Raw genomic sequence first — 55,698 nt, forward strand, 5'->3', positions numbered from 1 at the left:
GACGACACGATCGCCAAGGCGGTCGGGCTCACCGGCGAGGAGATGGAGGACATGTTCCGGCTGCTCGCCGTCGCCAAGTACGAGGACCGGTACGTGATCCCGACGGCAGCCCACGCCGACGCGGACGCGCTCGCGGACGCCCACCCGCTGGACGCCGGCTGCCCGGTCGCCGAACAAGGGGGCGGTGGCAGCCGGGTCCTGCTCAACCTCAGCCGTACGAGGAGGAACCCGTGAACCCCGACGCCGTGGTCCGGCTGGTGGCGGCGCGCTGCCTGGCCTATCCGGACGAGCGCCTGTACGCCGAACTCCCGCTGCTCCGGGGAGCTTTGGAAGGGGTACGGGGCGGGGGCGGGCTCGCCGCCTTCCTCGACCATGCGGAGCGCACCGCCCCGCTGGAGCTGGCCGCGCACTACACCGACACCTTCGACACCCACAACCGGCGCTGTCTGTACCTCACCTGGTGGACGGACGGCGACACCCGGCGGCGCGGCCTCTCCCTCGTACGGATCAAGGGCGTCTACCGCGACCACGGCCTGGAGTTCGACAGCGACGAGCTGCCCGACTTCCTGCCCGCCGCCCTGGAGTTCGCCGCCCGGCACGAGGAGCCCGGCACGGCGCTGCTCCAGGAGCACCGGGCGGGGCTCGAGCTGCTGCGGCTGGCGCTGGCCGGCGTGGACACCCCGTACACCGGCGTGCTCGAAGCGGTCTGCGGAACGCTCCCGGGCCCCTCCCCGCAGACCAAGGAGGAGGCGAAGGCGCTGGCCCGGTCGGGGCCGCCGCGTGAGCTCGTCGGACTCGAACCCTTCGGGCCGGGCGTCGACCTGCCCTGGCCCACCGTGAGCCGTGCGGAAAGGACCCCGGCCTGATGGATCTGCTGCTCTGGGGCGTGCTGCCCTACGTCTCCGTCGTCCTGCTCGTGGCGGGCACGGTCTGGCGCGGCCGGCACGACCGCTTCGGGATCACCACCCACTCCTCGCAGCTGCACGAGTCGCGGCTGCTGCGGATCGGCTCGCCGCTGTTCCACTTCGGCATGGCCTTCGTGGTGCTCGGGCACGTGGTCGGGCTGCTCGTGCCCATGTCGTGGACGGACGCGGTCGGGCTGAGCGACCACGCGTACCACCTGATGGCGGTGTCCACGGGCGCCGTCGCCGGGGTGGCCGCCGTCGTCGGCATCGGGATCCTGGTGTACCGGCGGCTGCGGGTGCCGGCGGTGCGGCGGGCGAGTCTGCGCAGCGACCGGGTGATGTACGCGGTGCTGCTCGGCGCGATGGCGCTCGGGCTGCTCGCCACCGTCCTCAACTCGACGGGGCAGACGGACGGCTACAACTACCGGGAGGGCGTCTCGGTGTGGTTCCGGTCGCTGTTCGCGCTCAGTCCGGACTGGGCGCTGATGGCGGGCGCGCCGCTGGTGTTCAAGCTGCACGTGCTCTTCGGCTTCACGCTGTTCGCGCTGATCCCCTACTCCCGGCTCGTACACATGTTCGCCGCGCCGGTGCGGTATTTCTTCCGGCCCTTCGTGGTCTACCGGCGCCGCCGCCCCGGCCGGCTCGCCACCCGCGAGCCGAAGCGCGGCTGGGAGCGGGTGTCGTAGGAGCGGGGGTGCCGTAACCGGCCTCGCGGATGCAGGGGTGCCGGGCCACCCGCTTGGCCCACCGCCCGCGCGGGCCCCTCCCGGGCGGCCCACGATGGGATCATGCCGATCTCCGCCGCCCAGCGCACCGCCCGGCGCGCCGCCCTGCTGACCGCGACCGCCCTGCTCACCGCGACCACCGGGTGCTCCGACGACGGAGGGCAGGCGGCCCCCGAGACCAGCGGCCCCACCGGGCTCGACGCACTCGCGGCACAGAAGCTCGAATGGTCGGAGTGCCTGCCGCCGTCCCCGGCCGAGGGCGGCGGCCCGGCCCCCACGCCGCTGCCCGGCGGCACACCGTGGGAGTGCGCCTTCATGACGGCGCCGCTGGACTACGCGAAGCCCGACGGCGAGACCGTCGACCTGGCCCTGATCCGCGCCAGGGCCGCCGCCCCGGACCGGCGGATCGGCTCCCTCGTCTTCAACTTCGGCGGCCCCGGCGGCTCCGGCGTCACCGGCCTGCCCGGCTTCGCCGCCGACTTCGAGACCCTGCGCTCCCGCTACGACCTGGTCTCCTTCGACCCGCGCGGGGTCGGCCGCAGCGCGCCCGTCGAGTGCGCCACGGACAAGGAACTCGACGCCTATTACGCGCTCGACTTCACCCCCGACGACGCCGCCGAGGAGAAGACCCTCTCCGAGGCGCAGAAGGCCTACGCGAGCGGCTGCGAGAAGGACGCCGGCAACCGGCTCCCCTACGTCGGCACCGAGAACGCGGCCCGTGACATGGATCTGATGCGCCGGGTCCTCGGCGACGAGAAACTGCACTACTTCGGCATCTCCTACGGCACCGAACTCGGCGGCGTCTACGCCCACTTGTTTCCCGCGAACGTCGGCCGGGCGGTCTTCGACGCGGTCGTCGACCCCACGGCCGGCGTGGAGGCCGGCGCCCTCGGGCAGACGAAGGGCTTCCAGCTCGCCCTGGACAACTTCGCGCAGGACTGCGTGGACCGCGGCGACGACTGCCGGCTGCCGGGCAGCAGCGTCGCCGAGATCGAGGAGTTCATCACCGGGCTCCTCGCGGAGCTCGACGCCAAGCCCATCGCGGGCATCGGCGACCGCAAGCTCACCCAGACCCAGGCCACCAACGGCATCGCGCAGGCCCTGTACTCCAAGGAGTTCTGGCCCTATCTCGAACAGGGCCTCGACGAGGCCGACGGCGGCAACGGCGCCCTGCTGCTCGCCCTGTCCGACTCCATGAACGGGCGGAACCAGAGCGGCAGTTACAGCAACATCCAGGCCGCCAACGCCGCCATCAACTGCGTGGACTTCAAGGAGCGGTTCACCCTCGGCCAGGCCAAGGAACGCCTCCCCGAGTTCCAGAAGGCCTCCGCCGTCTTCGGCGACTTCATGGGCTGGGCGCTGTCCAGCTGCGGCCAGTGGCCGGTGCCCGGCACCTGGGAGCACCCGAACGTCTCCGCGCCGGGCTCCGCGCCGATCCTGGTCATCGGCAACACCGGCGACCCCGCCACCCCGTACGAGGGCGCCCGCGCCATGGTGAACGCGCTCGGCAAGGGCGTCGGCGCGGAGCTCACCTACAAGGGCCAGGGCCACGGGGCCTACAGCAGCGGCGACAAGTGCGTGAAGTCCGCGACCGACGCGTATCTGCTGAACGGCAAGGTGCCGGCCTCCGGGACCGTCTGCCCGTGACCGTCCGCCCGTAGCCGCCCCCCTAGGATGGCGGTCCGGCTCGGATCAGGGGGTGGCGCTCGGTGCGCTCGTCGTTCATACGTACGGGGGCCGTCGTCGCCCTCTCCGCAGTGCTCGCCACGGGATGTACGGCCACGGGCGGGACCGGCCCCGCCGGCACCCCGAGCTCCGCCCCGGCGGCCGGCGACGCCAAGCCCTCCGCGTCCAGCACCAACCCCGGCGGGCCCGCGCTGCCCGCCGCGCTCACCGGCCAGCGCCCCGACTGGCGCCGCTGCACCGCCCCCGAGGGCGGCGAGGCCCCCGGCTCCGCCTGGCGCTGCGCCACGGTGAAGGTGCCCCTCGACTACGCGAAGCCGGACGGGCCGACGATCCCGATCGCGCTGATCCGCAAGGAGGCCGGCGCCAAGGACGCCCGGATCGGCTCGCTGCTCTTCAACTTCGGCGGGCCCGGCGGCTCGGGCGTCGACATCCTGCCGCGCGGCGCCGCCGAGTACACGGCCCTCGGCAGCCGCTACGACCTGGTCTCCTTCGACCCGCGCGGCGTGCAGCGCAGCTCGGGCGTGGTGTGCCGGGACGACAAGGAGCAGGCGAAGGCCGAGCGGACGGTCGACTACACGCCCGAGACGGCGGCCGAGGAGAAGGCCTTCCGCGCCGACGCCGTCGCCTTCGGCCAGGGCTGCGCGCGCCGCTCCGGCCTCGTCCTGCCGTACACCACGACCAGCAACACGGCCCGCGACATGGACCTGATCCGCCAGGTCCTCGGCGACCCGAAGCTGAACTACTTCGGCATCTCGTACGGAACCCAGCTCGGCGCCGCCTACGCCCATCTGTTCCCCAGGAACGTGGGCCGGATGGTGCTCGACGCGGTGGTCGACCCGACCGCCGACTCCGTCGGCCACGCCCGCAACCAGACCATCGGCTTCCAGCGGGCCCTCGACAACTATCTGACCTCCACCGGCCAGGACCCGAAGGACGGCACCCGGCGGATCGTCCGGCTCCTGGAGAAGCTCGACAAGAAGCCCCTCGCGGTCGGCGACCGCGAGCTCAACGACTCCCTCGCCCTCACCGGCGTGGTCATGCCGCTGTACGCCCAGCAGAACTGGCCGCTGCTGACCTCGGCGCTCACCAAGGCGGAGAACGGCTCCGGCGCCGAACTCCTCTCCCTCGCCGACTGGTACAACGACCGGGACGCCGCCGGCCACTACTCGACGCAGTCCCACGCGCAGCGGGCGATCTCCTGCGCCGACTCCTCCGAGCGGCCCACCCTCGACGAGGCGCGGACGCTGATCCCCGAGTTCCGCCGCCTCTCCCCCGTCTTCGGCCCCTTCCTCGCCTGGGACACGGCCGGCTGGTGCGCCGACTGGCCGGTCGAGGGCGAGGCCACGACCACCGCGGCGAGCGCCCCGGGCGCCGCCCCGATCCTGGTCGTCGGCACGACGGGCGACCCGGCCACCCCGTACGAGGGCGCGGAGCGGATGGCGAAGGCGCTGGGCCCGGGCGTGGGCGTGCTCGTCACCAACAAGGGCGAGGGCCACGGCGCGTACGGCTCGGCGGCCTGCGCGACGAAGACGATCGACGCGTATCTGCTGCGGGCCGAGGTCCCCGCGTACGGCAAGACCTGTCAGTAGCGGACACGCACCCGCACGAGGGCCCCCGGACCTGAGCCAAGTCCGGGGGCCCTCACGCATGCCTACGCCTACGGCTGTGCCTGCGCCTAGTAGATCGGCTTCTCCGGCTCGATCTGGTTGACCCAGCCGATGACGCCGCCGCCGACGTGCACCGCGTCCGCGAAGCCCGCGGACTTGAGCACGGCGAGGACTTCCGCACTGCGGACACCCGTCTTGCAATGCAGGACGATCTTCTTGTCCTGCGGCAGGTCCTGGAGGGCGTTGCCCATCAGGAACTCGTTCTTCGGGATCAGCCGGGCGCCCGGGATCGAGACGATCTCGTACTCGTTCGGCTCGCGGACGTCGATGATGTCGATGTTCTCGCCGTCGTCGATCCACTCCTTGAGCTGCTTCGGAGTGATCGTGGAGCCGAGCGCCGCCTCCTGGGCCTCCTCGGACACGACGCCGCAGAAGGCCTCGTAGTCGATGAGCTCGGTGACGGTCGGGTTCTCGCCGCAGACCGCGCAGTTGGGGTCCTTGCGGACCTTGACCTGGCGGTACTGCATCTCCAGGGCGTCGTAGATCATCAGCCGGCCGACCAGCGGCTCGCCGATGCCCGCGAGGAGCTTGATGGCCTCGTTGACCTGGATGGAGCCGATGGACGCGCACAGCACGCCCAGGACGCCGCCCTCGGCGCAGGACGGGACCATGCCCGGCGGCGGGGGCTCCGGGTAGAGGCAGCGGTAGCAGGGGCCGTGCTCGGACCAGAAGACCGAGGCCTGGCCGTCGAAGCGGTAGATCGAGCCCCACACGTACGGCTTGTTGAGCAGCACGCACGCGTCGTTGACCAGGTAGCGGGTCGCGAAGTTGTCCGTGCCGTCGACGATCAGGTCGTACTGGCTGAAGATCTCCATCACGTTCTCGGCCTCAAGCCGCTCTTCGTGAAGGACCACGTTCACGTACGGGTTGATGCCGAGCACGCTGTCGCGCGCCGACTCCGCCTTGGAGCGGCCGATGTCGGCCTGGCTGTGGATGATCTGGCGCTGCAGGTTCGACTCGTCGACCTCGTCGAACTCCACGATGCCGAGGGTGCCGACACCGGCCGCGGCCAGGTACATCAGCGCCGGGGAGCCGAGACCGCCGGCGCCCACGGCGAGCACCTTGGCGTTCTTCAGCCGCTTCTGTCCGTCCATCCCGACATCCGGGATGATCAGGTGACGGGAGTACCTGCGGACCTCGTCTACGGTGAGCTCGGCAGCCGGCTCGACCAGGGGTGGCAGCGACACGGAGACCTCATCAATACAGCTGTTCGGGATGTCAGTACGACGCTTGTTCTCCGCACAACACTGCCACGCCCCTTCTCATTCCGAGACACCCCGTCCGATACGCGAGACAATTTCGTCCCAGTAGCCGGGCAGCGAGTGGAATGCACCGGTTTGTCCCGGCCCACCCGGGCGGTCGGTCATGAAGACCGTCCCGGCCCCCTGCCAGCGGGCGATCCGCAGCGCTTCGTCCAGATGTGTCCTGGGCACTCCGTGGACGAGATGGACGAACTTCCCCGCCGGATGGTCGGCAGTCCACTCCGCCACCTGCGACCAGCGGTAGTCGGTCCAGGCGCCGGAGAAGGTGACCAGCTGGTCGGCGACCTCGGCGTAGCCCGGGTACGGATGGGTGCCGTGCCCCAGGACGAGGTGCGCCTCCCCGTCCCGCAGCGCCTCCAGGGTCGCCGAGAGCCGCCGCACGCCGGTCAGGTCGGCCCGGTCGGCGGGCGCCCGGTCCAGATAGAAGCCGTCCGCCTTGTACCAGTCGAGGAACCGCTGCGCGTCGGCGACCAGCTCGTCGTAGGGACGTGACCCCTCACACAGGTCGAGGTGTCCGAGCACCCGGACCCCGGCGTTGCGCAGCTTGCCGGCCGCTTCCAGGCAGTGCGGGTCGGGCCGTGCGCCCGGCCCGTCGGCGACGTTGAGCACGGCCCAGTGCACGGGGGCGCCGGGGCGGGTGAGCTCGGCCCACTCGACGGGGGCGAGGAGGGGGTGGGCGTAGCCGGGGACGCCCACTCCCATCCCGGTGACCGCGCCCGTCTCCGTCCCGGTGCCGGTGGCGGTCAGATGCGACATGCCGCCTCCATCCAGATGTCGGCGAGCGACTCCTCCAGATTGATCCGGGGGCGCCAGCCGAGCCGGTCCCGTGCGGTGCGCACGTCGGCCTGCTGCCAGGGGCCGCAGCCGTCGGGGTACGGGTAGGGGGCGGCGGCCAGCTGCTCGGCGATGGTCGCCTCGGTGCGCGGGGCGCCGATCACCGGGCGCTGCGGCGGGCCGTCGACCTCGTGCAGCTGGCCCGCGTAGCCGGCGACCCGGGCGAGCACGGCGGCGGCGTCGCGGAGCTTGACCGCGCGGCCGGTGCCGATGTTGACCACGCCCTGGGCGGCGGACAGGGAGGCGGCGTGCACGGCCCGGGCGACGTCCCGGACGTCCACGAAGTCGCGCTGGACGCCGAGTCCGCTGAGCTTCAGCTCGCCGTCCCCGGCCTGGATGGCCCGGCGCATCGCCTCGGCGAGCCGCCCGAGCGGGGAGCCGGCCGGGGTGCCGGGGCCGACCGGCGAGAAGACCCGCAGCACGACCGCGTCGAGGCCGGAGCCGAGGACGAGTTCGGTGGCGGCCAGCTTGGACACGCCGTACGGTCCGCCGGGCCGTGGCACCGCGTCCTCGGCGGTCGACGAGCCGGGCTGGCTGGGCCCGTACTCGGAGGCGCAGCCGACCTGGACGAGCCGGGCGCCGCAGCCGCTGCGCCGCAGGGCCTCGCAGACGGTGGCGACGGCGACGGTGTTGTGCCGGGTCAGGTCGCGGGCGCCGCCGCGGGTGGCGCCCGCGCAGTTGACGACGACTCCGGGATGGACGGCGTCGAGGAACCGGGTGAGCGCGCCGGGGCTGCCGGTCGCGAGGTCGAACCGTACGTCGGCGTCGTCGCCGCGCCCGAGGGCGGTGAGGTGCACCGCCGGGTCGGCGAGCAGCCGGTCGGCGACGAACCGTCCGATGAATCCGTTGGCTCCGAGCAGCAGCACCCTCATCGTGCGGCCCCTACGTGCCGACCGGCCGTGGTGCGGGATCCGGGTGTCATGTGTCCTTCTTCTCCTTGGGAGGTCTCACGTGGGTGACGCGCCCGCGGCGTCGGCTCCGCGGGTGCGCGATCGGGTGTGGGGGTGGGGTGGGGGCGGCAGGCCTGCGCCTACGCGTGGGCAGAGGCGCGGGAGAGGGCCTCGGTGGCGTGGGTGAGCAGGGCGAGGGCGGCGCAGCCGCAGACCAGGGCGGGCAGGGCGGCGGGGCCGCCGAGCGTGACGAGCGCGCGGACCGGGGCGCCGAGCACGTCGAGGCCGGGGAGGCGGGCGGCGAGGACGCTCGCGAGGGCGAGGAGCTCGGCGGCGCAGGCGGCCCCGAGGGCGCGGGCGGCGGTCTCGGCGAAGCCGTGGACGGCGAGCAGCCGGGCGATCAGGAGGAGCGCGCCGAGCGCGAGGGCGCCGGGGTGGAAGCCGGTGAGGGCGAGCAGTCCGGCGAGCAGGGCGAGGTGGAGGGCGACGGTGCCGAGGAGCAGCGGGCGGGCGCCGGCCGCGAAGTCGGCGAGGCCGCGGCTGGCGGCGAGCCGGTGGCGGGCCCGTACGGCGAAGAGGTGGGCGCACCAGGCGGCGGGGGCGACGGACAGGGCGAGGGCGAGCAGGGGCGCGGTGTCGAGCGCCCAGTCGGCGGCGGCGACCGGGCCGTCGAGCGCGGTGACGACGACCGGCCCGGTGTCGGGTCCGCCGCGCAGCACCTGGTCGAGGAGTCCGTCGCCGGCCGCCGCGTGGGCGAGCAGGCCCAGGGTCCACAGGGGGGCGGCGGTCGGGGTGCCGGCGGTGACGCGGAGCGGGCCGCGGCGCACGGCGACGACGAGTCCGGCGAACAGTCCGACGACGCCGATCGCTCCCGCGGCGACCCGGAGCCCGCCGGTGCCGAGGGCCAGTCCGAGGGTGGCGAGGGCGGCGACGGCGCCGGGCGCGCAGACGGTGAGCGCCCAGCTCGCGGGGCCGGGCCGGTCCGCCCGGTCGGCCGGGGTACGGGACACGGTGGCCTCCCCGCGCGGGACGCGGGCGTACAGCTCCTCGGCGAGCGAGAACACGTCGCGGTGCCGGAAGCGGGCGGCGGTGCGGTCGGTGACGCCGTGCGCCTCCAGACCGGCGGCGATCTCCAGCGGGTCCACGGCCCGTTCGCACAGCTCGCGGTGGCGGTGCATCAGGGCCTTGACGGGGTCGGCGGGGCCGCGCCGGGGCCGCGCGGAGGCGCCCTGGACCGCGGTCGGCACCGCGGTCTGCTGAATCGCTTCGGCAGGGGCGGCGGGGGCGGGTTTCGGCTCGACGGCGGGGGCCGGGACGGGCGGTACGGCAGGGGCCGCCGCGAGGTCGAGGCCGCCGGGCGGCAGCAGCGCGGGCGGTGCCGTGAGCGCGGGCGCGCTGAGCAGCGCCTCGGAGCGGGAGTCCCAGGGGCCGGGGCTGGTGGGTGCGGCGGGGCCGCGCATGGATGTGCCTCCTTCATGCATCGGGATCTCCCGCACCGGCCGCCGCGGTGACCGGCTGGTCCGCCCAGCTGCCCGGCACATGGGACTCGGCCGGGTGGGCGAAGGGCACGCCGCTGGTGGTGCGGCGGCGGACCGGTGAGTGGGAGAGAAGTTCGAGGTAGATGCCGCGGAACGCCGCCAGGTTCTGTTCCACGGTGAACAGCTCCAGGGCGCGGGCGCGGGCGGCCGCGCCGAGTCGGTACCGGCGGTCCGGGTCGCGCAGCAGCGCGAGGCAGGCGTCGGCGAGCGCCTTGGGGTTGCGCGGGGGGACGACGAGCCCGGTGCCGCCGATGACCTCGACGACCGCGCCGACGTCCGTGGAGACGGTGGCCCGGGCGCAGAACATGGCCTCGACGAGGCCGACCGGGAAGCCCTCGACGACGCTGGAGAGCACGACGACGGCGCTGGCCGCGTAGGCCTCCTCCAGGCTGGGCGCCTCGGGTCCGCCGAGCTCCTCGAAGGAGACCGGGTTCTCGCCGATGGCGTGCGCGCCGGCCGCCTCGTCGGGGAACAACTGCTCGGCGAGGCCCCGGCAGTGCGCGAGGTACGCGGCGGCGCCGGGCTCGGTCACCGGCGCGGCGACGATCCGCAGCCGGGCGTCGGGCTGCTGACGGCGCACCTCGGCGAAGGCGTGCAGCAGGGCGACCAGGTCCTTGGCGGGCTCGACCCGGCCGATCCAGGAGAGGGTGGCCGGGTCGCCGCTCTCCTCGTCCTCGCCGACCTCGGCGAAGCGCTCGGCGTCCATGCCGGGGTGGACGGTGCGCAGCCGGGCCCGGTCGGCGCCGCACTTCTCCTGCCAGCGGCGGGCGTGCGCGTTGCCGGGGGTGAGCAGCGCGGCCTGCCGGTAGACCTCGCCGGCGAGCCGTCCGTGGAAGGCGGCGAGCAGGGCGCGTACGGGGGTGGTGAGGGGGGCGTCGGTGGCGGCGAGGTAGTGGGCGCGGAGCTGGACGCCGTACTCGGTGACGAGCAGCGGGGTGCCGAAGAAGCGTTTGGCCAGGAGGCCCGGGAGGGCGGCGGCACCGGCGGAGGCGGCGTGGCAGAGGTCGACGAGCCCGAGGCCGCCGGCCGTTCCGTCGAGGCCGGCCTCCTCGTCGTACCAGCCGAGCGAGAGGGGGCGCAGGGCGCGCTCCAGCTGTTCGGTGAAGGCGAGTTGGTCGGGGACGGTGGCGGCGGCGACGCCGCGGCGGGCGCCGGGGGCGCGGCAGGCGGCCTCCAGGACCCGGACGACGGACTCGGAGCGCAACGCGGCGGCGAGTCCGCCGCTCTCGCGGGCGAGTTCGGCGAGTCCGTAGAGCCCGGCGGCGAAGCGCTCGGGGCCGTCGGCGGGGCCGTGCCGGTCGGTGCCGTCGCCGGCCGGGTCGGCGGCGCAGACGCCCTCGGCGAGCTCCCGGAACGCGTCCTCGAAGCGGCGCCGGTCGCGCCGGCCGTAGCCGCGGCCGCGGGCCCGGCCGGGGCCGCGGGTGTCGTCCTCGGGGGTCCACAGCGGGGCGGTGCGCACGCCGCGCACGTTGGGCGGCAGCGGCAGCCGGCCGGCGGCCTCCTGGCGGGCGTCGCGGCTCAGCGCGTAGAGGTCGAACTCGTGCGGGGCGAGCCCGCGGACGAGCCGGTCGCACCAGAGCCCGGACTCACCGGCGGCATACGGGTAGCCACCCTCCGTGAGCAGTCCGATCCGCATGAGCACACCCCCGTTCTCCCGTGACGGTTCTCCCGTGACGGCGGTCACCGTTCGGTCCGGCGACCCGCAGCGTGAAGAACGTAAGCGGACATGACGGGGGTGTGATGGACGGTTGTCCGTCGCACCACCGGAAGGGGTGAATGCGCGTGACTTTCCCGTGCCGGTCGCGTTCCGTGGCGCTACCGGCCGGTTCCGTCACTCTCCGTCAGGCCCCGGGGGGTAATTCGACGGGGTGTCAACTCCCGGGGTGCACCCAGGGGTTGGGACGGCACCTGACGCCGTCGATGTCGAGCGACTTGGTCTGCTGCTGCATCACCGGGGCGAGCGCGCCGGGCGTGCGGCAGCTCACGTGGTTGTGGCCGAGCCGGTGCCCGACCTCGTGGTTGATGAGCATCTGGCGGTAGGCGTGCATCGCGGCCGGGCCGAAGGTCTCCGAACCCTGCGCCCACCGGAAGGCGTTGATCATCACGCGCTCGGTGGAGGCGGAGTCGCAGGACACGTTGTCGACCGTGGTGTCGAGACCGGACTTGCGGCACCAGTCGCCGGTGGTGCCGGGGCTGGCGAGGGTGATGACGAAGTCCGGGTCCCCGCTGGAGATCCGCTCGAAGGTCATCTCGCCCCGGCCGGCCCAGCTGCGCGGGTCGTTGAGGGTCTTCTGCACCGCCTGCGCGAACAGCGCGCCGTCGAGCCCGAGGCCCTGCTCCACGTCGATCCGGTAGCGGATCTTGCGACCCTTGCCGGGCGCCTTGTCGAAGCCGGGCACGGCGTCGAACCTCCCCGGGCCGTGCAGCTTCGGGTCGATCGGGAACTGCCGCGCCATCAGCTCCTCGTACGAGGGCGGCGGGGCGGGCGCCGTGGGCGTACGGGTCGGGCGGTCGTCCGAACGGGACGCCGGGTTCTCGGCGCCGGCCCGGTCGGTGGGCCGGTCCGCCGCCCGCGACTGCGCCGCGCCGCCGCTCTCCCGCTCGGCCACCTGCCCGGCCACGACCACGGCGAGCACGGTGGTGATCGCGGCGGCGGCGACCCCGGTGAAGGCCCGCCCGAGGCCGCCGGTCCGCCGCGCGTTGCCGCCACCGGCGTCGGGCCCGGCCTCCGTACCGCTCTCGTCCGTCTCCTCGACGACCGGCCGCGGCGGCGCCTCACGGCGCGGGCCGGGCACGAACGGCGCCGCGGGGCGCGCGGTCTCCTCGTGCACGGGGTGCCCGCCGCGTACGAAGGCGTCCTCGGCGCTCGGGTCGTACGGCCCCTGGAAGCGCGGCGTGCCGTGCATCGGCGTGTCGAACAGCGGCGCGGGCGTCCGCCTCGGCGCGCCGTACATGGGGACACCCTGCGGCGGGGTGCCCTGCCCGGGGCCGCCTTGCGGTCCGTACGGACGAGGCGGCTGCGGCGCACCCTGCGCCCGGGGCCCGCCGGGGTACTGCGGCTGACCGCCTGCCGGGTACCGCGGCACGCCCTGCGTACGGGGTCCGCCGGCCTGCGGCCGCGGGGCGCCCATGGGCTGCTGCGCATTCTGCGACCGGGCGCCGGCCGCGTACTGCGGCGCACCCTGCGTGCGAGGCCCGCCGGCCTGCGGCCGGCCGGGGGCGGGGTACTGCTGTGCGGCCTGCGGCCGCTGCGGCGTCGGGGGCCGGCCGGCCTGCCATCGGTCGCCGGCCTGCGGCTGCGGGCCCTCGCCGCGGCGGCGGCGGCCGGTTCCCGGGCCGGGCCTCGCGGGCTCCTGTCGTCCGGTGTCGGCCACCGGCGCCGGTGCGGGCGCGGGCCCCTTGCGACTATGTCGTCCCACGGTCCGGCTCAGCTCCCGCCCTCGGCCGCGGTCCGCGCGGCATCGGTGATCAGCTCCCGGACCGCCGCGGCGACGGTCTCCGGATACTCCATCATGGCCACGTGCCCCGCCTCCGGGAGCGTGAGCAGCCGCGAGCCGCGGAACGCGGCGGCCGCCTTGCGCGCCATCCGGTAGCCGACCAGCTGGTCGCGGCCGCCGTAGACGAGGAGGGTCGGCGCGAGCACCCGCTCGGCCTGCCGCCACAGCCCGTGCTGGCCGCCCAAGGTGTACGCGTCGACGATGCCGCGTGAGGACCGGGCCATCGCGTCCCAGAAGTACGGCAGCTCCAGGCGCCGTTCCATCTCCTCGACGGCGTGCCGGAAGCCCTCTTCGCTGACCCGCCCGGGGTCGCCGTAACAGAGGGAGAGCACCCCGCGGACCCGCTGCTCCGGCGTCCAGTCCCTGCTCAGCCGCGCGAACAGCGGCGCGATGCCGGGCAGGGCGAACAGCGCGGTCGGCCACGCGGTCTTCTGCACGCGCAGCTCCGGCAGCGCCGGGGAGACCAGGGTGAGGGTGCGCACCAGGTCGGGGCGCACGGCGGCGACCCGGGTGGCGACGGCGCCGCCCAGCGAGTTGCCGAAGAGGTGCACCGGGCCGCGGCCGGCCGCGTCGAGCAGCCGGATGACCGCCCGGGCGTGTCCCGTCACCGAGTAGTTGCCGTCGTCCGGCGGCGGCGAGTCGCCGAAGCCGGGCAGGTCGACCGCCTCGCCGTCCACGAGGTCGGCGAGCCGCGGCATCAGGTCCGACCAGTTCTGCGAGGAGCCGCCGAGCCCGTGCACGTACAGCGCGGGCGGCAGACCGGGGCGGGCGCCGGGCCGGGAGCGCACGGTCAGGGTGAGCCCGGGCAGCGCGACGGAGCGCAGTCTCTCGCCGTCGGCGACCCGCACGGCGCGCGGCGGGCTCGCGGGCGGTGCGGCGGTCCGGGTTTCCGGCAGCTCGGTCGAGGACATGGCAGCGATATTACGAGACGATCACGCCCGGGCGCGTGTGGGTGGCGTCACAGGATCGGGTGCGGCGCGCCGGGGGAGCTCCTAGGCTCGGAGTTGAGGGTCATCGGACAGGACCCGCGGACCCGCCACGCCGGAAGGAACCGCATGACTGTCGACCCGAACGAGCCGGACACATTCGCCGAGGAAGAGGACGTCGTGCTCGACGAGGAGATCCCGGAGGCCGACGCGGCCGAGCAGCACACCGAACTGCAGCAGCGCGAGGACGAACGGCCCCAGCACTTGCCGCACGACCAGGCGAACGACGCGGACGCGGTGGAGCAGACCCGGGTGGTCAGCGTCGACGAGGACGACTACCGCTGAAGCGCGCGGCACCTGGGCGGAGCCGGCACCACTTGGGCGGATCGTGCGCCCCGGGGCGGATCGCGCCCGTCCCGTATCGGCGCGTTATCCCCCATTACCGACGGGTAGCCACGAATGGACCGAACACCCTCAGCCGATTTGTTCGGTTACCTGACCATCTTGTTGCCCGTCGCCTCTCGCCCCGAACGTCCGGTCCGTGAAATTCTGCGTTCGCACCGCGCACAGCCGGGTTACCCAAAAGTACGATGGCGGCGCGACGCCAATGCGCGCATGGATCGAACTTTGGAGGCGGCGTGAGCGCCATCGAGCAGACAGAGGCAGCACGCCCCCGGGGCACGCGCCTGCCGCGCCGTGCCCGTCGGAACCAGCTGCTCGGCGCGGCCCAGGAGGTGTTCGTCGCCCAGGGTTACCACTCGGCCGCCATGGACGACATCGCCGAGCGGGCCGGCGTCAGCAAGCCGGTGCTCTACCAGCACTTCCCGGGCAAGCTGGAGCTCTACCTGGCGCTCCTGGACCAGCACTGCGAGGCGCTGCTCCAGTCGGTGCGCACGGCCCTGGGCTCCACCTCCGACAACAAGCTGCGGGTCGCGGCGACCATGGACGCCTACTTCGCGTACGTGGAGGACGAGGGCGGCGCCTTCCGGCTCGTCTTCGAGTCGGACCTGACCAACGAGCCCGCCGTGCGCGAGCGCGTCGACCGGGTCTCGCTGCAGTGCGCCGAGGCCATCTCCGAGGTCATCGCGGAGGACACCGGCCTGTCGAAGGACGAGTCGATGCTCCTCGCCGTGGGCCTCGGCGGCGTGTCCCAGGTGGTCGCGCGCTACTGGCTGTCCAGCGAGTCGCCGATCCCCCGCGACACGGCGGTCGGCCTGCTGACCTCGCTCGCCTGGCGCGGCATCGCCGGCTTCCCGCTGCACGGCACGGAGGGCCAGCTCGCCGCCGAGGGCCACTGAGCCGCACGTTTCTTCAGGAAGGCCCCGGGCGCCCCGCCCGGGGCCTTCCCCTTTCGCCCCTCCCCTTGTTCCCCCACGCTGTTCGCTCTTGGCGTGCCCCGTGCGCACCGTGTCCGTCCCCTCACCGGGCTAATGTGTGGCAGGTACGGCGCGGGATCCTCGCGCACAGCAGACCGTTCGGAGGGACATAGCCGTGGAGGTCAAGATCGGCGTGCAGTACGCACCCCGGGAGATCGTTCTGGAGAGCGGGCAGTCCGCCGAAGAGGTCGAGCGTGCGGTCGCCGACGCGCTGGCCGGCAAGACGCCGCTGCTCAGCCTGACGGACGAGAAGGGCCGCAAGGTCCTCGTCCCGTCCGACAAGATCGCGTACATCGAGATCGGCGAGCAGGCCGTGCGCCGAGTGGGCTTCGGCGCCCTCTGAGACGTACGACAGAAGCGAAGGGCCCGGCGGACGTGCTGTCCGCCGGGCCCTTCGTCGTACGTCTCGCCGTACGTCTCGTCGTACGTCCGACAGTTCGTCACCTTGTCCCCGTCTGCCCACGTCAGGGGGTACGGGGAGGATTGTCATCCGGAGTGACCGGGTAGGACGGGAGTGACCGAACTGCCCGCCCCGCCCCGCACGCGAGGTGATCCGCCGTGTTCCTGGAAGCCCTCGGTTCCGCCCTGCTCGGATTCGCCCTGGCCTGGGCCGCCGCGCACCGGCTCCCCGATCGCCTCCCCGGGCGGGCCGCCGTCCTGCTGACCGGCGCGCTCGGCGGCGTCTTCGGCGCCCTGGTGACCCACGGCGCCCTCGGGCCCGGCCACTTCCTGGCCACCCTGATCGGCGCCGTCGCCGTCACCGCCGTACTGCTGTCGCTGCTCGTCCGCCCGGCCTCGCGGCGGCGGCTGCGCCGCTCAGCCGCCGCGGGCTGAGCGCGCGCCCCCAGCGGCCTGCGCGCCGGCTTACGCGGCCAGGCCGAGCGCGGCCATCCGCTTGGTGTGCGCCTCGGTGATACGGGAGAACATGCGGCCGACCTCGGCGAGGTCGAAGCCCGCGGCCATCCCGTCCACGCCGCCGACCAGCATCGTCGACAGCGCGTCGCGCTCGGCGACCACGCGCTGGGCCTGCGACAGGGCCTCGCCCATCAGCCGGCGCGCCCACAGGGCGAGGCGGCCGCCCACCCGCGGGTCGGCGTCGATCGCGGCGCGGACCTTCTCCACGGCGAAGTTGCCGTGGCCGGTGTCGTCGAGCACGGAGAGCACGAGCGCGCGGGTGTCGATGTCGAGCCGGGCCGCGACCTCGCGGTAGAAGTCACTGGCGATCGAGTCGCCCACGTACGCCTTGACCAGGCCTTCGAGCCAGTCGGACGGCGCGGTCTGCCGGTGGAAGTCGTCGAGCGCCTTGGCGAAGGGCTCCATCGCCCCGGTCGGCTCGGCGTCCACGGCGGAGAGCCGGTCGCGCAGCTGCTCGAAGTGGTGGAACTCGGCGGAGGCCATCTTCGCCAGCTCCGCCTTGTCCGCGAGGGTCGGCGCCAGCTTGGCGTCCTCGGCGAGCCGCTCGAAGGCCGCGAGCTCGCCGTAGGCCAGCGCGCCGAGCAGGTCGATCACGGCGGCGCGGTACTGCGGCACGGCGGAGGCCGTGGCCCAGTCCTGGGCGGCGATACCGGTGGGTGTGGCGTTGTCAGGCGTCTCCATGAACCGCACAATAGCCCGCTCCCCGTGACGCCCGGGGCGCCGGTCGTCCCCTGTGACCGCGGCCTCCCCGGGAATTCTCCCAACACACATGCGCGATTCCGGGGTACAGTGGTAATGCGCCTGCTGAGTATGCGGACATGCTTTCGCACGTTCGGACGTACTTGGTGGGCCGACTGATGAATGAGGATGCCCGGTCGGTGGCCCGATCGGCTCCGGCCCGACAGCCCTTCCGGCGGACCCGCCGAAGGGTCCCTCAGCGGCACGACGCTCGAGCGACGGCAGTGGTCCCGCGCCGACCCGACGGTGATCTTCCCGATCCCCCCAGTGGTTCCCGGCACGGTGAGACCCCCTTCGTTCGCCTCGCGCCGCGTCTCACAGAAGAGGCAGCACCCTGACTACGTTCCGAGACCTCGGGATCCTTCCCGAGACGGCCGAGGCCCTGGAAGCCGTCGGCATCGTTTCCCCCTTCCCCATCCAGGAGATGACCCTTCCGGTCGCCCTTTCCGGCACCGACGTCATCGGCCAGGCCAAGACCGGTACGGGCAAGACCCTCGGCTTCGGCCTCCCGATCCTGGAGCGCGTCATCGTCCCCGCCGACGTCGAGGCGGGCCGGGCCGAGCCCGAGCAGCTGACCGACGCCCCGCAGGCGCTCGTCGTCGTGCCCACCCGCGAGCTGTGCCAGCAGGTCACCAACGACCTGCTCACCGCCGGCAAGGTGCGCAACGTGCGGGTCCTCGCCATCTACGGCGGCCGGGCCTACGAGCCCCAGGTCGAGGCACTGAAGAAGGGTGTCGACGTGATCGTCGGCACCCCCGGCCGGCTGCTCGACCTGGCCGGCCAGCGCAAGCTCGACCTGTCGCACGTCAAGGCGCTCGTCCTGGACGAGGCCGACGAGATGCTCGACCTGGGCTTCCTGCCCGACGTCGAGAAGATCATCAACATGCTTCCGGCGAAGCGCCAGACCATGCTGTTCTCGGCGACCATGCCGGGCGCCGTCATCGGCCTGGCCCGCCGCTACATGTCGAAGCCCACGCACATCCGCGCCACCTCGCCGGACGACGAGGGCGCCACCCACGCGAACATCGCGCAGCACGTCTTCCGCGCCCACAACATGGACAAGCCGGAGATGGTCGCGCGCATCCTGCAGGCCCGCGGCCGCGGTCTCGCGATGATCTTCTGCCGTACGAAGCGCACCGCCGCCGACATCGCCGAGCAGCTGGAGCGCCGCGGCTTCGCCTCCGGCGCGGTCCACGGCGACCTCGGCCAGGGCGCCCGCGAGCAGGCGCTGCGCGCCTTCCGCAACGGCAAGGTCGACGTCCTCGTCGCCACCGACGTCGCCGCCCGCGGCATCGACGTCGAGGGCGTCACGCACGTCATCAACTACCAGTCCCCCGAGGACGAGAAGACCTATCTGCACCGCATCGGCCGCACCGGCCGCGCGGGCGCGAGCGGTACGGCGATCACGCTGGTCGACTGGGACGACATCCCGCGCTGGCAGCTGATCAACAAGGCCCTTGAGCTGAACTTCAGCGACCCGGTCGAGACGTACTCCAGCTCGCCGCACCTGTACGAGCTCCTCGACATCCCCGAGGGCACCAAGGGCATCCTGCCGCGCGCCGAGCGCACCCGCGCCGGTCTCGACGCGGAGGTCCTCGAGGACCTGGGCGAGCCCGGCGGCAAGCGCGGCCGTGGCCCGCGCCGCGAGCAGCAGCAGACCGAGGAGCGCCCGGCCCGCACCCGTACGCCGCGCCAGCGCCGCCGCACCCGTGGCGGTTCGGAGCTCGGTGACGGCGCGCCGGCCGAGCAGACCGCCGCCCCGGCCGTCGGTACGGACTCCGGTACGGACGCCGCCGAGGCGCCCGCCGGTCCGCGCCGCCCGCGCCGCCGCCGCACCCGCGGTACGGGTGGCCCGTCGGCCGGCATCCCGGTCGCCGGCGCGTCGAGCACGACCGCGGTCGCGGAGGCGCCCGAGCCGGTCGTCGAGGCCCCGGTCGTCGAGGCTCCGGTCGTGGAGGCCCCGGTGGCCGAGGCGCCCGTCGAGGAGCCGCGCCGCCGTCGCAGCCGTACCCGGACCCCCGCCGCCGCGACCACCGAAGTGGCCGAGGTGACCGAGGCTCCGGCCGCCGAGACCCCCGCCGTCGAGGCTCCGGCCGCCCCCGCCGAGGAGTCCCGGCCGCGCCGCCGGCGTTCCCGTGGCGCGCGTCCGGAGGCCGCCGAACCGGTGACCGCCGCCGCGGCCGCTGCCCCGGCACCGGCTGCCACCCCGGCCCCGCGCAAGCGCCGGGTCCGGCCGCGTCCGGCCGAGGAGACCGTGTCCTTCCAGACGGTCGAGACGGCCGCCGCCGCGCTGGCCGCCGCCACGGCCCGTACCGTGCCGGCCCAGGCGACCGAGCCGAAGGCCGTCGAGCCGAAGGCCGCCGAGGTCAAGGCCGCTGAGCCCAAGGCCGCCGTCCCGGCGCAGGCCGCCGAGCCGGTGACCGCTGCTCCGGCCGCCGCCCCGTCGGCACCGCGTGCGCGCCGCCGCGCCACCCGCCCGGTGACCAGCACGGCCCCGACCGTCGAGGCCCCGGCCGCCGCGGAGCCGGCCCCCGCGCCGGTCGCCGAGGAGCCCAAGCCGCGCCGCCGCGCGACCCGCCGGGCCTCCAGCCCGGTGACGTCGACCGCGGACACCGGTGCCGTGGTGATCGTCGAGGCCGCCGCCCCGGTGGCCGAGCCGGTCGTGACCGAGGAGCCGAAGAAGGCCGCTCCGCGCAAGCGGGTCGCCAAGAAGGCCGTCGCCGCCGAGGCCCCGGCCGAGACGACCGAGGCCCCCAAGAAGGCCGCTCCGCGCAAGCGGGTCGCGAAGAAGGTCGCCGAGACCGTGGCCGAGGCCGCGGCCGAGGTGACCGAGGAGCCGAAGAAGGCCGCCCCGCGCAAGCGCGTGGCCAAGAAGGCCGTCGCCGCCGAGGCCCCGGACGCCTCGGAGCCGAAGACGCCGACCCGTCGTCGTACGACGAAGAAGGCCGTCGCCGCCGAGGCTCCGGCCGAGGCCGCGGAGACCGCCCCCAAGAAGGCCGCTCCGCGCAAGCGGGTCGCCAAGAAGGCCGCCGCCCAGCCCGAGGCGTAAGCGGCCGGCAGCACCACCACCGCGGCCCGGCCCCTCTCCGGAGGGCGCCGGGCCGCGGTGCGTTCGGGCGCGGGCGCTCGTCGGAGGCGCCGCTCCGGTTCCGGTTAGAGTCGCTCTATGAGCAAGCCCCGGTCCCTGGCGCTGCCGCCCCGTACCCGTCGCCATCGGCTGGCGACCGCGCGCGGCCCCTTCGCCGTACTCGACACCGTGCCCGACGGACCCCGGCACGGGACCGTGCTGTTGCTGCCGGGGTACACCGGCAGCAAGGAGGACTTCCTCGCGCTGCTCGGTCCGCTCGCCGAGGCCGGGTACCGGGCGGTCGCCGTCGACGGGCGGGGGCAGAACGAGACGCCGGGGCCGCGTGGCCGGGCCGCGTACCGGCGCAAGGCGCTGGCGCTGGACGTGGTGGCGCAGGCGGCGGCGCTCGGGGACGGGCCGGTGCATCTGCTCGGGCATTCCTTCGGCGGGCTCGTGGCCCGGGCGGCGGTCGCGCTCGCGCCGGACGCCTTCTCCTCGCTGACCCTGCTCTCCTCGGGCCCGGGCCGGGTGGCCCGGCCGCAGCGGGTCCGGATCCACGCGCTGCGCGGCGCGTTCGCGCTGCTGCCGAAGGAGCGGGTGTGGCAGGCGACCCGCTGGCTGGACAGCCGCGGCGAGGAGCCGGGCGCCGAGGACCCGCAGGAGATCGTGGACTTCCTGCGCCGCCGCTGGATGCTGACCCGGATCGCCCAGCTCTCGGGCGCGGGCCGGCTGCTCGTACGCGACCCGGACGGCACGGCGGCGCTGCGGGCGCTGCCGATGCCGCTGCATCTGGCGTACGGGGACGAGGAGACGGTCTGGCCGGTGCCGGACCTGGCGGCGGCGGCCGCCCGTACCGGCGCGCACCACACGGTGGTGGCGGGGGCCGGCCACTCCCCCAATGTGTCGCACCCGGAGGAGCTGGCGGCACGGCTCGCGGCGTTCTGGGACGCGGTCCCGGAGCGGGCGGTCCCGGGTCGTACCGAGGTGCCGATCGGCGGAAATCCGGCCGAAGCACCCTCGTAACGCGCTTCGTCGATGATGGTCCCGAGAGGGGTCTACCCGGCGGTATTTAGCCTCCCGAAAAATTTCCTTAGCGTAGGGAATGTTTGCAGGGTGCATGCCGTTGGACATGTGTGTACGCCGCCACAGAGGCCGGCGTACACCCAGTTCTCCATCAGGAGGATCAACTCAGACGAAGGGAGAAGCCCATGCGCTTCGAAATCCTGCGACTCGACGACATCGACGGCACGCCTGTCGACCGGACCGTCGTGGACGCCGCCTCCGTCAACCGGATCGTGCAGCAGGCCGCCGCTATCGGTCAGCGCATCTGGATCCGCCCGGCCGAGACCTCGGCCTCGTAAAGACGAAGCTCCACCACGCACCGCGCCCCCGCACGGACTCCGGAGAACCGGAATCCGTACGGGGGCGCAGTGGTGTGTGCGGCCGTGTGCCCGAAGCGGGCGTCAGGCCCCCTGGATGACCTGGGTGACGCCGTTGATGATCTGCTGCACGGCGATGGCGGCGAGCATCATGCCGGCGAGCCGGGTCACCAGGACCACGCCGCCGTCCTTGATGACGCGGATGATCAGCAGCGAGTAGCGCATGGCCAGCCACAGCACGACGTGCATGGCGACGATCGCGGCCCAGACGGAGATCTGGGCGGCGGCGCCGTCCGCGTGCTGCACGGCGAGGATGACCGAGACGATGGCGCCGGGCCCGGCGAGCAGCGGCATGCCGAGCGGGACCAGGGCGACGTTGACGTCCTTGGTCTGCTGCGGCTCGTCGTTCTTGCCGGTGAGCAGGCTGAGCGCGATGAGCAGCAGGAGCAGTCCGCCCGCGATCATCAGCGCGGGGACGGAGACGTGCAGGTAGTCGAGGATCTGCTGGCCGAGGACGCCGAAGACGGCGATGACGCCGAAGGCCACGGCGACGGCCTGCCAGGCCATGCGGCGCTGGACCTTGGCGGGGCGGCCGGAGGTGAGGGCGAGGAAGATCGGGGTGATCCCCGGGGGATCCATGATCACGAAGAGGGTCAGGAACAGCGAGCCGAAGACGGCGACGTCGAACACGGTGTGGGTGCCTTGCGGGAAAGGGGTGTACACGAACGTCCGGAATCAGGGATTCCGGGGAGTGGGCAGGCCGGAGCCGGCCGGGAGGGGAAGCACGGGGACGCCACGGCACGGCGGCCGGGCCGCACGGAGCGGCCGACCGTCAGGCGGGAATCGACGACAGGCGTCGAGAGAGGGGTGGCGTTGACGAGGGGTTACGGGCGTCCGCCCGCGCCCGGCACCGGGAAGGCACCGGCGGCGCGGCGGGTGATCTCGCCGTAGATCTCGGGGTCGGTGGTGCAGTGGCCGAGGCCGACGGTCTTTCGGCTGCCGTGGTAGTCGCTGGAGCCGGTGGTGAGCAGCCCCAGCTCCTTGGCGAGGCCGCGCAGCCGGGCCCTGGTCGGCTCGTCGTGATCCATGTGGTCCACCTCGATGCCGTCGAGACCGGCCTCGGCGAGCTTCGCGATGGCGGACTCGGGCACGCACTCGCCGCGCTTGACGGCCAGCGGGTGGGCGAAGACGGTGACCCCGCCGGCGGCCTTGACCAGGCGGATCGCGTCGATCGGGTCGAGCTCGTGCTTCTGCACGTGGGCCCGGCCGCCGTCGGCGATCCACTCGGGCGTGAAGGCGCCGGAGACATCGGGCACGACACCGAGTTCGACCAGCGCCTCGGCGACGTGCGGGCGGCCCACGGAGCCGTCGCCGGCGATCCGGGCGACCTGCTCCCAGGTGACCGGCACGCCGAGCTCCTGGAGCTTGCCGACCATGGCGCGGGCGCGCGGCACCCGGTCGTCCCGGACCAGCTCGCGCTCGGCGAGTAGGGCGGGCTCCTCGGGGTCGAAGAGATAGGCGAGCATGTGGAGGCTCACGCCGTCGTAGCGGCAGGAGAGTTCGGCGCCCGTGACCAGGGTGAGGCCCTCGGGGAGGGCCGCGATGGCCTCTCCGTACCCCCGGGTGGTGTCGTGGTCGGTCAGCGCGACCACGTCGAGCCCGGCGGCGGCAGCGTTCCGCACCAACTCGGCGGGGGTGTCCGTACCGTCCGAGGCCGTGGAGTGGGTGTGCAGGTCGATGCGCACGACGCGGGACTCCGGGGGCTCGGGGCGGACTGAAGGGACCGCTCCAGCATAACGGGCGAATCAAGCCCCTTCGTACGGATCCACCGAAGCCCCCGCCCCTTACGACGCGACCGGCACGCCCCGCCGCTACGTGAGCAGCGCTAGGTGAGCAGCCTCGGTGTCAGCGCGCCGCACGGCAGCAGCTCGACCTCCGCGCCGGCGTCGCGCAGATCGGTGAGGACCAGCTCGTCGTACATCAGCAGACCGGACTGCTCGGGCCAGACGATCGCCCACAGCCACAGTCCGCGCGCCTCGCCGGCGAAGACGGCGCGGTCCTGCGGGGCGCCGGTGACATGCCAGAGCGGGGTGGGGCGGCCGGCGGCGAGCACCTTGACCTGGGGTGGTTTGTCGATCGCCATGCCGGGGCCGGGATCGGGGCCGTCCATGCCCGCGTACCGGGCGCCGAGTCCGACGCCGAGCTCCTCGGCGACGAGCAGCAGCTCCCCGATGCCGCCGAGCGGACCGGGCCCGGAACAGGCCACGGCGGTCGCGCGTCCGCCGCTGCGGTCGTCACCGGCGTACGCCACTCCGGTGAAAAGCCATCCGACGGGCAGGGGCCACGGCATCCACACCGGCACATGGGCCCGGTGCACGACCACACCGAGGCCCTCGACGCTGGGTGGGATCACGGGCTGTAGCGGGTGCACCGAGCCGTGCACGTCGCACTGCCAGGAGTCGGCGAAGAGACCGGGCGCCCTGACCCGGCCACCGCACTTCGGGCAACTGGGTTCGCCCCTCATAGGGCTCAACGGTCCTACCCGCGCGGCCCCGCGTCAAGGACGATCACCGATGATCACCCGTCCGGCCGGAGCGCTTCACCCGGAGCGCCCGGAGCACGTCCGCCGGACCGCGACCGGACGACGATCATCCGCCGGGCGGACCGGCGCCGGTCCGCCCGGCCCCGGTTCCTCGCTCAGTCCAGGGTCACGGACTTGCGCAGCGGATCGCGCAGGTCCGTCCCGTTGTTCAGCCAGCGCTCCTCCAGGGCCTGCGCGCCGTGCACCCGCTTCCAGGCGGCCTCGTTCGAGGTCATCGGCAGCAGCGGCAGGAAGCGCACCGGGTCCAGCGGGGCGTCGAGCTCCAGGTCCTCGACCAGGCCGCCCGACTCGGCGACCAGGACCGAGCTGAAGGGCGCGCCCGGCCACAGCGGTTCGCCCACGTCGAGCGAGGCGCCGGGGGCCACGACGACGCCCTCGACCTGCGGGGTGGCGGCGAGCACGGCGAGCGGGCGGAGCACCTGGTCGGTGTCGGCGAGGCCGGCGCGGACGGTGAGCAGCAGTTCGGCGCGCGGGCCCTTCACCGGGTCGGCGAGCGCGGAGGTGGGGTCGGCCATCGGCTGCGCGGACATGCCGAGGGTCGCGTAGCGCACCAGGCCGGCCTCGGCGTCGATGAACCGGAGCACCTCGATCCGGTCGGTGCCGAGGAAGGTGATCGCCGCCCGCGCGTCCGGCTCGCCGAGGGCGGTGCGCAACCGGGCCTCGACCAGAACGAGAATTTCTGCCATGCGGCGAGCATAAAGCGCGTATGGAACGGGCAAAGTAAGGGATTGACCCTCGGTCGGCTGATAGTGTGGGCGACTGGTCGGGCTTGATGACCCGACTGCTCGTCACACGTCATCCCTCACGAGGGACCGGCCGGAGGAGGTGGGACTGCGATGGATCGAAGTCGACCCGGCAGTACCAGCCGCTCTTCCGCCGCCACGCACCCCAGCCCGGTGCGCTCCTCCCTCCGGTGACCCGCGGATCCCGTTAGCCTCTCGGCCTTCCCGGATCCTCATCTCCCCGGTCTCCGGCAGCTCGCACGACGGAAGAGCACCTTCTTGCCTCCCTGTCTGTAGCGAACGCCGTCACCGCGATCCGCCGGTGCCGCCCGCTTTGTGGACGACGTGGCTCCACGTCCTCATTCCGGGCTGTGCCACCGTCGCCGACGGCCTCTCCGTGAAGGAGCACGCCCATGTCGATGATCCGTGACCTGCGCGCCGCCGTCCGTCCGTCCCTGCTGCACCCGCTGCGCAAGACGGCCACCGCGACCGCCTCGCAGTACGCCAACTACGACGCCACCCGCGACCCCACGGCCGCGAGCGCCGTCGTCGACTGCGCCGTCTACCGCGAGGGGCGCCGGGTCGACGACCGCGCGTGCCTCACCCCGCGCGGCGCGATGCGCCAGGTGCGGGAGAGCGGCGGCTTCGCGTGGATCGGTCTGCACGAGCCGACCGAGGCCGAATTCGCCGGTATCGCCGCCGAGTTCGGGCTGCACCCGCTCGCCGTCGAGGACGCCGTCCACGCCCACCAGCGGCCCAAGCTGGAGCGCTACGACGACACTCTCTTCACCGTCTTCAAGACGATCCACTACGTCGAGCACGCCGAACTCACCGCCACCAGCGAGGTCGTGGAGACCGGCGAGGTGATGGTCTTCACCGGCCCCGACTTCGTCATCACCGTCCGGCACGGCGGCCAGGGCTCGCTGCGCAACCTCCGGCACCGCCTCCAGGGCGAGCCGGAGCTGCTCGCCAAGGGCCCCTCCTCCGTGCTGCACGCCATCGCCGACCATGTCGTCGACGGCTACATCGCGGTCGCCGACGCCGTCGAGCTCGACATCGACGAGCTGGAGATCGACGTCTTCTCGCCGGCCGCCAAGGGCTCCACGCGCGGCGCCGACACCGGCCGGATCTACCAGCTCAAGCGCGAGGTCCTGGAGTTCAAGCGGGCCGTCACGCCGCTGCTCCGCCCGATGCAGCTGCTCAGCGAGCGGCCGATGCGACTCGTCGACCCCGACATCCAGAAGTACTTCCGGGACGTCGCCGACCACCTCGCCCGGGTCCAGGAGCAGGTCGTGGCCTTCGACGAACTGCTCAACTCGATCCTCCAGGCCAATCTGGCGCAGGCGACCGTCGCGCAGAACGAGGACATGCGCAAGATCACCTCGTGGGCGGCGATCGTGGCCGTCCCGACGGCGGTCTGCGGCGTCTACGGCATGAACTTCGACCACATGCCGGAGCTGCACTGGAAGTACGGCTACCCGATGGTGCTCGGCGGCATCGCCGTCATCTGCTTCGCCATCCACCGCACGCTCAAGCGCAACGGCTGGTTGTAGCCGCCCCAGGCCGTGGGTCTTCCGTGGCTCGATAGGCTTCGGACCATGACCGAAGAGCTGTTCCTCGTCGAGGAGGCCACCAAGAAGTCGGGCCTCGTCTGGGTACGGGGCGAGGTCCCGGCGGCCCGCGCGCTGTGGCACGTGTGGCACGAGGGCGCCGCGCTCGTCGTCGGCGACGGCCCGGGCGAGCAGCCGCTGCCGGGCCTGACCGACGGCGGCACCGCCGAGGTCACCGTGCGCAGCAAGGACAAGGGCGGCCGGGTCGTCGCCTGGACCGCCGCCGTACGCGAGCTGCCGGCCGGTACGGAGGAGTGGGCGGCGGCCGTCGCCGAGCTCAAGGGCAAGCGCCTGAACGCGCCCGACGGCGAGGCGATGCCGGAGCGCTGGGCCCGCGAGTGCCGGGTCGTCCGGCTCGAACCGCGGGCCTCGACCACCGACCTGCCGGACGGCTCGCTGGCCGCCGTACCGCTGCCGTCCCCGGGCATCACCCGGCGGCCCATCCCGGCCGGACTGCCGAGGCTGCTCCTGAAGCGGAAGCGGAAGCCCCGCCGCTAGGTCCTGTCCGTTGGCTGCGCGAGGCCCTGCCGGATCTCTCCGACAAGGTGCTCTCCGAACGGCTCACCCAGCTCGTCGCGGCGGGGGTCGTCGTACGCGACCGGTTCCCCGGCTGGCCGCCGACCGTGCGGTACGCGCTCACGGCTCACGGCCGGCGCCTCGGCCCGGTGCTCCAGGCCCTGTGGGACTGGGGCGCGGAGTCCGCCCGAGTGAGCTCGGGTGCGGGACCTGTCAGGTGCGGGGCAGCTGCTTGCCGTAGTCGAGGGTCTGGCCCTTCTCCGGCTCAGCCAGCGGGAAGTCCTTGTCCCACTCGGACAGGATCACCACGCCCGCGCCGCCGCCGCGCGCGAAGCGCAGCGGGTACGGGACGCCCTCCAGGGACACGTCGAGCGAGCCGCCCATGGCGTCCTCGCCGCCCCGGACGTTGATGGTGCGCGTCCCGCCGATCGTGTCGTGGTCGCCCTTGACGAGGTCGCCGTGCAGCCCGATCAGCCCGTCGAGCAGCAGGTTCATGTCGGTGAAGCCGCGCAGCTGCTTGTACGAGGGGTCGCCCTCCGGCACCTTCACGTACTTGTCGCCGAGCGTGTCCGCGGCCTCCGAGCCGGCGTCGTCCGAACCGGACTCGCCGGAGCCCGAGCCCGAGCCGTCGGACCCCGCGGCTCCCGACGGGGCGGCCGAGCCGCCGGCGCCGTCCTCGTGCTCCCAGAAGCCCGCGTCCGCCTTCAGATAGAGCGCGTCGCCGACCCGCAGCAGCTCGAAGGTGCTGTTCTTCGTGGTCACCGAGCCGTTCGCGCCGTCCTGCTTGAGGCGCATGTTCAGCTTGTACGTGCCGCCCTTGCTGACCAGCGTGCCGGAGAGCCGTACCGCCTTGGCCGTGTCGGCCGCCTTCCGGGCCTTCTGCTCGATCACCGTGGCGTCCAGCCGCCCGACGCCGTTGGTCCCCTCGTCCGGGTCGGCCGCGCAGGCGCCGAGCGCCGACACCAGGCCCACGCAGAGCGCGAGCGGAAGGACGGCCCCGCGGACGCGCGAGGTCGGACGGAGCACGGTCACCTGGGCACCTCTCGAGAGGGTGGGGGACGGCCGGTGGGATCCGGAGCCGGTGGGGGGCGGCAGACCGCAGCGTACCCGGGTCGGGTCACCGCCCCGCAGGCAGCCGGACGGGCGCTCTGCCGAAGCGGCACCGTCCGCCACGGGCTAGCCTGAACCCGGCAAGCGGGACGAGCGGTAACGGACCGGCCCGAATCGTGCGGCACGGAGGAGGCGCGTGGCATGGCGGCAGGCGCCCCCCGGGTCTTCGTCTCCCATCTGGCCGGCGTCCCGGTCTTCGACCCCGTCGGCGACCAGGTCGGCCGGGTCAGCGATCTGGTGGCCATGCTGCGGGTGGGCCGCCGCCCGCCCCGGCTGCTCGGCATGGTGGTCGAGGTGCTGTCCCGGCGCCGGGTCTTCGTGCCCATGACCCGGATCACCGGCGTCGAGTCCGGCCAGGTCATCACCACCGGCGTCGTCAACATGCGGCGCTTCGAACAGCGCCCCACCGAGCGCCTGGTCCTCGGCGAGCTGCTCGACCGGCGGGTGACCCTTGTCGAGACCGGCGAAGAGGTCACCGTCCTCGACGTGGCGATCCAGCAGCTGCCGGCCCGCCGCGACTGGGAGATCGACAAGGTCTTCGTACGGCGCGGCAAGGGCGGGGCGCTTCGCCGCAAGGGCGAGACGCTGACCGTCGACTGGTCGGCCGTCACCGGCTTCTCCCTGGAGGAGCACGGGCAGGGCGCCGAGAGCCTGGTCGCCACCTTCGAGAAGCTGCGCCCCGCCGACCTCGCCAACGCGCTGCACCACCTCTCCCCCAAGCGGCGCGCCGAGGTGGCCGCCGCCCTCGACGACGACCGGCTCGCGGACGTCCTGGAGGAGCTGCCGGAGGACGACCAGATCGAGATCCTGGGCAAGCTGAAGGAGGAGCGGGCCGCCGACGTCCTGGAGGCGATGGACCCGGACGACGCCGCCGACCTCCTGAACGAGCTGCCGGAGGACGAGAAGGAGCGGCTGCTCACCCTGATGCAGCCGGACGACGCGGCGGACGTGCGCCGGCTCATGGCGTACGAGGAGCGGACCGCGGGCGGTCTGATGACGACCGAGCCGATCGTGCTGCGCCCGGACGCGACGGTCGCCGACGCGCTCGCCCGCGTACGCCTGCAGGACCTCTCCCCCGCGCTCGCCGCGCAGGTGTACGTGTGCCGGCCGCCGGACGAGACCCCGACCGGCAAGTACCTGGGCACGGTGCACTTCCAGCGGCTGCTGCGGGACCCGCCGTTCACGCTGGTCAGCGCGCTGGTGGACAGCGATCTGCCGCCGCTCGGGCCGGCCACCCCGCTGCCGGCGGTGACCAGCTACTTCGCCGCGTACAACCTGGTGGCCGCGCCCGTGGTGGACGAGAGCGGTTCGCTGCTCGGCGCGGTGACCGTGGACGACGTGCTCGACCACCTGCTGCCGGACGACTGGCGCGAGACCGAGTTCCACGAGGAGGGGGTGGGCGGTGGCTGAGCGCGCGCAGGAGCGGGACCGCGAGCGCGACCGGGAGCGGGGGGAACGGGAGCGCACCCTGCCCCGGATCCGGCTCGACCTGCCGCGCGAGCGGCGCACCCGGCTGCTTCCGGAGTACGACCCCGAGGCCTTCGGGCGGCTCTCGGAGCGGATCGCCCGCTTCCTGGGGACGGGCAGGTTCCTGGTCTGGATGACCCTGACGGTCGTCGTCTGGATCGGGTGGAACGTCTTCGCGCCGGCGCCGCTGAAGTTCGACGAGTACCCCTTCATCTTCCTGACCCTCGCCCTGTCCCTCCAGGCCTCGTACGCGGCGCCGCTGATCCTGCTCGCACAGAACCGGCAGGACGACCGGGACCGGGTCAACCTGGAGCAGGACCGCAAGCAGAACGAGCGCTCGATCGCCGACACCGAGTACCTGACCCGGGAGATCGCGGCGCTGCGGATGGGTCTGGGCGAGGTGGCCACCCGCGACTGGATGCGCTCGGAGCTCCAGGACCTGCTGAAGGACCTGGAGCAGCGGGACGGGGACCGGCGCGACGACCGGCGGGATCTATTCCCGGACGGCGGTACGCACGGGAGTGACGTACCCGACCGTTGACAGCCCTTTCATGAGCCGGTGGTCGTCGCCGTACCATCTCTCTATGGCTATGGAAGACGCGGTGCGCGAAGCACTGGCGACGGTGAACGACCCCGAGATCAACAAGCCGATCACCGAGCTCGGCATGGTGAAGTCGGTGGAGATCGGTGACGACGGCACGGTCGCCGTGACGGTCTACCTCACCGTCTCCGGCTGCCCGATGCGCGAGACGATCACCCAGCGCGTGACGGACGCCGTCTCCCGGGTCGAGGGCGTCACCGGTGTCGACGTCTCCCTGGACGTGATGAGCGACGAGCAGCGCAAGGAGCTCGCGGCGGCGCTGCGCGGCACCACCGCCGAGCGCGAGGTCCCGTTCGCCAAGCCGGGCTCGCTGACCCGGGTCTACGCGGTGGCGTCCGGCAAGGGCGGCGTCGGCAAGTCCTCGGTGACGGTCAACCTGGCGGCGGCGATGGCCGCCGACGGCCTGAAGGTCGGTGTCGTGGACGCCGACATCTACGGCCACAGCGTGCCGCGCATGCTGGGCGTGGACGGCAAGCCCACCCAGGTCGAGAACATGATCATGCCGCCGTCGGCGAACGGCGTGAAGGTCATCTCCATCGGCATGTTCACCCCGGGCAACGCGCCGGTGGTGTGGCGCGGCCCGATGCTGCACCGCGCGCTCCAGCAGTTCCTCGCCGACGTGTACTGGGGCGACCTGGACGTCCTGCTCCTCGACCTGCCGCCGGGCACCGGCGACATCGCGATCTCCGTGGCCCAGCTGGTGCCGAACGCCGAGATCCTGGTCGTCACCACCCCGCAGCAGGCGGCGGCCGAGGTCGCCGAGCGGGCCGGCGCGATCGCCGTGCAGACCCACCAGAAGATCGTCGGCGTGGTCGAGAACATGGCGGGCCTGCCGTGTCCGCACTGCGACGAGATGGTCGACGTGTTCGGCACGGGCGGCGGCCAGAAGGTCGCCGACGGCCTGACCAAGACCACCGGCGCGACCGTCCCGGTGCTCGGCTCGATCCCCATCGACGTGCGCCTGCGCGAGGGCGGCGACGAGGGCAGGCCGGTCGTCCTGGCCGACCCCGACTCCCCGGCCGGCGCGGCCCTGCGCACCATCGCGGGCAAGCTGGGCGGCCGCCAGCGCGGCCTGTCGGGCATGAGCCTGGGCATCACGCCACGGAACAAGTTCTGAGGCACCGGTTGTGGGCATACGTTCCGCAGGGGCGGAACGGGTGGGCACAACCGGAGCCTGCGGGCCGCACAGGCCGCGCAGCGTGAAGGGGCACCCCGATCCGGCGTGCCCCTTCGTCATACCCGCCGTCAGGCGTACGCGCCCAGGTCCTTGACCCGCGCGAACCCGAGCCCGTACGCGCTCATGCCCCGCCCGTACGCGCCGATGTGGACGCCGTCCGCCGAGCCGGCGAGGACCCAGCCGAACTCGGACTCGCGGTAGTGGAAGGGCACCGGGACGCCGTCCACGGGCAGCGAGAGAGCGGTCCAGGCGGGCCCGTCGAGGTCGTCGGCGAGCTCGAAGGCGGTCTCGGTCTGCTGGTCCAGCCAGTTGTCGCGCAGGGCGTGGTCGAGCTGGGCGGGCCAGGTGTGGGCCAGGAGGCCCGAGCCGGCCAGCCAGGCCGCCGAGGAGACCGTGGTGGCGTCCAGGACGCCGGTGCCGTCGCCGGTGCGGCGCACGGGGTTGGCGGCGACCGTCACGACGACCGCGAAGCGCTCCTTCTCCGTACTCGCCCCGCCGGCCTCGGACTTTATCGACGGCTCGTCACCGTGGCCCATGGAGCCGTGCTGCACGGTGCCGTCCGCCGCCGTGCCGATCTGCATCAGCCGGCGCGGTCCGGTGAACGCCTCGTCGAGCCCGTACCAGGCGAAGGGTGCGCGCAGAAAGCCGTCGGCTTCCACCCGACTCGTCGTCTTCATCTCGGCCGCCTCCTCGTTCAGTCAACAGAGGGAGGATAGCCACCGCTGCGGGGTGGTTCGGTGACAGGGCGTCGTCGGCGCCGGTGGGACGGCGCGTCAGGCGCCCGTCGACTCGCCCGTCAGGTCGCGTCGTAGTCGTACGGCGGACGCTCGGCGTTGTCCGGCTTGTCCTGCTTCTTCAGGAGGTCCGGCTTGCCGCTGGTGACCGCGGGAGCGGACGAGGAAGACGAGGAGGAGGGCTGGGACTCGCGGCCGTGGACCGCGTCGGCGACCTCGTTCATCTCCTTCTTGAGGTCGAAGGTCGAGCGGAGCTCGTTGAGCTCCTTGAAGTCCTCGTTCTCCGCGAGCTGCTTGCGGATGAAGTTCTTGGGGTTGAGGTCCTCGAACTCGAAGTCCTTGAACTCCGGGCCGAGCTCGCTGCGGATGTCCGCCTTGGCGCTGTCGGAGAACTCGCGGACCTTGCGGATGAACCGGGAGACGTCCTGGATCACCTTCGGCAGCTTGTCGGGTCCGAAGATGAGCACGGCGAGCACCACGAGCGTCACCAGCTCGAGTGCGCCTATGTCGCTGAACACCCTGTAGCTCCTTCTCGCCGGTCCCGGGCGGCCCGCTCCACGGTACCCGCCGAAACTGTCCGGCGGGTACAGCGTGGTGTCCTCCACATGGCCACTGGGCGGTCCCTCGGCTGCCCTCAGGTGCCGGTCTCAGGTGCCGGTGGAGGAGCCCAGGGTCAAGGTCTTTGTCTGCTCTTTGCCGTTACGGGTCAGGGTCAGCTTCAGCTTGTCGCCGGGGCGGTGCGAGCGGATCTTCACGATCAGCTCCTCGCCGCTGTGGACGCGCTGGCCGTCGACCTTGGTGATGACGTCGCCGGGGCGGATGCCGGCCTTGTCGGCGGGGCCGCCGGCGGTGACCGAGGGGGTGTTGCCCTTGCCCTTGTCACCGACCCGGGCGCCGTCGCCGGTGTAGGCCATGTCGAGGCTGACGCCGATAACCGGGTGGGTGGCCTTGCCGGTGTTGATGAGCTCCTCGGCGACCCGCTTGCCCTGGTTGATGGGGATGGCGAAGCCGAGGCCGATGGAGCCGGACTGGCCGCCGCCCTCGCCGCCGGAGCCGCCGCCGGCTGCCCGGATGGCGCTGTTGATGCCGATGACCCGGCCCTGTCCGTCGACCAGCGGGCCGCCGGAGTTGCCGGGGTTTATCGGCGCGTCGGTCTGGAGGGCGTCGACATAGCTGACGTCGCTGCCGTCGCCCTTCTCGCCGCCCGCGGTGATGGGCCGCTCCTTGGCGCTGATGATGCCGGAGGTGACCGTGTTGGAGAGGTCGAAGGGGGCGCCGATGGCGACGACCGGGTCGCCGACGCGGACGCTGTCGGAGTTGCCGAGCGCGAGCGGCTTGAGGCCGGAGACGCCGCGGACCTGGATCACGGCGAGGTCGTAGCCGCTGTCGCGGCCGATGAGCTTGGCGCGGGCGGTCTCGCCGTTGCTGAAGGTGACGGAGATCTCGCCGGAGGAGGCCGCCGCGTCCACCACGTGGTTGTTGGTGAGGATGTGGCCGCGGGTGTCGAGCACGAAGCCGGTGCCGGTGCCGGAGGAGCCGCTGCCGCTGACGTGGATGGTGACGACGCTGGGCAGGGCGCTGGCGGCGATCCCGGCGACGCTGCCGGGGGCGCGGGCGGTGTCGCCGGGGCCGGCCTGCGGGAGTTCGACGGTGCTGAGGCCGCCGTTGCGCTCGACGTACGCGCCGACGCCGCCGCCGACCACACCGGTGACGAGCGCGAAGGCGAGCGCGCCGACCAGCGCGAGGCCGCGCCGGGGCTTGCGGGGCGCCTTGCCCTCGACGGCGAGCGGCTGCGCGAGCGGCTGGGCGAGCGGCTGGGCGCCCCACGGGTCGTACGCGGGCACGGGCGCCGGCGCCGCCATGGGTACGGGCGCGGGAGCGGGCGCGGGCGCCGCCATCGGCGCGGGCGGCTGGACCGGGGGCGCGGGCGCCCACGGGCCCGGCTCGCCGTAGGGCGGCGTCCGGTACGGGTCGGGTGCGTGCAGCGGCTGCTGCGAAGCCGGTGCCGGAGCGGGTGCCGATACGGGCTCCGGCTCGGGCGCGGCCTCCTGGACCGGTACGGGTACGGGCTCAGGCGCCGGCTCGGCGGCCGGTTCCGAGGCCGGGGCGGCCGGCTCCGGAGCCGGCGGCACCGCCGGGGCCGCGAGGGTGAAGTCGGCGTCGTCCGCCCGTTCGGGCGGTGCGGCGGGGGCCGTCGGTGTGGTGGTCGACGGCCGGCTCCACCAAGTCGGCTTCCCGTTCTTCATGCTCTCCCCGCAACAAAGCCCTGTCCGCGCCGCCCGTGTCGCCGGGCGGCGCGCCCCTGCCCCTGGATTCAACCAGGTTGGATTCAACCAGGTCGCGGGTCAGGGGTGGGAGGGCCCGGGGGCGGGAGTGGGCGTCGGGGAGCCGGTGGGCAGCCCCGGCGCGTAGGACAGCCGGAGTGCCGGGCTCATCGGGCGGACGAACGGGGCCAGTTCGAGGCGGGCCGGGATGACCGTCGGAGGCGCGGCCTCCGGGGTCGCCTCGCGGCGCGAGCCGGATGCGAAGGTCGAGGGCGCCCGCAGCGGGGTGATGTTGCTGCCGGTGCCCTGGCCGCCGCGCGGGGCGTCGATCGACAGGGTGCTGCTCAGCGCGATCGCGGCGAACGAGACCGCGCTGGCGGCGGCGAAGGCGAAGCGCCGTCCCCGCCCGGCGGACCGGTCGCCGACCGCGTGGATGGGGAAGCCGCTGTCGGGGGTGACGGGCCGCGCGGTGGCGAAGCCGTCGGCGCGCACGCCGCCGCCCCGCAGCAGGTCGTCGAAGGGTCCCCCCTGGTCAGGCGGTCCCCCCGGCAGCCCCTGGAGCCGCGCGAGCAGCCCCTCGGAGGGGGCCGGAGGCGCGGAGGAGGCGAAGACGCTCTTCAGGGTGCGCTGGGCGTCGGCCTCGGCCTTGCAGCGCGCGCAGGTCGCGAGATGGGCGAGGACCCGCTCGCGGGCGTCATGACCGAGCTCGCCGTCGACGAGCGCGGCGAGCCGGTCCCCGAGATGGTGTTCCGCGAGTCGCTGCTCCTCGGGGGTCGCGGACGGACGGGTACCGCTCACGCTGTTCCGCCCTCCCATCCGACGGCGGCGAGGGCCCGCTCCGCGCGCGCCTCGGGCGAGCGGTGCTTGAGCGCCTTGCGCAGGTGGGAGCGGCCGCGGTGGATGCGGCTGCGGACGGTGCCGAGCTTCACGCCGAGGGTCGCGGCGATCTCCTCGTACGACAGGCCCTCGATGTCGCAGAGCACGACCGCGGCACGGAACTCGGGCGCGAGGGTGTCCAGGGCCTGCTGCACGTCGGCGTCGAAGTGCGTGTCGTTGAACGCCTGCTGCGGGGACGGTTCGCGGCTCGGCAGCCGCTCGGCGGCGTCGTCGGCGAGCGCGTCGAAGCGGATCCGCTGCTTGCGGCGGACCATGTCCAGGAACAGGTTGGTGGTGATCCGGTGGAGCCAGCCCTCGAAGGTGCCCGGCGTGTAGGACGACAGCGAGCGGAAGACCCGGACGAAGACCTCCTGGGTGAGGTCCTCGGCGTCGTGCTGGTTTCCGGTCAGGCGGTAGGCGAGCCGGTAGACCCGGGCGCTGTGCGTGCTGACGATCTCCTCCCAGCTGGGCGGAGTCCACGCCTGCGATTCCGCATCCGATGCGAAGGTCGCGGTGGTGGGTGCGGTAGCAGTGCGGCGGATGGTGTCAGCGGTGTCGGTCACGGATTTCGGCTCACCCGCCGACCCGAGAAGGCGCCGCAGCACTCCTCTCCGATCCACAGGCGCAGCCGCACCTCCCCTGTCGGCTCTGGTGGTGTCCAGTGGAGCCCCTACCATAGCCACCTCGCCCGTTAGCTCCGGATAAGAATCTTTACGCGAATTTGGGACGGGCTCGTGTCGCCGTCCCGCTCGCTTCCCGTCAGTAGGAACGCGCGGTCCCATCTGCGGGTTCCCGCGCGCAGCGGATACAGTCGACGCCTGAGTCGACCACGACGTCCAAGACGGGGACAGGAGAGGGCCATTACCGCCAACCGGCAGACGAGTTTGGCGTTCGCCGACGCCTATGTCGCCGAGGACGAAGCGCTGCGCTGGGCCCGTGACCGGGCCCGGGAGGCGGGGCTCCCCTCGGTGTCTTCGGGCACCGGCGCCGCCCTGCGCCTGCTGGCCGCGACGGCGGACGCCAAGGCGGTGGCGGAGATCGGCACGGGAACCGGGGTCTCCGGGATCTATCTGCTCCTCGGGATGCGCCCGGACGGGGTGCTGACCACGGTCGACGTGGAGCCGGAGCGCCAGGCGCACGCGAAGGCGGCGTTCCGCGCCGCGGGTTTCGCGGGCAACCGGGCCCGGTTCATCCCCGGCCGCGCGCTCGACGTGCTGCCCCGGCTCGCGGACGGCGGATACGACCTCGTCTTCTGCGACGGCGACCGTCTTGAGCTGCTCGACTACCTCGCTGAATCGTTGCGCCTGCTGCGCCCCGGCGGTCTGGTCTGCTTCGAGGGCGTCTTCGCGGACGGCCGTACGGTGGACTCGGCGGCCCAGCCGGCCGAGGTGCAGCGGATACGGGAGCTGCTGCGGACGGTGCGCGAGAGCCGTGAGCTGCTGCCCACGCTGCTGCCGGTGGGCGACGGCCTGCTGTGCGCGGTCCGCCGCGGCGCCTGAGAAGCAGCGCCCGAGAAGCGGCGCCCGAGGATCCGCAGGACCGGCCCCGCCCCGTACCGCACCCGCGGACCGAACCCGTACCGACCCCCGACACACCACTGCCCCGGTGCGGTGGGTACCGTACCGGGGCAGAAGCGGGAAAAACGCTACAAGGGCGTCAGCCGACGACGTCCTTCAGGGCGTCGCCGAGTGCCTTCGCCTCGTCCGGGGTCAGCTCGACGACGAGCCGGCCGCCGCCTTCGAGCGGAACGCGCATGACGATGCCCCGCCCCTCCTTGGTCACCTCGAGCGGGCCGTCACCCGTCCGCGGCTTCATGGCCGCCATGCTCGTTCCCCTTCCGCAAAACCAGCTCATCGTCAGCATCGAACACGATTGCTTCCCGGTCATTATCCCGCATCACAGGACCCGATGACCAACATCAGCAGGCATCGCTTCCGCAACGCGCTTTCACAAAGCCGCATATTTCGCCGATCCACCTGCGATACTTCGCCGCCGTCTTTGACACAGCTCACATGTGCGGACCGGGCGATCACCCCGTGATCTCCGCCATGCTGAGCTGCGTCAGAGACGCGAAGACGCGAAGGGATCCCGATGGCCGACACGGTGCTGTACGAAGTGAGCGACGGACTCGCCACCATCACAATCAACCGCCCCGAGGCGATGAACGCGATGAACGTGGCGGCCAAGGTCGCCCTGCGCGACGCGGCCGAGGCGGCCGCCGCCGACCCGGCGGTCCGGGCGGTGCTGCTCACGGCGGCCGGCGACCGCGCGTTCTGCGTGGGCCAGGACCTCAAGGAGCACGTGGGGCTGCTCCTGCAGGACAAGGAGTCCGGCACGCAGCACACCATGAACACGGTGCGCGACCACTACAACCCGATCACGAAGGCGCTCGCCGGCATGGCGAAGCCGGTGGTCGCGGCCGTGAACGGCGTCGCGGCCGGCGCGGGCTTCGGCTTCGCGCTCGCGGCGGACTACCGGATCGTCGCCGAGCACGCCTCCTTCAACACCTCCTTCGCCGGCGTGGCGCTCACCGCCGACTCGGGCATGTCGTGGACGCTGCCCCGGCTGATCGGCCAGAGCCGCGCCGCCGACCTGCTGCTGTTCCCGCGCTCGATCAGCGCCCAGGAGGCGTACGAGCTGGGCATCGTGAACAGGCTGGTGCCGGGCGAGTCGCTCGCCGAGGAGGCCGGAAAGCTGGCCCGCAAGCTCGCCGAGGGCCCCACCGTCGCCTACGCGGCCCTGAAGGAGTCCCTCGCGTACGGCGCCGACCACTCGCTCGCCGAGGCCCTGGAGAAGGAGGACGAGCTCCAGACGAAGGCGGGCGCCTCGGCGGACCACACGATCGCGGTGCAGGCCTTCATCGCGAAGGAGAAGCCGAAGTACCTCGGCCGGTAGGACCGTCGGCAGGCCCGGACCTCCGTACGGCCGGGCGCCCGCCGCCGCGCGCGATGCAGCCCTCGACGTGGTCGTCGACCAGGCCGCAGGCCTGCATCAGCGCGTACGCCGTGGTCGGCCCGATGAAGCGCAGGCCGCGCTTCTTCAGGTCCTTCGACAGGGCCGTGGACTCGTCCGTGACCGCCGGGACCTCGGAGATCACGGCCGGGGCCGGGCGGGTCGCCGGGTCCGGCGCGTACGACCAGATCAGCGTGTCGAGCTCGCCGGCGTCCCAGCCGGCGAGCACCTTCGCGTTGGCGAGGGTGGCGTCGATCTTGGCACGGTTGCGGATGATGCCCTCGTCGGCGAGCAGCCGCTCCCGGTCGGCGTCGGTGAACCGGGCCACCTCGGCGATCCGGAAGCCCGCGAAGGCCTTGCGGAAGCCCTCCCGGCGGCGCAGGATCGTGATCCACGACAGGCCGGACTGAAAGGCCTCCAGACACAGCCGCTCGAAGAGCGCGTCGTCGCCGTGGACCGGGCGGCCCCACTCCTCGTCGTGGTACGCCACATAGTCCTCGGTGGACAGGCCCCAGGGGCAGCGCAGCAGGCCGTCGGGCCCCGGGATCGCCGTGCCCTCGCTCACGCGCCCTCGCCTCCCTCGCCCTCCGTACCACCCTGCGCGCCGCCCTGCTCCCCGCGCGACCGGGCGCCGGCGAGCGCGGCCTCGAGCTCGGCGATACGGGCGTCCCGCTCGGCGAGCTCGGCGCCGAGCCGGCCGAGGACGTCGTCGACGTCCGCCATCCGATAGCCCCGGGGGGCGACCGGCAGGCGCAGCGCCTCGACATCGGCCTGGTCGGCCGGGCGGCTCGCGGGCAGCGGATCGACCAGCTGCTGGGGCGCCGCCTCGGGCAGCACCTCGCTGTCGCCGCCCCCGACCACCGCCAGGGTGACCGCCGCGACGACCACGACCATCGTGATCAGCAGAAACCAGAACACCTGCGCGCCTTTCCCCGAGCGTGTTTCCCCGCGTGGAAAACGTCCGGTGCCGATCGTGCCATGCGCCACCGACGGTTAGGGTCGCAGGCGAACGGACGCGAGGGAGGACAAAAGGGATGCTCCGCTTGGGACGGCGTGAATTCGGGCCGCACGAGCCGGTGATCATGGCGATCGTGAACCGGACCCCGGACTCCTTCTACGACCAGGGGGCCACCTTCCGGGACGAGCCGGCGCTCGCGCGGGTCGAGCAGGCCGTGGCCGAGGGCGCGGCGATCATCGACATCGGCGGGGTGAAGGCGGGCCCCGGCGAGGAGGTCACGGCCGAGGAGGAGGCGCGGCGCACGGTCGGCTTCGTGGCCGAGGTGCGGCGCCGGCACCCGGACGTGGTGATCAGCGTGGACACCTGGCGGGCGGACGTCGGCGAGGCGGTCTGCGAGGCCGGCGCGGACCTCCTGAACGACGCGTGGGGCGGGGTCGACCCGCGGCTCGCGGAGGTGGCGGCGAAGTACGGCGCGGGCCTGGTGTGCACGCACGCGGGCGGCGCGGAGCCGCGGACCCGGCCGCACCGGGTCGCGTACGAGGACGTGATGGCCGACATCCTGCGGGTCACGGTCGGGCTCGCGGAGCGGGCCGTCTCGCTGGGCGTGCGGCGCGACGGGATCATGATCGACCCGGGCCACGACTTCGGGAAGAACACCCGGCACAGCCTGGAGGCGACCCGCCGGCTCGGCGAGATGACGGAGACCGGCTGGCCGGTGCTCGTCTCGCTGTCCAACAAGGACTTCGTCGGCGAGACGCTGGACCGGCCGGTGAAGGAGCGGGTGCTCGGGACGCTGGCGACGACGGCGGTGTCGGCGTGGCTGGGGGCTCGGGTGTACCGGGTGCACGAGGTGGCGGAGACGCGGCAGGTGCTCGACATGGTGGCGACCATTGCGGGGCACCGCGAGCCGGCGGTGGCCCGGCGGGGGCTGGCGTAGGCGGGCGGGCCAGGGGGGCGCCGCAGGGGCGCCCCCGCTCAGAGCCGTACGGGCCCTAGGGCCTGTCCGGAAAGTAGCGTCGTCTGCCCGCAGGGCAGGGCTCGCGGTGTCTGGTGCGTGCGATCGCAAGGCGGAGGAGGGAGACATGGCTTGCCATGGCGACCGACGACAACGCGGCGAGCGTGCGTGCCAGGCGCCGCGAGCCAGGCGGGACTTTCCGGACAGGACCTAGCGCCCGACCTCCTTGCTCACCAGCGCCACCGCCTCGTCCACGTCGTCCGTGACGTGGAAGAGCAGCAGGTCCTGCTCGGACGCCTTGCCGCCGGCGACGACGGAGTCGCGCAGCCAGTCGACGAGGCCGCCCCAGTACTCCGTACCGAAGAGCACGATCGGGAAGCGGGTGACCTTGCGGGTCTGGACGAGGGTGAGCGCCTCGAAGAGCTCGTCGAGGGTGCCGAGTCCGCCAGGCAGGACCACGAAGCCCTGCGCGTACTTCACGAACATCGTCTTGCGGACGAAGAAGTAGCGGAAGTTCACGCCGATGTCGACGTGCGGGTTGAGGCCCTGCTCGAAGGGCAGCTCGATGCCGAGGCCGACCGAGATGCCCTTGGCCTCGCGGGCGCCGCGGTTGGCGGCCTCCATGGCGCCGGGGCCGCCGCCGGTGATCACCGCGAAGCCCGCCTCGACGAGGGCGCGGCCGAGCCGGACGCCCGCCGCGTACTCGGGCGAGTCCGGCTTGGTGCGGGCCGAGCCGAACACGCTGATGGCGCTGGGCAGTTCGGCGAGCGCGCCGAAGCCCTCGACGAACTCGGACTGGATCCGCATGACCCGCCAGGGGTCGGTGTGCACCCACTCCGAGTCGCCCTCGGTGTCGAGCAGCCGCTGGTCCGTGGTGCCGGCCTGCACCTGGTCACGGCGCCTGATCACCGGTCCCAGCCGCTGCTCCTCGAGCTTCTTCGGCTCTTCGGGTACGCCCATGGCCTGCTCCTCTCACCGTTCCACTGATCCACCGGGGTCGATCTTCCGGTCCGGTCAGGGTAGGTCCACCGAGGTGACGAAAAGCGGAATTACAGGAATCATCGGGAATCATTCCGTCAGCCAGTCGCGGAGCCGCGCCTCGCAGTGGTGGATCCGCTCGACGTGCACGTGCTCGTCGCGCTTGTGCGCGTAGAGCGGGTCGCCCGGCCCGTAGTTGACGGCGGGGACGCCGAGCGCGCTGAAGCGGGCGACGTCGGTCCAGCCGAACTTGGGCATGGCGCTGCCGCCGACCGCCTTCATGAAGGCCGCGGCGGCCGGGTGGGAGAGACCGGGCAGCGCGCCGGGGCTCTCGTCGTCGACCTCGATCGACGTGACGCCGCAGTCCGCGAAGACCTCGTGGACGTGGGCGAGGGCCTGGGCGATCGAGAGGTCGGGGGCGAAGCGGTAGTTGACGGTGACCACGCACTCGTCGGGGATGACGTTGGTGGCGACGCCGCCCTCGATGCCGACCGCGTTGAGGCCCTCGTGGTACTCCAGGCCGTCGATGACCGGCTTGCGCGGCTCGTACGCGGCGAGCCGGGCCAGGATCGGGGCGGCGGCGTGGATGGCGTTGGCGCCCATCCAGGAGCGCGCGGAGTGGGCCCGCTCACCGGCCGTGCGCAGCTTGACCCGCAGCGTGCCCTGGCAGCCGCCCTCGACCTGCCCGAAGGAGGGCTCCAGGAGCACGGCGAAGTCGCCGGCGAGCCAGTCGGGGTGCGCGTCGGCGATCTTGCCGAGGCCGTTGAGGTGGGCGGCGACCTCCTCGTTGTCGTAGAAGACGAAGGTGAGGTCGCGGTTGGGCGCGGGGACGGTGGCGGCGATCCGCAGCTGGACGGCGACGCCGGACTTCATGTCGGAGGTGCCGCAGCCCCACAGGACGCCGTCGGCGTCGAGCCGCGAGGGCACGTTGTCGGCGATCGGCACGGTGTCGATGTGTCCGGCGAGGACGACGCGCTCGGGGTGGCCGAGGTTCGTGCGGGCCACCACGTTGTTGCCGTGGCGGTCGACGGTGAGGTGGGGCAGGCCGCGCAGGGCGCGCTCGATCGCGTCGGCGAGCGGCTGCTCGGTTCCGCTGACGGAGGGGATGTCGACCAGGGCGGCGGTCAGCGCGGCGCCGTCGAGCGAGAGGTCCAGCGAGGGAGCCGGAGCGGGGGTCGTCGAGGGGGCCGGAGCGGGTTCCGAAGCAGCGGTGTCAGCCATGTGTCGACCCTAACGCGGCCTCCAGTACGGTGGGGCGCGTGTCCGAGCCCACCCGCCCCTCCCGTCCCGCCCGCCACGGCCGCGCCGTCCGGTTCACGGCGGGCCTCGCCGTGCTTCTCGGCCTGGTCGCATACGTGACGGTGCACTACGTCACGGGCAGTAAGGGGGCGCCCCGGTGCACCATCGGAAGCGGGTCGAACCGGTACGAATTCACCCCGGAGCAGGCGTCGAACGCCGCGACGATCGCGGCCGTGGGCACCGGCCGGGGGCTCCCGGAGCGCGCGGTGACGATCGCGCTCGCGACCGCGCTGCAGGAATCGGGGCTGCGGAACATCGAGCACGGCGACCGCGACTCGCTCGGGCTGTTCCAGCAGCGCCCGTCGATGGGCTGGGGCACGCCGGAGCAGATCCTCGACCCCGTGTACTCCTCGGGGAAGTTCTACGAAGGCCTGGAGAAGGTTCCGGGCTATTCGCGGCTGCCGCTGACGGTGGCGGCGCAGAAGGTGCAGCGCAGCGGTTTCCCGCAGGCGTACGCGAAGCACGAGCCGGACGCCACGCTCCTCTCGGCGGCCCTGACCGGCCGCGCGCCGGCCGCGCTCGCCTGCACGGCGGACGTCCGGGAGGGCCGCCCCGGCGACCCCTCCCGGGTCCGTGCCGAGCTGATCCGCGCCTTCGGCGAGGAGACAGCCCCCAAGGGCGTCACGGCGGGCGCCGGCGCCGCCGGGGCCGACGCGGCCACTCCGCCGGCCGTGGAACTCTCGGTCCCGGTCCGCCCCACCGGCGCCCGGCGCGACCAGCGCGGCTGGGAACTCGCCCAGTGGGCGGTCGCCCGCGCCGACGACCTCCGCATCGCGGAGGTCTCCTACGGCGACCGCACCTGGATCGCGGACGACGCCTCGGGCGACTGGACCCCGGCCGGCCCGCACGCCACGGACGGCTCGACGGTCCGGCTCCGCCTGGCCCGCTGACCCGCCGAAGGCAGCCGGGGCCGCTGACGCCGGGCCCCGGTCCGGCGCAGGGCCCGTCGGCCGACGCCTGGCAGGCGCCCCGGGCCACGCCACGGGCGCGGTCTGCCGGTGCCTCCCGGCAAGCCCGCTACCGGCACGCCGGCCGCTCGGAAGGAAGCGGGCACCCGACACCCCGCACCGCACCTGCTCCCCCATCGCTCGCCCGTACGACCGGTCCCCCGGACGTGTCATGCGGTCGGCGCGGCGCCGAGTGCTTGAGCGAGCCGCCCCCGACCCCCACCCCGCCTCTGCAAGATCCTTGCGGTGCAAGGGGAGTGACGGTTCAGCAGCTACGTCCGTCCGGCCACCTTCGTCCGGTTTCCTCCCCGCCCGACAATCGTACGCATTACCCAGTCTTTACCTTCGGCGTCCGCAACCTCCCCCGCCCCGGGGCCGGTTGTCACCGCGTACACGTCCTCTCGTCGAAGGAGCACCATGTCCCTCCCCCTGACCCGTCGGATCGCCCGCGCCGCCCTGATCGTCGCGGCCGGAGCAGCCCCCGTGGTCGCGGCGGCCGGCACCGCGAGCGCCGCGGAACCGTCGCTCGCGCCGGCCGGCGCGCTGACGGGTCTGACCTCCCTGGACAAGGCCGGTGCCGAGGGCGCCCTCGGCACCGCGACCGAGACCGCGACCGGCGTCGCGAACAAGGTGCCCGCCGCGCAGAAGGTCACCGGCGCCACCGGCCAGGCGACCGACACCGTCGGCCAGACCACGGGCGCCGTCACCGAGAAGGCCGAGGCCCCGACGGGCGGCGCGCTCGGCGGCCTGCCCACCGGCCAGCTGATGGGCGGCCTGCCGATCGGCGGCTGACCCCGGCCACGGGCGCACCGTCGCCGCACACCCGAAGGCCCCGGAGAGCACTGCTCTCCGGGGCCTTCGCCACGCTTTCGGCGCCGTCAGCCCAGCCGCTTCACGGCCGCCTCGACCCGCTCGTCGGTCGCCGTGAACGCCACCCGCACGAACCGCTCCCCGGCCTCGCCGTAGAAGTCGCCGGGCGCCACCAGGATGCCCTTCTCCGCCAGGTACGCCACCGTCTCCCAGCACGGCTCGTCCCGCGTCACCCACAGGTACAGGCTGGCCTCGCTGTGCTCGACCCGGAAGCCGTGCGCCTCCAGGGCCGTCCGCAGCGCCGCGCGCCGCGCCGCGTACCGCTCGCGCTGCTCCGCCACGTGCGCGTCGTCGCCGAGCGCGGCCACCGTCGCGGCCTGGACCGGCGCGGCGGTCATCATGCCGCCGTGCTTGCGGATCTGCAGCAGCTCGCCGAGGACCGCCGGGTCGCCGGCGACGAACGCCGCCCGGTAGCCCGCCAGGTTGGAGCGCTTGGACAGCGAGTGGACGGCGACGATCCCCTCGTACGAGCCACCGCAGACGTCCGGGTGCAGCACCGAGACCGGCTCGGCCTCCCAGCCCAGCTCCAGGTAGCACTCGTCGGAGAAGACGAGCACGCCGTGCTCGCGCGCCCACGCCACGATCCGGGCCAGCTCGTCCTTGCCGAGGACCTTGCCGGTCGGGTTGGACGGGGAGTTGAGCCACAGCAGCTTCAGACCGGCCGGGTCGAGGTCCGTGGTCGGGTCGTCGTAGACGACGGGGGTGGCGCCGCACAGCCGCGCGCCCACCTCGTACGTCGGGTAGGCGAGCCGCGGGTACGCCACGACGTCACCCGCCCCGAGCCCCAGCTGGGTCGGCAGCCAGGCCACCAGCTCCTTGGAGCCGACCACCGGCAGCACGTTCTCGTGGGCGAAGCCGACCGCGCCCAGGCGCCGCTCGCACCAGCCGCTGATCGCGTCGCGCAGCGCGGCCGTGCCCCACACCGTGGGATAGCCCGGCGAGTCCGCCGCCGCCACCAGGGCCTCCTGGATCAGCGCGGGGACCGGGTCGACCGGGGTGCCCACGGACAGGTCCACGATGCCGTCCGGGTGGGCGGCGGCGGTCGCCTTGTAGGGCTCCAGCTTGTCCCAGGGGAAGACGGGCAGGCGCGAAGAGACGGGGGCGCTCACGGTGGGGCTCACTTCCTCGTACGTACGGAGAACACAACGGTCCCGTACAGCGGCGGCGACGCCGTACGGGACCGAGGGTGGTGGATCAGTGGTGATCGTCCGATCAGCCGTTCTGCGGAGGCAGGGCGGCGATGAAGGGGTGGTCGCGCTCGATCAGGCCGAGCTTGGAGGCGCCACCGGGCGAGCCGAGCTCGTCGAAGAACTCGACGTTCGCCTTGTAGTAGTCCTTCCACTCCTCCGGGGTGTCGTCCTCGTAGAAGATCGCCTCTACCGGACACACCGGCTCACAGGCCCCACAGTCGACGCACTCGTCCGGGTGGATGTACAAGGACCGCTGGCCCTCGTAGATGCAGTCGACGGGGCACTCCTCGATGCACGCCTTGTCCTTGACGTCGACACAAGGCTGCGCGATGACGTAGGTCACGCTGTCGTTCCTCCTCGATAGGGCTGGTCTGCGCGGGAGCGCGGTGTCGTCGATGCCCGCCCCTAGTATCTCCGTTCTTGGGGACGATCCGAACAGGAGGGGCGCAGAAGCTGTGGAATTCACCGGTGGAGGACGGCTCGAGGTCCGCATTACGGCGGCTGACGTGGGAAAACGCGTCTCTGTTCGGTACGTGACGGAGTCGGCCGCCCCGGGTGAGAAGTTCACCGACGCGGTCGGGGTTCTCACATCATGGGACGCGGGTGTGCTGCTGATCACACGCAGGACCGGCGAAGCCGTCCGGATCGCGGAATCCGCCCTCGTCGCCGGCAAGACCGTCCCCGCCGCCCCGGCCCGCCGCCGGGGTCCCGCGGCCGGCTTCCCCGAGCTCGCCCGCGCCGCCGCGCGCGCCTGGCCGCCCCTGGAGAGCGAGCCGCTCGGCGAGTGGACCCTGCGGGCCGCCGCCGGATTCACCCGCCGGGCCAACTCCGTGCTGCCGCTGGGCGATCCGGGCCTCCCGCTCGACGCCGCGCTCGAGCGGGTACGGGACTGGTACGCGGCCCGCGGCCTGCCCGCGTACATCCAGACCGCGACCGGCGCGGCGGACACCCAGGAGCTGCTGAGCGCGGAACTCGACCGGCGCGGCTGGACCCGCGAGGTCACCGCCGGGCTGCGGATCGCGGCGCTCGCCCCGATCGGCGACCTGGACGCCGACATCTCGGCGGTACGGGTCGGGCGCGGCTTCGACGAGGCCTGGCTGCGCCGCTACCAGCGCTTCGGCGAGCCGGGCCCGCACGTCACGAAGGTGCTCGGCGGCGGGCCGAGTGTGTGGTTCGCGTCCATACCGGGCACGGAAGACAACGCGGGGGCCGTGCCGGCGGCGATCGGGCGCCTCGTCGTGGACGGCCGCTGGGCCGGCTTCATGGCGGTCGAGGTCGCCCCGGAGCAGCGGCGCCGGGGCATGGCGAGCTCCGTCATGACCGCGCTCGCCCGCAAGGCCCTCGACGAGGGCGCGTCGGCGGCCTGGCTCCAGGTGGAGTCGGACAACCACGGCGCGCGGGCGCTGTACGACGGGATGGGCTTCACCACCCATCACCACTACCACCACTACCGATGGACGGGCGCATGACCGAAGGGCGCATGCCGGACTGGCGGCGGGAGTTCGCCGAGGAGGCCAGGTCCGAGCGGCCCGACCTCGCCCGGCTGTGCCTGCTGCTGTGCGCCGTCGCCGATCCGGACGTCACCGAGGCCGACCTCGACGAGGCCGAGATCGAACTCGACCGGCTCGCCGGGCTCGTCCCGTACGGGACCCGCGGCGCCGACGCGTGGGTCGCGGCGCTCGCCGAGCTGCTCGGGCGCCGCGAGGGCTTCCAGGGCGTGCCCGCGGACTACCAGCGGCTGGAGTCCTCGCTGCTCCACGAGGTGCTGCGGACCCGGCGGGGCCTGCCCATCCTGCTGTCCGTGGTGTGGCTGGAGGTGGCCCGCCGGGCCGGCGCGCCGGTGTACGGCCTCGGGCTGCCCGGCCACTTCGTGGTCGGCTTCGGCGACCCCGCGGAGCTGCACCTCGCCGACCCCTTCGCCGGCGGCCGCGCGATGACCGGCACCGACGCCGAGCTCATCGTCACGAGCGCCACCGGCGAGGCCCTCGACCCCTCGATGCTGCGCCCCGCGACCCCGCCGGCCATCGTGCTGCGCGTCCTCAACAACATCCGCGCCTGGGCCTCCCCCCGCCCCGAACGCTCCGACGTCGCCCTCTGGGCCGTCGAACTCTCCCTGCTCCTCCCCTCCCACCCGGCCCGCCTCCGCTACGAGCGCGCGGAGCTCCTCGTGCAGCGCGGCGACTTCCTGACGGGAGCGGCGGAGATGGAGGCCTACGCGACCATCATGGACGCCGTCGAACCGAGCGCCGCGGAAACCATCCGCCGCCGCGCGAAGGCGGCACGCGCGCTGCTGAACTAGGCGGCGGGCCGGGTGCGGATCCACCGCACGAGCCCCACCGGCCGCAGGCCCTTGCAGAAGCCTCGGAGCCCCACCCGCGGGCGCGGGTGGGGCTCCTCGGACGAGAGACCGGGGGACGTCGGGCCCGTCAGCCCTCGCCGCTCAGGTCGATCGTCTTCGTGCGCTCGGCCTTGGTCTTGCCGCGCAGGGCGTCGCGCATCACGAAGGCGACGTCGTCGGCGTTGACCTGGTGCTTGGTGCCGTCGGCCTTGGTGATCATGATGCCGTCGAAGACGCCGTCGAGGAGCTCGGTGATCGCCTGCTTGTTGTAGACCTCGACCAGGCGGCCGTCGACGGCCTTCATGGAGAGGATCTTCGGGAGGGACCGGGCCGGGCCGAAGTCGATGTGCTTGGTGCCGGCGTTGATGGTGATCTTGTCGGACATCGCGGGCTGGGCGAACTCCTCCATCGCCCGGTCCAGCTCGTCCTTGGTGACGCTCGGCTGGCGGGTGACGACGGGGAGCTCGACGGTGTTGGGCCGGCCGGTCTCGACCTGGGAACGGTAGGCGTCCTTGACGGAGATCATGGAGCGCTGGATGTCCAGGCCCTTGCCCGCCTTGCCCTCGACCGCGGTGACCTTGTTCGGGGCGAAGACGATGGTGCCCTCGGTGACCGAGCCGGAGGTGCCGGCCAGGTCGGTGAGGGCGACGGCGAGCTTCTCGTCGTCCACCGGGAAGACCGGCTTCGCCTCGCGCGTACCGCCGAAGAGGGAGCCGATGACGGAGACCGGGTTGTAGTCGCTGCCCGCGGCGGCGCGGACGGTCTCCTGGGCGTCCAGGGCGAGGCCCGCCTTGTCCGGGGCGAGTTCGGCCTTGGCGCCGCCGATGTTGAGCTGCAGCGGGGCGTGGGCGCGCTTGCCGAGGGCCGCGTCCAGCTTGGCGACGGCCTCCTCCTTCGTACCGCCGCCGATGTCGACGCCGAGGACCGTCGTGCCCTTGGGGACGTCGGAGTGGTTGAGGAGCAGGCCCGCGCCGTAGGCGACGCCGGCCAGGCCGACCACGCCGACGCCGACGAGGACGAGCTTGGAGCGGCCCTTCTTGGCCGGGGCGGGGGCGGGCTTCGGCGCGGGCTTGGCGGCGCTCCGGGGCGCGGCGGCGGCCGGCTCGGCGCGCTCGGGGATGCGCGGGGTCAGGTCGGGCCCGGCCGGCGGGACGACCGGCATGCCGCTGGTGAGCGTCGAGCCGGAGACGTGGCCCGGCTCCCCGTAACCCGACTCCCCGAGCCCCGGACCGCCGGGCGGCACCGGCGCGGGGGGCTGCGGGGTGAGGATCGCGGTGTCGTCGGACATCCGCGGCGCCATGGGCCGGCGCGGCGCGGCGCCCCGGCGCTGGTCGGGGCCGGCGACCGGGCTGCTGCCGGTGACCGGGCCGGTGGTCGGCCCGGCCGGGGGCGCGGCGGCGTCGACGACGGGCGTGCCGCCGGCCGGGGTGTGGCCGGGGCCGTTGTCGTAGAGCGGGTTGCCGTTGCCGTAGTAGGGGTCACCGGGGACGGGACCGTCGTAGCGCGGGGTGCCGCCCGCCGGCGTGGGTGCCGGGCCGCCGGTGAGCGGGGTGACCACCGGCATGCTCTGGGTGGTGCTGCCCACGGACGGGACGCCGTCGCCTGCGGAGCCCGCGAAGCCGGGGGCGGCCGGGGCGGGCGCCGACGGGGCCGGGGCCTGCGGGGCGGGGGCGGCGGGCTGCTGCGGGGCCGGCGGCTCGGGGGCCTTGGCCGCGGACGGCTTGCGCGGCGCGAACCAGCTGCTGGTCGGCCGCTCCTCGCCGGCACCACCGGCGCCCGGCTCGGCCGGGGCCGCGGCCTCCGGCTCGCGCACGGGCGCGGGGGCCGGGGCGGGTGCCTGGCGCGCCGGGGCCGGCCGGGTGGGCAGCGGCGGCTCGGCGGCCCGCTGCTCCTCCGCCGGGGTCTCGGCCGCGCCGGCGGCGCGGTCCGCGTCACCGACCGGCTTGCGGACCACCACGGGCGGGATCGGCCGCGAACCCGGGATGTTGATCCGGATCCGGGTGGTCAGCGTGGTCTCGGTCTTGGGCTCCTCGGGCGGCCCGGCGGCGGCGCCGTTCTCCGGGGCAGCCTCCTGATCGCCGCGCAGACCGTACGGCGGGGTGCCCGAGGGGTACGCGGCCCCGCCGCGCCCCTGGGCGCCGGAGGACGAACTGTCAGTCTCTCGACCAGTTTCACGACTCAAAGCAGGATCTCCCGGTTGGCTCCGCCGCCCGCTCTTGCTGATGCTCGTGGTGATCCGGGCGGTCGACGGCGCGCACCACCATACTGGCCGCCGCCGATCCGCACCCGGCCCGGCGTGGATCCGCCACGGGCAATCCGGCCGAAGTCAAGACACTCTCGCGTCAAGTCGGCCTGTTCACGCGCCCGGTCGGGCCATGCGGGTCATCGTGGCGCACATCACAGCGACCGCCATGCCGCCGAGCAGGAAGACCATCTCGCCGATGCCGCCGCCGAACAGACCGTCACCTTCCGGGCGTCCGAAGCTCAGCAGGATGATGGCGACGAGCCAGCCGGCGCCGGCCGCGGCGACGCCGAGCTGGTTTCCGGTGGCGCGCCGGGCGCCGTAGAAGACGGCTCCGGAGGCGAGCAGGGCGAGCAGCAAACCGGCCGGGAACCAGGCGGCTTGGACGAGGGATCCGGCGGAACCGACGAGTACGCCGAGGACCAGAAGCACCGCGTACCAGGCGTATCGGGCGCCCGAGGAGAGGTCGGATCCGGTCATGCGCCCGCCACCTCCTCCGCACCGCCCAGCCCTTCCGTACCGCCCAGCCCTTCCGTATCTTCGAGACCCGCGAACAGGTCGGTCTCGCGGGTGCCCTCGGGCGCACCGGAGGTGCCCCGCACCAGCTCGTAGTACTCGGTGGTGAAGATCGGCTGCGCGAGGTTGTTGGAGAGCGCGAAGAAGGGCCCGTCGACGGCGACTTGGGTGGCGTGGGCGGCCATGGCCGCGGTCTTCCGTGCGGTGTGCGCCTCCCCGCCCGCGATCTCGGCGGTGACGCGCTCCTCGGGGACCACTCCGGGCACGTCGCCGAGGACGGCGTCGGCGGGGAACACGGAGCCCTCGGCGGCGAGGCGGGCGAAGCCGGCCTCGGCGACCGGGCGCGGCACCCGGTTCCAGTAGATCTTGGCGACGGCGTGGGCGGGGCCGAGCTCCGGGCGGTAGCCGGGGTCGGCGGCGAGGTCGGCAGCGCGCATGGCGACCCGGTGGGCCTGGATGTGGTCGGGGTGGCCGTAGCCGCCGTCGGGGTCGTAGGTGACGAGGACCTGCGGGCGGGTCTCGCGGATCACCTCGACGAGGTACGGGGCGGCCGCGTCGACCTCGGTGTTCCAGAAGGCGCCGGGGCGGCGGTTCTGCTCGGCGCCCATCATCCCGGAGTCGCGGAAGCGGCCGGGGCCGCCGAGGAAGCGGTGGTCGGTGACGCCCAGCTCCTTCATGGCGGCGGCGAGTTCGCCGACCCGGAAGGCGCCGAGCCGGTCCTCCCGGTCGGGTGCGAGGTGGGCGAGCTCGGGCGGGATGACCTCGCCCTCCTCGCCCAGGGTGCAGGTCACCAGGGTCACGAGGGCGCCCTCGGCCGCGTACTTGGCCATGGTCGCGCCGTTGTTGATCGACTCGTCGTCGGGGTGCGCGTGCACCAGGAGCAGACGACGGGCTGGGAGAACCGTCATGGCCCCACCCTACGAGACGCGTAGGGCCTGTCCGGCGGATCAGGGTCGGACAGGCCGCGGGGTCTGGTGCGGTGCATCGCAAGGCGCCGGAGCGTCTCGATAGCGGAGCTATCGGGGCGCTTCGGCAACGCGGCGAGGTGCCGTGCCAGGCGTCGCGGACCCGGCCATGATCCGCCGGACAGGCCCTGGGAGGCGGGGCCGGGGAAAGACCGGCAGGTCAGAACTTGAGGCCGCCGATCATGCTCGCCACGTTCGTGGTGAGGGTGCTGATGGACGGGGCGATGGACGAGCTCGCCAGATAGAAGCCGAGCAGCGCGCAGATCGCCGCGTGACCGGCCTTGAGTCCGGATTTCCGGATCAGCAGGAAGACGACGATCGCCAGCAGCACCACCACCGAGATCGAGAGTGCCACGGCGGTTCACCTCCACACTTCTTCGGTCGGACGTTTCTTCGGTCGGACGTTCGGTTGGCATGTGCCCGATGGATGCTTACCCACCTAGCGCTACGGATCATAACTATCCGTGCCATCGCATCGATCGGTGTACGGAGGCATGAGGGGGCGCACGGACGCTAGTTTCGGTCACATGACTTCGTCGCACGAGCAGGCCTCGTTCCCCCGCCAGTACGCCAGGACACAGCGGTTCACCCTCGGCGCACCGCGCGCGTTCACCGTGGCGCCGGACGGCGGGCGCGTGGTGTTCGTGCGGTCCGGTTCGGGCACGGACCGCTCGCACCGGCTGTGGGTGCTCGACCTGGACGGTCCGGGCGGTCCGGGCGGTCCGGACGGACCGGTCGAGCGGCTCGCGGCCGACCCGGAGGCGCTCCTCGGCGGCGCCGCCGAGGAGTTGTCGGCGGAGGAGCGGGCCCGGCGGGAGCGCAGCCGGGAGGGTTCGGCGGGGATCGTGGGCTATGCGGTGGACGGGGCCGCGGAGTTGGCGGCGTTCGCGCTCTCCGGGCGCCTGTTCACGGCGGAGCTGCGGGCGGGCACGGCCCGCGAGCTGCCGGTGCCGGGTCCGGTGGTGGACCCGCGGCCCTCGCCGGACGGGCGTCTGGTGGCGTACGCGGCGGGCGGCGCGCTGCGGGTGACCGGGGCGGACGGCACCGGCGACCGGGCGCTCGCCGAGCCGGCGGACGGGGAGGACGGAGTCGTCTACGGGCTCGCCGAGTTCGTGGCCTCGGAGGAGATGGGCCGGTCGAGGGGCTTCTGGTGGGCGCCCGGCTCGGACCGGCTGCTGGTCGCGCGGGTCGACGAGTCGCCCGTACGACGCTGGTGGATCGCGGATCCGGCGCATCCGGAGCGGGAGCCGCAGGCGGTCGCGTACCCGGCGGCGGGGACGCCGAACGCGGACGTCCGGCTCTTCGTCGTGGATCTGACCGGAAATCGCACCGAGGTCTTGTGGGACCGGGCCGTCTTCCCCTACCTGGCCCGGGTGCACTGGTCGTCCGGCGGTGCGCCGCTGCTCCTCGTACAGGCGCGGGACCAGCGGAGTCAGGCGTGTCTGACGGTCGATCCGGAGACGGGGGCGACCAGGACGCTGCAGGTGGACGAGGACCCGGTGTGGCTGGAGCTGTTCGGCGGGGTGCCGGCGTGGACGCCGGACGGGCGGCTGGTACGGATCGTGGACCGGAACGGCGTGCGGGTCCTGGCGGTCGGCGACCGGGCCCTGACGGACGCGCGGCTGCACGTACGGGCGGTGCTCGACGTCGGCGCGGAAGATGTCCTGATCTCGGCGTCGAAGGGTGAGGCGGCGGAGGAAGACGCTGCTCCGGAGACCGGTGAGATCCATGTGTACCGGGTGAGTGAACGGGGCGTGGAGCGGGTCTCGGAGGGGCCCGGGGTGCACTCGGCCGTACGGTCCGGCTCGGGTGCCGGCGCGGTCACCGTGCTGTCCTCGGCCCGCCCGGACGCGCCCGGCAGCACCGTACGCGTGCTGCGGGACGGCAAGCGGCTCGCCGAGGTCGTCTCGTACGCGCAGCGGCCGGCGCTCTCCGCGGACATCACGCTCGTCGAGGCGGGCGAGCGGCGCATCCCGTGCGCCGTGCTGCTGCCCTCGACGTGGCGGGAGGGCGACGGGCCGCTGCCGGTGCTCATGGACCCGTACGGCGGTCCGCACGGGCAGCGGGTGGTCGCGGCCCACAACCCGCATCTGACGTCCCGCTGGTTCGCCGAGCAGGGCTTCGCGGTGATCGTGGCCGACGGGCGCGGCGCCCCGGGCCGCTCCCCCGCCTGGGAGAAGGCGATCAGCGGCGACTTCACGCTCACCCTCGACGACCAGGTCGAGGCGCTGCAGGCGCTCGCCGGGCGCTTCCCGCTGGACCTCGGCCGGGTCGCGATCCGCGGCTGGTCCTTCGGCGGCTATCTGGCGGGGCTTGCGGCGCTGCGCCGCCCAGACGTGTTCCACGCGGCCGTGGTGGGCGCGCCGGTCACGGACTGGCGGCTCTACGACACCCATTACACCGAGCGCTATCTGGGCCTGCCGGAGGAGGGCGCGGAGGAGGCCGACGTCTACGCGGCGAACTCGCTGATGTCCGACACCGGCCTCACCGAACCCCGGGAGCCGGCCCGGCCGATGATGGTCGTGCACGGTCTCGCCGACGACAACGTGGTGATGGCGCACACCCTGCGGCTCTCCTCCGCCCTCCTCGCGGCGGGCCGCCCGCACGAGGTGCTGCCGCTGTCGGGCGTCACGCACATGACGCCGCAGGAGCAGGTGGCGGAGAACCTGTTGCTGCTGCAGGTGGACTTCCTGAAGCGGTCGCTGGGCCTGGGCTGATCACCAGCCCGGCGGGCGGTGCGCGGGCGGCGCCGGCGGGAGGGCGGCGACCGGGCGGTACGGGGTGCGGCGGCGGCCCGGGCGGGCGAGCAGGAGCAGCACGGAGAGGCCGGCCAGCAGGGAGTAGCCGCAGCCGATGTCGTACGCCAGGGAGTAGATGTCCTGCTCGGGCACGTAGGTGTGCCAGCTCTGGCGCAGGGCGGCCGCCGTGCCGCCCGCGCCGACGCCCGCGAGGAGCAGGCCGGCGAGGAGGCCGAGCGGGCGGGTGTGCGGGGCGCGGGCGAAGGCGCTGCCAGCGGCGGCGAGGAGGAGCAGGACGAGGACGGCGTTCAGCCAGCCGGGCGGGACGGCGAGGGTGGGCAGGAGCAGGGAGCGGCCGCCGGTGTAGCGGCCGACGGTGTACTCGACGGGCAGCAGGGTCGCCCAGCGGATCTCCCAGGCGGCCCACATCAGCCCGGCGAGCGCGCACAGGACACCGGCGGTGACGGCGGGTCCGGTACGGGGACGGTCGGGGGTCCCGGGGGCCGCGGGGTCGCCGGGGGCCCGGCCGGCGGGCTCGCGGCCTGCGGGCTCACGGCCGGCGGCGGCGGTGACCACCAGGGCGCCGCCGAGGGCGAGCACGATCATGGTGCCGACCAGGGCCTCGACGCCGGAGGCCCACAGTCCGGGCAGGCGCAGGCCGAGGGTGGTGAGTCCGGTGACGGCCATCGCGGACCCGGCGAGCGGGGAGCGCAGGGCGACGACGGCGGTGACCGCGTAGGCGGCGAGCAGCAGCGGGTCGACGAGGGTGGTGGCCGCGGTGGGCTGGAGGCGGAAGCCGTGGTCGCCCGCCCAGTACCAGAGCAGTTCGGCGGTGGGCCCGAAGGTCGCGAGGTCGCGCAGCAGCCAGACGAGGGTGACGAGGGCGAGCGCGGCGCACAGTGCGGCGCCGGTGAGACGTGCCGTTCGTGTCACTGTCACGAGGCCGATACTCACGGTCGCCATCGGCCGAAACAAGCGGTTCCGCATATGCGGGGTGCGTGTGCGTCAAGTCGAGACATCGGGGAGGCCCGGCGAGCGGGGCGGGCGGCCGGCCGGGGCGCCGCGTGCGCCGCCCCGGCCGGCCTACGGCACCCGCACGGCCGTACGCCGATCAGCGTCCCGCGTCCGTATATCGGAACCGATTCACCGGTGTTGCGGCGCTGTTAATGCGGTCCCCTCACAGCGACTTGGAGCCCGGCGGCTCCTCGCCGGGCTCCTGGCCGACGCCGGGCTCCTCGCCGGCCTCGCCCGGCTCCTCCGGCGGCACCACCACCTTCTCCTCCGCGAAGTGGCAGGCCGAGTCGTGCTTGGCCGGGGTGTCGGTGAGGCGGAAGACGGCCGGCACGGCGAGCAGCGGGACCTCCAGTTCGCAGCGTTCCTGCGCCTTCCAGCAGCGGGTGCGGAAACGGCAGCCGGAGGGGATGTTCGCCGGGGAGGGCACGTCGCCGGTGAGCAGGATCCGCTCGCGGTGCTCGCGCGCGTCCGGGTCCGGCACGGGCACGGCGGAGAGCAGCGCCTGGGTGTAGGGGTGGGTGGGGTGGTCGTAGATCTCGGCGTCGGTGCCGATCTCGACGATCCGGCCCAGGTACATGACGCCGACCCGGTCGGAGATGTGCCGGACGATGGAGAGGTCGTGCGCGATGAAGACGTACGACAGCTTGAACTC

56 protein-coding genes and 1 pseudogene (2 of these 57 cut by a window edge) are annotated in these 55,698 nt (G+C 73.6%); 26 read left to right on the top strand and 31 right to left on the bottom strand.

Annotated elements, in window-relative coordinates; translation table 11 throughout:
- From narH to KV205_RS24000, 5 genes are all read left to right on the top strand, one after another.
- Positions 1-234 carry the final stretch of a nitrate reductase subunit beta gene (gene narH / locus KV205_RS23980; RefSeq protein WP_265866623.1) on the top strand. 1,293 nt of this gene lie to the left of the window's left edge, so only the last 234 of its 1,527 coding nucleotides appear in the window; its start codon lies off the left edge, out of view; the stop codon is at positions 232-234.
- Positions 231-866 (top strand): nitrate reductase molybdenum cofactor assembly chaperone, encoded by a 636-nt coding sequence (gene narJ, locus KV205_RS23985; RefSeq protein WP_265866624.1) that lies wholly within the window; start codon positions 231-233, stop codon positions 864-866. The genes narH and narJ overlap by 4 nt, the downstream gene beginning before the upstream one ends.
- Positions 866-1,591: a respiratory nitrate reductase subunit gamma gene (narI, locus tag KV205_RS23990; protein ID WP_265866625.1), complete on the top strand. Its 726-nt coding sequence runs from the start codon at positions 866-868 to the stop codon at positions 1,589-1,591. Before narJ ends, narI begins: the two co-directional genes overlap by 1 nt.
- 102 nt (positions 1,592-1,693) lie before the next feature.
- A complete protein-coding gene (locus tag KV205_RS23995) occupies positions 1,694-3,277 on the top strand; it encodes an alpha/beta hydrolase (RefSeq protein WP_265866626.1) in 1,584 nt (527 codons plus the stop codon).
- A 62-nt stretch (positions 3,278-3,339) separates the two neighbouring features.
- Complete coding sequence (locus tag KV205_RS24000; protein ID WP_265866627.1) at positions 3,340-4,905, top strand: alpha/beta hydrolase; 1,566 nt, start codon at positions 3,340-3,342, stop codon at positions 4,903-4,905.
- An 86-nt stretch (positions 4,906-4,991) separates the two neighbouring features.
- On the opposite strand, the gene moeZ is transcribed toward KV205_RS24000, so the two are convergent.
- The 7 genes from moeZ to KV205_RS24035 all read right to left on the bottom strand — a co-directional run bounded on the left by moeZ (position 4,992) and on the right by KV205_RS24035 (position 13,915).
- Positions 4,992-6,170, bottom strand: coding sequence for an adenylyltransferase/sulfurtransferase MoeZ (moeZ, locus tag KV205_RS24005; protein ID WP_265866628.1), 1,179 nt, complete (start codon positions 6,168-6,170; stop codon positions 4,992-4,994).
- A gap of 75 nt (positions 6,171-6,245) precedes the next feature.
- Positions 6,246-7,001, bottom strand: coding sequence for a spherulation-specific family 4 protein (locus KV205_RS24010; RefSeq protein WP_265866629.1), 756 nt, complete (start codon positions 6,999-7,001; stop codon positions 6,246-6,248).
- Entirely contained in the window at positions 6,989-7,951 is a 963-nt protein-coding gene (locus KV205_RS24015; RefSeq protein ID WP_265866630.1) for an NAD(P)-dependent oxidoreductase, read from the bottom strand. Before KV205_RS24015 ends, KV205_RS24010 begins: the two co-directional genes overlap by 13 nt.
- A gap of 158 nt (positions 7,952-8,109) precedes the next feature.
- Complete coding sequence (locus KV205_RS24020; RefSeq protein ID WP_265866631.1) at positions 8,110-9,429, bottom strand: hypothetical protein; 1,320 nt, start codon at positions 9,427-9,429, stop codon at positions 8,110-8,112.
- Between the two features lie 13 nt (positions 9,430-9,442).
- Positions 9,443-11,143, bottom strand: coding sequence for a DUF3492 domain-containing protein (locus KV205_RS24025; RefSeq protein WP_265866632.1), 1,701 nt, complete (start codon positions 11,141-11,143; stop codon positions 9,443-9,445).
- Positions 11,144-11,378: 235 nt separating this feature from the next.
- On the bottom strand, positions 11,379-12,461 hold the full coding sequence (locus tag KV205_RS24030; RefSeq protein ID WP_374214719.1) for a DUF3152 domain-containing protein: 1,083 nt from the start codon (positions 12,459-12,461) through the stop codon (positions 11,379-11,381).
- Between the two features lie 473 nt (positions 12,462-12,934).
- Positions 12,935-13,915: an alpha/beta fold hydrolase gene (locus tag KV205_RS24035; protein ID WP_265866634.1), complete on the bottom strand. Its 981-nt coding sequence runs from the start codon at positions 13,913-13,915 to the stop codon at positions 12,935-12,937.
- Between the two features lie 144 nt (positions 13,916-14,059).
- Here KV205_RS24035 and KV205_RS24040 point away from each other — a divergent pair, with 144 nt between their 5' ends.
- From KV205_RS24040 to KV205_RS24055, 4 genes are all read left to right on the top strand, one after another.
- Positions 14,060-14,275, top strand: a complete 216-nt coding sequence (locus KV205_RS24040) for a hypothetical protein (RefSeq protein ID WP_265866635.1) — start codon at positions 14,060-14,062, stop codon at positions 14,273-14,275.
- A gap of 293 nt (positions 14,276-14,568) precedes the next feature.
- Complete coding sequence (locus KV205_RS24045; protein ID WP_265866636.1) at positions 14,569-15,228, top strand: TetR/AcrR family transcriptional regulator; 660 nt, start codon at positions 14,569-14,571, stop codon at positions 15,226-15,228.
- A 193-nt stretch (positions 15,229-15,421) separates the two neighbouring features.
- A complete protein-coding gene (locus KV205_RS24050) occupies positions 15,422-15,649 on the top strand; it encodes a DUF3107 domain-containing protein (protein ID WP_265866637.1) in 228 nt (75 codons plus the stop codon).
- A 215-nt stretch (positions 15,650-15,864) separates the two neighbouring features.
- A complete protein-coding gene (locus KV205_RS24055; RefSeq protein WP_265866638.1) occupies positions 15,865-16,140 on the top strand; it encodes a hypothetical protein in 276 nt (91 codons plus the stop codon).
- A 30-nt stretch (positions 16,141-16,170) separates the two neighbouring features.
- Here the strand turns inward: KV205_RS24055 and KV205_RS24060 are convergent, their stop codons facing one another.
- Positions 16,171-16,902 carry a ferritin-like fold-containing protein gene (locus tag KV205_RS24060; protein ID WP_265866639.1) on the bottom strand — a complete coding sequence of 244 codons (732 nt, stop codon included), beginning with the start codon at positions 16,900-16,902 and terminating at the stop codon, positions 16,171-16,173.
- Between the two features lie 481 nt (positions 16,903-17,383).
- Between KV205_RS24060 and KV205_RS24065 the strand changes: the two genes are divergently transcribed.
- From KV205_RS24065 to KV205_RS24075, 3 genes are all read left to right on the top strand, one after another.
- Positions 17,384-20,008: a DEAD/DEAH box helicase gene (locus KV205_RS24065; RefSeq protein ID WP_306806341.1), complete on the top strand. Its 2,625-nt coding sequence runs from the start codon at positions 17,384-17,386 to the stop codon at positions 20,006-20,008.
- 117 nt (positions 20,009-20,125) lie between these two features.
- Positions 20,126-21,049, top strand: coding sequence for an alpha/beta fold hydrolase (locus tag KV205_RS24070; RefSeq protein ID WP_265866640.1), 924 nt, complete (start codon positions 20,126-20,128; stop codon positions 21,047-21,049).
- A 185-nt stretch (positions 21,050-21,234) separates the two neighbouring features.
- Positions 21,235-21,387, top strand: coding sequence for a hypothetical protein (locus tag KV205_RS24075; protein WP_086823662.1), 153 nt, complete (start codon positions 21,235-21,237; stop codon positions 21,385-21,387).
- A 102-nt stretch (positions 21,388-21,489) separates the two neighbouring features.
- On the opposite strand, the gene KV205_RS24080 is transcribed toward KV205_RS24075, so the two are convergent.
- The 4 genes from KV205_RS24080 to KV205_RS24095 all read right to left on the bottom strand — a co-directional run bounded on the left by KV205_RS24080 (position 21,490) and on the right by KV205_RS24095 (position 24,693).
- Positions 21,490-22,095, bottom strand: coding sequence for a MarC family protein (locus KV205_RS24080; protein ID WP_265866641.1), 606 nt, complete (start codon positions 22,093-22,095; stop codon positions 21,490-21,492).
- Between the two features lie 194 nt (positions 22,096-22,289).
- Positions 22,290-23,150 (bottom strand): PHP domain-containing protein, encoded by an 861-nt coding sequence (locus tag KV205_RS24085; RefSeq protein ID WP_265866642.1) that lies wholly within the window; start codon positions 23,148-23,150, stop codon positions 22,290-22,292.
- 140 nt (positions 23,151-23,290) lie between these two features.
- Positions 23,291-23,929 carry a DUF6758 family protein gene (locus KV205_RS24090; protein ID WP_265866643.1) on the bottom strand — a complete coding sequence of 213 codons (639 nt, stop codon included), beginning with the start codon at positions 23,927-23,929 and terminating at the stop codon, positions 23,291-23,293.
- A 173-nt stretch (positions 23,930-24,102) separates the two neighbouring features.
- Positions 24,103-24,693, bottom strand: a complete 591-nt coding sequence (locus KV205_RS24095; RefSeq protein WP_265866644.1) for a suppressor of fused domain protein — start codon at positions 24,691-24,693, stop codon at positions 24,103-24,105.
- Positions 24,694-25,142: 449 nt separating this feature from the next.
- Between KV205_RS24095 and KV205_RS24100 the strand changes: the two genes are divergently transcribed.
- The 3 genes and pseudogenes from KV205_RS24100 to KV205_RS24110 form a co-directional block, all read left to right on the top strand.
- Positions 25,143-26,282, top strand: coding sequence for a magnesium and cobalt transport protein CorA (locus KV205_RS24100; protein ID WP_265866645.1), 1,140 nt, complete (start codon positions 25,143-25,145; stop codon positions 26,280-26,282).
- A 45-nt stretch (positions 26,283-26,327) separates the two neighbouring features.
- Positions 26,328-26,837, top strand: coding sequence for a hypothetical protein (locus tag KV205_RS24105; protein WP_265866646.1), 510 nt, complete (start codon positions 26,328-26,330; stop codon positions 26,835-26,837).
- Positions 26,838-26,863: 26 nt separating this feature from the next.
- Positions 26,864-27,028, top strand: a pseudogene (locus KV205_RS24110) (winged helix-turn-helix transcriptional regulator); the annotation flags it as partial.
- A gap of 40 nt (positions 27,029-27,068) precedes the next feature.
- Here KV205_RS24110 and KV205_RS24115 read toward each other — a convergent pair.
- Positions 27,069-27,887 carry a hypothetical protein gene (locus KV205_RS24115; protein WP_265866648.1) on the bottom strand — a complete coding sequence of 273 codons (819 nt, stop codon included), beginning with the start codon at positions 27,885-27,887 and terminating at the stop codon, positions 27,069-27,071.
- 219 nt (positions 27,888-28,106) lie between these two features.
- Here KV205_RS24115 and KV205_RS24120 point away from each other — a divergent pair, with 219 nt between their 5' ends.
- The 3 genes from KV205_RS24120 to KV205_RS24130 are packed head-to-tail and all read left to right on the top strand — an operon-like array spanning position 28,107 to position 31,150.
- A complete protein-coding gene (locus KV205_RS24120) occupies positions 28,107-29,375 on the top strand; it encodes a magnesium transporter MgtE N-terminal domain-containing protein (RefSeq protein WP_265866649.1) in 1,269 nt (422 codons plus the stop codon).
- Entirely contained in the window at positions 29,368-29,973 is a 606-nt protein-coding gene (locus KV205_RS24125) for a DUF1003 domain-containing protein (RefSeq protein ID WP_374214720.1), read from the top strand. Before KV205_RS24120 ends, KV205_RS24125 begins: the two co-directional genes overlap by 8 nt.
- A gap of 43 nt (positions 29,974-30,016) precedes the next feature.
- Complete coding sequence (locus KV205_RS24130) at positions 30,017-31,150, top strand: Mrp/NBP35 family ATP-binding protein (protein WP_265866650.1); 1,134 nt, start codon at positions 30,017-30,019, stop codon at positions 31,148-31,150.
- Between the two features lie 128 nt (positions 31,151-31,278).
- Here KV205_RS24130 and KV205_RS24135 read toward each other — a convergent pair whose 3' ends face one another.
- The 5 genes from KV205_RS24135 to sigE all read right to left on the bottom strand — a co-directional run bounded on the left by KV205_RS24135 (position 31,279) and on the right by sigE (position 35,761).
- A complete protein-coding gene (locus KV205_RS24135; RefSeq protein WP_265866652.1) occupies positions 31,279-31,887 on the bottom strand; it encodes a hypothetical protein in 609 nt (202 codons plus the stop codon).
- 119 nt (positions 31,888-32,006) lie between these two features.
- The gene (locus KV205_RS24140) at positions 32,007-32,462 is read right to left on the bottom strand and encodes a sec-independent translocase (RefSeq protein WP_265866653.1); all 456 of its coding nucleotides are present in this window, start codon (positions 32,460-32,462) and stop codon (positions 32,007-32,009) included.
- A gap of 129 nt (positions 32,463-32,591) precedes the next feature.
- Positions 32,592-34,190: a S1C family serine protease gene (locus KV205_RS24145; RefSeq protein WP_265866654.1), complete on the bottom strand. Its 1,599-nt coding sequence runs from the start codon at positions 34,188-34,190 to the stop codon at positions 32,592-32,594.
- A 99-nt stretch (positions 34,191-34,289) separates the two neighbouring features.
- The gene (locus KV205_RS24150) at positions 34,290-35,006 is read right to left on the bottom strand and encodes a zf-HC2 domain-containing protein (RefSeq protein WP_265866655.1); all 717 of its coding nucleotides are present in this window, start codon (positions 35,004-35,006) and stop codon (positions 34,290-34,292) included.
- Complete coding sequence (gene sigE, locus KV205_RS24155; protein WP_265866656.1) at positions 35,003-35,761, bottom strand: RNA polymerase sigma factor SigE; 759 nt, start codon at positions 35,759-35,761, stop codon at positions 35,003-35,005. The genes KV205_RS24150 and sigE overlap by 4 nt, the downstream gene beginning before the upstream one ends.
- Before the next feature lie 207 nt (positions 35,762-35,968).
- Between sigE and KV205_RS24160 the strand changes: the two genes are divergently transcribed.
- Entirely contained in the window at positions 35,969-36,583 is a 615-nt protein-coding gene (locus KV205_RS24160) for a class I SAM-dependent methyltransferase (protein WP_265866657.1), read from the top strand.
- Positions 36,584-36,740: 157 nt separating this feature from the next.
- Here KV205_RS24160 and KV205_RS24165 read toward each other — a convergent pair whose 3' ends face one another.
- Positions 36,741-36,908 carry a DUF3117 domain-containing protein gene (locus KV205_RS24165; RefSeq protein ID WP_205628308.1) on the bottom strand — a complete coding sequence of 56 codons (168 nt, stop codon included), beginning with the start codon at positions 36,906-36,908 and terminating at the stop codon, positions 36,741-36,743.
- A gap of 267 nt (positions 36,909-37,175) precedes the next feature.
- On the opposite strand from KV205_RS24165, the gene KV205_RS24170 reads away from it, so the two are divergent.
- Positions 37,176-37,979, top strand: a complete 804-nt coding sequence (locus tag KV205_RS24170; RefSeq protein ID WP_265866658.1) for an enoyl-CoA hydratase/isomerase family protein — start codon at positions 37,176-37,178, stop codon at positions 37,977-37,979.
- Here the strand turns inward: KV205_RS24170 and KV205_RS24175 are convergent.
- On the bottom strand, positions 37,942-38,601 hold the full coding sequence (locus KV205_RS24175; protein ID WP_308404093.1) for a DNA-3-methyladenine glycosylase I: 660 nt from the start codon (positions 38,599-38,601) through the stop codon (positions 37,942-37,944). The two genes, KV205_RS24170 and KV205_RS24175, sit on opposite strands and share 38 nt — an antisense overlap.
- Positions 38,598-38,954, bottom strand: coding sequence for a DivIVA domain-containing protein (locus KV205_RS24180; protein ID WP_265866659.1), 357 nt, complete (start codon positions 38,952-38,954; stop codon positions 38,598-38,600). Before KV205_RS24180 ends, KV205_RS24175 begins: the two co-directional genes overlap by 4 nt.
- Positions 38,955-39,070: 116 nt before the next feature.
- On the opposite strand from KV205_RS24180, the gene folP reads away from it, so the two are divergent.
- Positions 39,071-39,931, top strand: coding sequence for a dihydropteroate synthase (gene folP / locus KV205_RS24185; protein WP_265866660.1), 861 nt, complete (start codon positions 39,071-39,073; stop codon positions 39,929-39,931).
- Between the two features lie 228 nt (positions 39,932-40,159).
- On the opposite strand, the gene KV205_RS24190 is transcribed toward folP, so the two are convergent.
- Both KV205_RS24190 and dapE read right to left on the bottom strand, forming a co-directional pair.
- Positions 40,160-40,909 carry a TIGR00730 family Rossman fold protein gene (locus tag KV205_RS24190; protein ID WP_265866661.1) on the bottom strand — a complete coding sequence of 250 codons (750 nt, stop codon included), beginning with the start codon at positions 40,907-40,909 and terminating at the stop codon, positions 40,160-40,162.
- Positions 40,910-41,017: 108 nt separating this feature from the next.
- Positions 41,018-42,148, bottom strand: a complete 1,131-nt coding sequence (gene dapE, locus KV205_RS24195; protein ID WP_265866662.1) for a succinyl-diaminopimelate desuccinylase — start codon at positions 42,146-42,148, stop codon at positions 41,018-41,020.
- Positions 42,149-42,186: 38 nt separating this feature from the next.
- On the opposite strand from dapE, the gene KV205_RS24200 reads away from it, so the two are divergent.
- Together KV205_RS24200 and KV205_RS24205 are read left to right on the top strand one after the other, a co-directional pair.
- Positions 42,187-43,116: a hypothetical protein gene (locus KV205_RS24200; RefSeq protein WP_265866663.1), complete on the top strand. Its 930-nt coding sequence runs from the start codon at positions 42,187-42,189 to the stop codon at positions 43,114-43,116.
- A gap of 474 nt (positions 43,117-43,590) precedes the next feature.
- Positions 43,591-43,965 carry an ATP-binding protein gene (locus tag KV205_RS24205; protein WP_265866664.1) on the top strand — a complete coding sequence of 125 codons (375 nt, stop codon included), beginning with the start codon at positions 43,591-43,593 and terminating at the stop codon, positions 43,963-43,965.
- Between the two features lie 86 nt (positions 43,966-44,051).
- Here KV205_RS24205 and dapC read toward each other — a convergent pair whose 3' ends face one another.
- Both dapC and fdxA read right to left on the bottom strand, forming a co-directional pair.
- Positions 44,052-45,164 (bottom strand): succinyldiaminopimelate transaminase, encoded by a 1,113-nt coding sequence (gene dapC, locus KV205_RS24210; RefSeq protein WP_265866665.1) that lies wholly within the window; start codon positions 45,162-45,164, stop codon positions 44,052-44,054.
- 91 nt (positions 45,165-45,255) lie between these two features.
- On the bottom strand, positions 45,256-45,576 hold the full coding sequence (fdxA, locus tag KV205_RS24215) for a ferredoxin (protein WP_010474859.1): 321 nt from the start codon (positions 45,574-45,576) through the stop codon (positions 45,256-45,258).
- Positions 45,577-45,688: 112 nt separating this feature from the next.
- Between fdxA and KV205_RS24220 the strand changes: the two genes are divergently transcribed.
- Together KV205_RS24220 and KV205_RS24225 are read left to right on the top strand one after the other, a co-directional pair.
- Positions 45,689-46,702 carry a GNAT family N-acetyltransferase gene (locus KV205_RS24220; protein WP_265866666.1) on the top strand — a complete coding sequence of 338 codons (1,014 nt, stop codon included), beginning with the start codon at positions 45,689-45,691 and terminating at the stop codon, positions 46,700-46,702.
- Positions 46,699-47,532 (top strand): transglutaminase-like domain-containing protein, encoded by an 834-nt coding sequence (locus KV205_RS24225; RefSeq protein ID WP_265866667.1) that lies wholly within the window; start codon positions 46,699-46,701, stop codon positions 47,530-47,532. Before KV205_RS24220 ends, KV205_RS24225 begins: the two co-directional genes overlap by 4 nt.
- A 127-nt stretch (positions 47,533-47,659) precedes the next feature.
- Here the strand turns inward: KV205_RS24225 and KV205_RS24230 are convergent, their stop codons facing one another.
- The 4 genes from KV205_RS24230 to KV205_RS24245 all read right to left on the bottom strand — a co-directional run bounded on the left by KV205_RS24230 (position 47,660) and on the right by KV205_RS24245 (position 51,649).
- Entirely contained in the window at positions 47,660-49,753 is a 2,094-nt protein-coding gene (locus KV205_RS24230) for a hypothetical protein (protein WP_265866668.1), read from the bottom strand.
- A gap of 174 nt (positions 49,754-49,927) precedes the next feature.
- Positions 49,928-50,293, bottom strand: coding sequence for a DUF6113 family protein (locus tag KV205_RS24235; protein ID WP_265866669.1), 366 nt, complete (start codon positions 50,291-50,293; stop codon positions 49,928-49,930).
- Entirely contained in the window at positions 50,290-51,237 is a 948-nt protein-coding gene (gene mshB, locus KV205_RS24240) for an N-acetyl-1-D-myo-inositol-2-amino-2-deoxy-alpha-D-glucopyranoside deacetylase (protein WP_265866670.1), read from the bottom strand. The genes KV205_RS24235 and mshB overlap by 4 nt, the downstream gene beginning before the upstream one ends.
- A 217-nt stretch (positions 51,238-51,454) precedes the next feature.
- Positions 51,455-51,649, bottom strand: coding sequence for a hypothetical protein (locus tag KV205_RS24245; protein WP_046911704.1), 195 nt, complete (start codon positions 51,647-51,649; stop codon positions 51,455-51,457).
- A gap of 172 nt (positions 51,650-51,821) precedes the next feature.
- Here KV205_RS24245 and KV205_RS24250 point away from each other — a divergent pair, with 172 nt between their 5' ends.
- Positions 51,822-54,011, top strand: coding sequence for an alpha/beta fold hydrolase (locus KV205_RS24250; RefSeq protein WP_265866671.1), 2,190 nt, complete (start codon positions 51,822-51,824; stop codon positions 54,009-54,011).
- Here KV205_RS24250 and KV205_RS24255 read toward each other — a convergent pair whose 3' ends face one another.
- Positions 54,012-54,971: a hypothetical protein gene (locus KV205_RS24255; protein ID WP_265866672.1), complete on the bottom strand. Its 960-nt coding sequence runs from the start codon at positions 54,969-54,971 to the stop codon at positions 54,012-54,014.
- 238 nt (positions 54,972-55,209) lie between these two features.
- Positions 55,210-55,698, bottom strand: the 3' portion of a protein-coding gene (locus tag KV205_RS24260) for an ABC transporter ATP-binding protein (protein WP_265866673.1). The gene runs 615 nt beyond the window's last position; only the last 489 of its 1,104 coding nucleotides appear in the window; its start codon lies off the right edge, out of view; it ends in the stop codon at positions 55,210-55,212.

It is taken from the genome of Streptomyces sp. SKN60 (genome assembly GCF_026236535.1).
Lineage (GTDB): Bacteria > Actinomycetota > Actinomycetes > Streptomycetales > Streptomycetaceae > Streptomyces.

What these genes read in the sequence shown, in the direction of transcription:
- KV205_RS24030 (WP_374214719.1), bottom strand. Translation starts at nt 12,461, where the DNA reads ATGTACGGCGCGCCGAGGCGGACGCCCGCGCCGCTGTTCGACACGCCG.
- KV205_RS24225 (WP_265866667.1), top strand. Translation starts at nt 46,699, where the DNA reads ATGACCGAAGGGCGCATGCCGGACTGGCGGCGGGAGTTCGCCGAGGAG.
- KV205_RS24235 (WP_265866669.1), bottom strand. Translation starts at nt 50,293, where the DNA reads ATGACCGGATCCGACCTCTCCTCGGGCGCCCGATACGCCTGGTACGCG.
- KV205_RS23995 (WP_265866626.1), top strand. Translation starts at nt 1,694, where the DNA reads ATGCCGATCTCCGCCGCCCAGCGCACCGCCCGGCGCGCCGCCCTGCTG.
- KV205_RS24095 (WP_265866644.1), bottom strand. Translation starts at nt 24,693, where the DNA reads ATGGCAGAAATTCTCGTTCTGGTCGAGGCCCGGTTGCGCACCGCCCTC.
- KV205_RS24090 (WP_265866643.1), bottom strand. Translation starts at nt 23,929, where the DNA reads ATGAGGGGCGAACCCAGTTGCCCGAAGTGCGGTGGCCGGGTCAGGGCG.
- narI (WP_265866625.1), top strand. Translation starts at nt 866, where the DNA reads ATGGATCTGCTGCTCTGGGGCGTGCTGCCCTACGTCTCCGTCGTCCTG.
- KV205_RS24070 (WP_265866640.1), top strand. Translation starts at nt 20,126, where the DNA reads ATGAGCAAGCCCCGGTCCCTGGCGCTGCCGCCCCGTACCCGTCGCCAT.
- KV205_RS24165 (WP_205628308.1), bottom strand. Translation starts at nt 36,908, where the DNA reads ATGGCGGCCATGAAGCCGCGGACGGGTGACGGCCCGCTCGAGGTGACC.
- KV205_RS24130 (WP_265866650.1), top strand. Translation starts at nt 30,017, where the DNA reads ATGGCTATGGAAGACGCGGTGCGCGAAGCACTGGCGACGGTGAACGAC.
- KV205_RS24040 (WP_265866635.1), top strand. Translation starts at nt 14,060, where the DNA reads ATGACTGTCGACCCGAACGAGCCGGACACATTCGCCGAGGAAGAGGAC.
- KV205_RS24145 (WP_265866654.1), bottom strand. Translation starts at nt 34,190, where the DNA reads ATGAAGAACGGGAAGCCGACTTGGTGGAGCCGGCCGTCGACCACCACA.
- KV205_RS24025 (WP_265866632.1), bottom strand. Translation starts at nt 11,143, where the DNA reads ATGCGGATCGGACTGCTCACGGAGGGTGGCTACCCGTATGCCGCCGGT.
- KV205_RS24190 (WP_265866661.1), bottom strand. Translation starts at nt 40,909, where the DNA reads ATGGGCGTACCCGAAGAGCCGAAGAAGCTCGAGGAGCAGCGGCTGGGA.
- KV205_RS24075 (WP_086823662.1), top strand. Translation starts at nt 21,235, where the DNA reads ATGCGCTTCGAAATCCTGCGACTCGACGACATCGACGGCACGCCTGTC.
- mshB (WP_265866670.1), bottom strand. Translation starts at nt 51,237, where the DNA reads ATGACGGTTCTCCCAGCCCGTCGTCTGCTCCTGGTGCACGCGCACCCC.
- KV205_RS24250 (WP_265866671.1), top strand. Translation starts at nt 51,822, where the DNA reads ATGACTTCGTCGCACGAGCAGGCCTCGTTCCCCCGCCAGTACGCCAGG.
- dapE (WP_265866662.1), bottom strand. Translation starts at nt 42,148, where the DNA reads ATGGCTGACACCGCTGCTTCGGAACCCGCTCCGGCCCCCTCGACGACC.
- folP (WP_265866660.1), top strand. Translation starts at nt 39,071, where the DNA reads ATGCTCCGCTTGGGACGGCGTGAATTCGGGCCGCACGAGCCGGTGATC.
- KV205_RS24205 (WP_265866664.1), top strand. Translation starts at nt 43,591, where the DNA reads ATGTCCCTCCCCCTGACCCGTCGGATCGCCCGCGCCGCCCTGATCGTC.
- KV205_RS24060 (WP_265866639.1), bottom strand. Translation starts at nt 16,902, where the DNA reads ATGGAGACGCCTGACAACGCCACACCCACCGGTATCGCCGCCCAGGAC.
- KV205_RS24010 (WP_265866629.1), bottom strand. Translation starts at nt 7,001, where the DNA reads ATGTCGCATCTGACCGCCACCGGCACCGGGACGGAGACGGGCGCGGTC.
- sigE (WP_265866656.1), bottom strand. Translation starts at nt 35,761, where the DNA reads ATGGTAGGGGCTCCACTGGACACCACCAGAGCCGACAGGGGAGGTGCG.
- KV205_RS24015 (WP_265866630.1), bottom strand. Translation starts at nt 7,951, where the DNA reads ATGAGGGTGCTGCTGCTCGGAGCCAACGGATTCATCGGACGGTTCGTC.
- KV205_RS24120 (WP_265866649.1), top strand. Translation starts at nt 28,107, where the DNA reads ATGGCGGCAGGCGCCCCCCGGGTCTTCGTCTCCCATCTGGCCGGCGTC.
- KV205_RS24035 (WP_265866634.1), bottom strand. Translation starts at nt 13,915, where the DNA reads ATGTCCTCGACCGAGCTGCCGGAAACCCGGACCGCCGCACCGCCCGCG.
- KV205_RS24020 (WP_265866631.1), bottom strand. Translation starts at nt 9,429, where the DNA reads ATGCGCGGCCCCGCCGCACCCACCAGCCCCGGCCCCTGGGACTCCCGC.
- KV205_RS24135 (WP_265866652.1), bottom strand. Translation starts at nt 31,887, where the DNA reads ATGAAGACGACGAGTCGGGTGGAAGCCGACGGCTTTCTGCGCGCACCC.
- KV205_RS24105 (WP_265866646.1), top strand. Translation starts at nt 26,328, where the DNA reads ATGACCGAAGAGCTGTTCCTCGTCGAGGAGGCCACCAAGAAGTCGGGC.
- KV205_RS24065 (WP_306806341.1), top strand. Translation starts at nt 17,384, where the DNA reads ATGACCCTTCCGGTCGCCCTTTCCGGCACCGACGTCATCGGCCAGGCC.
- KV205_RS24100 (WP_265866645.1), top strand. Translation starts at nt 25,143, where the DNA reads ATGTCGATGATCCGTGACCTGCGCGCCGCCGTCCGTCCGTCCCTGCTG.
- KV205_RS24170 (WP_265866658.1), top strand. Translation starts at nt 37,176, where the DNA reads ATGGCCGACACGGTGCTGTACGAAGTGAGCGACGGACTCGCCACCATC.